At 45.7% G+C, this 57671-nt stretch carries 56 protein-coding genes (1 of these 56 running past the window's edge); 49 read left to right on the forward strand and 7 right to left on the reverse strand.

Going from position 1 to position 57671, the window contains the following annotated elements:
* The 15 genes from R7Z50_RS12450 to fliJ form a co-directional block, all read left to right on the forward strand.
* On the forward strand, positions 1 to 528 hold a 528-nt coding region (locus tag R7Z50_RS12450), incomplete at its 5' end, for a flagellin (RefSeq protein WP_256964111.1).
* Between the two features lie 288 nt (positions 529 to 816).
* Positions 817 to 1947, forward strand: a complete 1131-nt coding sequence (locus R7Z50_RS12455; RefSeq protein ID WP_005380449.1) for a flagellin — start codon at positions 817 to 819, stop codon at positions 1945 to 1947.
* A gap of 92 nt (positions 1948 to 2039) precedes the next feature.
* The gene (gene flaG, locus R7Z50_RS12460) at positions 2040 to 2474 is read left to right on the forward strand and encodes a flagellar protein FlaG (RefSeq protein WP_005384493.1); all 435 of its coding nucleotides are present in this window, start codon (positions 2040 to 2042) and stop codon (positions 2472 to 2474) included.
* 21 nt (positions 2475 to 2495) lie between these two features.
* Positions 2496 to 4490: a flagellar filament capping protein FliD gene (gene fliD / locus R7Z50_RS12465; protein WP_005384492.1), complete on the forward strand. Its 1995-nt coding sequence runs from the start codon at positions 2496 to 2498 to the stop codon at positions 4488 to 4490.
* A 3-nt stretch (positions 4491 to 4493) separates the two neighbouring features.
* On the forward strand, positions 4494 to 4799 hold the full coding sequence (locus R7Z50_RS12470; RefSeq protein WP_005380456.1) for a flagellar protein FliT: 306 nt from the start codon (positions 4494 to 4496) through the stop codon (positions 4797 to 4799).
* A 12-nt stretch (positions 4800 to 4811) separates the two neighbouring features.
* Complete coding sequence (gene fliS / locus R7Z50_RS12475; protein ID WP_005380457.1) at positions 4812 to 5222, forward strand: flagellar export chaperone FliS; 411 nt, start codon at positions 4812 to 4814, stop codon at positions 5220 to 5222.
* Positions 5223 to 5509: 287 nt separating this feature from the next.
* Complete coding sequence (locus R7Z50_RS12480; protein ID WP_005384490.1) at positions 5510 to 6976, forward strand: sigma-54 dependent transcriptional regulator; 1467 nt, start codon at positions 5510 to 5512, stop codon at positions 6974 to 6976.
* 199 nt (positions 6977 to 7175) lie between these two features.
* Positions 7176 to 8207, forward strand: a complete 1032-nt coding sequence (locus tag R7Z50_RS12485; protein WP_005380459.1) for a sensor histidine kinase — start codon at positions 7176 to 7178, stop codon at positions 8205 to 8207.
* A 36-nt stretch (positions 8208 to 8243) separates the two neighbouring features.
* A complete protein-coding gene (locus R7Z50_RS12490; RefSeq protein WP_005394318.1) occupies positions 8244 to 9653 on the forward strand; it encodes a sigma-54-dependent transcriptional regulator in 1410 nt (469 codons plus the stop codon).
* 122 nt (positions 9654 to 9775) lie between these two features.
* Entirely contained in the window at positions 9776 to 10087 is a 312-nt protein-coding gene (gene fliE / locus R7Z50_RS12495; RefSeq protein WP_005384482.1) for a flagellar hook-basal body complex protein FliE, read from the forward strand.
* Positions 10088 to 10101: 14 nt separating this feature from the next.
* Positions 10102 to 11844 (forward strand): flagellar basal-body MS-ring/collar protein FliF, encoded by a 1743-nt coding sequence (gene fliF, locus R7Z50_RS12500; protein WP_005380462.1) that lies wholly within the window; start codon positions 10102 to 10104, stop codon positions 11842 to 11844.
* Entirely contained in the window at positions 11837 to 12892 is a 1056-nt protein-coding gene (gene fliG / locus R7Z50_RS12505) for a flagellar motor switch protein FliG (protein ID WP_005380470.1), read from the forward strand. Before fliF ends, fliG begins: the two co-directional genes overlap by 8 nt.
* Positions 12893 to 12963: 71 nt before the next feature.
* On the forward strand, positions 12964 to 13764 hold the full coding sequence (fliH, locus tag R7Z50_RS12510) for a flagellar assembly protein FliH (RefSeq protein WP_005394317.1): 801 nt from the start codon (positions 12964 to 12966) through the stop codon (positions 13762 to 13764).
* Between the two features lie 3 nt (positions 13765 to 13767).
* Positions 13768 to 15087, forward strand: a complete 1320-nt coding sequence (gene fliI, locus R7Z50_RS12515) for a flagellar protein export ATPase FliI (protein ID WP_318149110.1) — start codon at positions 13768 to 13770, stop codon at positions 15085 to 15087.
* Positions 15088 to 15093: 6 nt separating this feature from the next.
* Positions 15094 to 15537: a flagellar export protein FliJ gene (gene fliJ, locus R7Z50_RS12520; protein ID WP_005380474.1), complete on the forward strand. Its 444-nt coding sequence runs from the start codon at positions 15094 to 15096 to the stop codon at positions 15535 to 15537.
* A 40-nt stretch (positions 15538 to 15577) separates the two neighbouring features.
* On the opposite strand, the gene R7Z50_RS12525 is transcribed toward fliJ, so the two are convergent.
* Entirely contained in the window at positions 15578 to 15892 is a 315-nt protein-coding gene (locus R7Z50_RS12525; RefSeq protein ID WP_033907108.1) for an NIPSNAP family protein, read from the reverse strand.
* 280 nt (positions 15893 to 16172) lie between these two features.
* Between R7Z50_RS12525 and R7Z50_RS12530 the strand changes: the two genes are divergently transcribed.
* From R7Z50_RS12530 to R7Z50_RS12680, 31 genes are all read left to right on the forward strand, one after another.
* Positions 16173 to 18044, forward strand: coding sequence for a flagellar hook-length control protein FliK (locus tag R7Z50_RS12530; protein WP_318149111.1), 1872 nt, complete (start codon positions 16173 to 16175; stop codon positions 18042 to 18044).
* 85 nt (positions 18045 to 18129) lie between these two features.
* Complete coding sequence (gene fliL, locus R7Z50_RS12535) at positions 18130 to 18633, forward strand: flagellar basal body-associated protein FliL (RefSeq protein WP_005380477.1); 504 nt, start codon at positions 18130 to 18132, stop codon at positions 18631 to 18633.
* Positions 18634 to 18640: 7 nt separating this feature from the next.
* Positions 18641 to 19687, forward strand: a complete 1047-nt coding sequence (gene fliM, locus R7Z50_RS12540) for a flagellar motor switch protein FliM (RefSeq protein ID WP_005380478.1) — start codon at positions 18641 to 18643, stop codon at positions 19685 to 19687.
* Between the two features lie 58 nt (positions 19688 to 19745).
* Positions 19746 to 20156: a flagellar motor switch protein FliN gene (gene fliN, locus R7Z50_RS12545; RefSeq protein ID WP_005380479.1), complete on the forward strand. Its 411-nt coding sequence runs from the start codon at positions 19746 to 19748 to the stop codon at positions 20154 to 20156.
* A gap of 1 nt (position 20157) precedes the next feature.
* Positions 20158 to 20571: a flagellar biosynthetic protein FliO gene (fliO, locus tag R7Z50_RS12550; protein ID WP_025767169.1), complete on the forward strand. Its 414-nt coding sequence runs from the start codon at positions 20158 to 20160 to the stop codon at positions 20569 to 20571.
* Positions 20558 to 21427 (forward strand): flagellar type III secretion system pore protein FliP, encoded by an 870-nt coding sequence (gene fliP, locus R7Z50_RS12555; protein WP_005380487.1) that lies wholly within the window; start codon positions 20558 to 20560, stop codon positions 21425 to 21427. Before fliO ends, fliP begins: the two co-directional genes overlap by 14 nt.
* 24 nt (positions 21428 to 21451) lie before the next feature.
* Positions 21452 to 21721 (forward strand): flagellar biosynthesis protein FliQ, encoded by a 270-nt coding sequence (fliQ, locus tag R7Z50_RS12560; RefSeq protein WP_005380488.1) that lies wholly within the window; start codon positions 21452 to 21454, stop codon positions 21719 to 21721.
* A gap of 8 nt (positions 21722 to 21729) precedes the next feature.
* The gene (fliR, locus tag R7Z50_RS12565) at positions 21730 to 22512 is read left to right on the forward strand and encodes a flagellar biosynthetic protein FliR (RefSeq protein ID WP_005384463.1); all 783 of its coding nucleotides are present in this window, start codon (positions 21730 to 21732) and stop codon (positions 22510 to 22512) included.
* Positions 22513 to 22515: 3 nt separating this feature from the next.
* Positions 22516 to 23646, forward strand: a complete 1131-nt coding sequence (gene flhB / locus R7Z50_RS12570; RefSeq protein ID WP_005380490.1) for a flagellar biosynthesis protein FlhB — start codon at positions 22516 to 22518, stop codon at positions 23644 to 23646.
* A 210-nt stretch (positions 23647 to 23856) separates the two neighbouring features.
* Positions 23857 to 25956: a flagellar biosynthesis protein FlhA gene (gene flhA / locus R7Z50_RS12575; RefSeq protein WP_025998722.1), complete on the forward strand. Its 2100-nt coding sequence runs from the start codon at positions 23857 to 23859 to the stop codon at positions 25954 to 25956.
* A 28-nt stretch (positions 25957 to 25984) separates the two neighbouring features.
* Positions 25985 to 27502 carry a flagellar biosynthesis protein FlhF gene (gene flhF, locus R7Z50_RS12580; RefSeq protein WP_064354227.1) on the forward strand — a complete coding sequence of 506 codons (1518 nt, stop codon included), beginning with the start codon at positions 25985 to 25987 and terminating at the stop codon, positions 27500 to 27502.
* A gap of 14 nt (positions 27503 to 27516) precedes the next feature.
* Complete coding sequence (locus tag R7Z50_RS12585; protein ID WP_005380498.1) at positions 27517 to 28404, forward strand: MinD/ParA family protein; 888 nt, start codon at positions 27517 to 27519, stop codon at positions 28402 to 28404.
* A complete protein-coding gene (locus tag R7Z50_RS12590) occupies positions 28397 to 29131 on the forward strand; it encodes an RNA polymerase sigma factor FliA (RefSeq protein WP_005380499.1) in 735 nt (244 codons plus the stop codon). Before R7Z50_RS12585 ends, R7Z50_RS12590 begins: the two co-directional genes overlap by 8 nt.
* A 45-nt stretch (positions 29132 to 29176) precedes the next feature.
* Positions 29177 to 29545 (forward strand): chemotaxis response regulator CheY, encoded by a 369-nt coding sequence (gene cheY / locus R7Z50_RS12595; RefSeq protein ID WP_017635949.1) that lies wholly within the window; start codon positions 29177 to 29179, stop codon positions 29543 to 29545.
* A 118-nt stretch (positions 29546 to 29663) separates the two neighbouring features.
* Positions 29664 to 30404: a protein phosphatase CheZ gene (locus tag R7Z50_RS12600; RefSeq protein ID WP_005380502.1), complete on the forward strand. Its 741-nt coding sequence runs from the start codon at positions 29664 to 29666 to the stop codon at positions 30402 to 30404.
* A gap of 9 nt (positions 30405 to 30413) precedes the next feature.
* A complete protein-coding gene (locus tag R7Z50_RS12605) occupies positions 30414 to 32648 on the forward strand; it encodes a chemotaxis protein CheA (protein WP_213911038.1) in 2235 nt (744 codons plus the stop codon).
* 29 nt (positions 32649 to 32677) lie between these two features.
* A complete protein-coding gene (locus R7Z50_RS12610; RefSeq protein ID WP_025767174.1) occupies positions 32678 to 33790 on the forward strand; it encodes a protein-glutamate methylesterase/protein-glutamine glutaminase in 1113 nt (370 codons plus the stop codon).
* Between the two features lie 8 nt (positions 33791 to 33798).
* Positions 33799 to 34578 (forward strand): ParA family protein, encoded by a 780-nt coding sequence (locus R7Z50_RS12615; RefSeq protein WP_005380505.1) that lies wholly within the window; start codon positions 33799 to 33801, stop codon positions 34576 to 34578.
* A complete protein-coding gene (locus R7Z50_RS12620) occupies positions 34568 to 35638 on the forward strand; it encodes a chemotaxis protein CheW (protein ID WP_318136413.1) in 1071 nt (356 codons plus the stop codon). Before R7Z50_RS12615 ends, R7Z50_RS12620 begins: the two co-directional genes overlap by 11 nt.
* Positions 35639 to 35673: 35 nt before the next feature.
* Positions 35674 to 36168 carry a chemotaxis protein CheW gene (locus R7Z50_RS12625; RefSeq protein WP_005380507.1) on the forward strand — a complete coding sequence of 165 codons (495 nt, stop codon included), beginning with the start codon at positions 35674 to 35676 and terminating at the stop codon, positions 36166 to 36168.
* A 13-nt stretch (positions 36169 to 36181) separates the two neighbouring features.
* The gene (locus tag R7Z50_RS12630; protein ID WP_025767176.1) at positions 36182 to 36676 is read left to right on the forward strand and encodes a DUF2802 domain-containing protein; all 495 of its coding nucleotides are present in this window, start codon (positions 36182 to 36184) and stop codon (positions 36674 to 36676) included.
* Between the two features lie 289 nt (positions 36677 to 36965).
* Positions 36966 to 37583: a cytochrome c biogenesis heme-transporting ATPase CcmA gene (gene ccmA, locus R7Z50_RS12635; RefSeq protein WP_064368701.1), complete on the forward strand. Its 618-nt coding sequence runs from the start codon at positions 36966 to 36968 to the stop codon at positions 37581 to 37583.
* Position 37584: 1 nt separating this feature from the next.
* A complete protein-coding gene (gene ccmB, locus R7Z50_RS12640) occupies positions 37585 to 38253 on the forward strand; it encodes a heme exporter protein CcmB (protein WP_005380512.1) in 669 nt (222 codons plus the stop codon).
* A 109-nt stretch (positions 38254 to 38362) separates the two neighbouring features.
* Positions 38363 to 39106 carry a heme ABC transporter permease gene (locus R7Z50_RS12645; RefSeq protein WP_005380513.1) on the forward strand — a complete coding sequence of 248 codons (744 nt, stop codon included), beginning with the start codon at positions 38363 to 38365 and terminating at the stop codon, positions 39104 to 39106.
* 11 nt (positions 39107 to 39117) lie between these two features.
* Positions 39118 to 39324: a heme exporter protein CcmD gene (ccmD, locus tag R7Z50_RS12650; protein ID WP_005380515.1), complete on the forward strand. Its 207-nt coding sequence runs from the start codon at positions 39118 to 39120 to the stop codon at positions 39322 to 39324.
* Complete coding sequence (gene ccmE, locus R7Z50_RS12655) at positions 39321 to 39806, forward strand: cytochrome c maturation protein CcmE (protein ID WP_005380516.1); 486 nt, start codon at positions 39321 to 39323, stop codon at positions 39804 to 39806. Before ccmD ends, ccmE begins: the two co-directional genes overlap by 4 nt.
* Positions 39803 to 41779 carry a heme lyase CcmF/NrfE family subunit gene (locus R7Z50_RS12660; protein WP_017635943.1) on the forward strand — a complete coding sequence of 659 codons (1977 nt, stop codon included), beginning with the start codon at positions 39803 to 39805 and terminating at the stop codon, positions 41777 to 41779. Before ccmE ends, R7Z50_RS12660 begins: the two co-directional genes overlap by 4 nt.
* Before the next feature lies 1 nt (position 41780).
* Entirely contained in the window at positions 41781 to 42335 is a 555-nt protein-coding gene (locus R7Z50_RS12665) for a DsbE family thiol:disulfide interchange protein (protein ID WP_005380518.1), read from the forward strand.
* The gene (locus tag R7Z50_RS12670) at positions 42332 to 42817 is read left to right on the forward strand and encodes a cytochrome c-type biogenesis protein (protein ID WP_318149112.1); all 486 of its coding nucleotides are present in this window, start codon (positions 42332 to 42334) and stop codon (positions 42815 to 42817) included. Before R7Z50_RS12665 ends, R7Z50_RS12670 begins: the two co-directional genes overlap by 4 nt.
* On the forward strand, positions 42817 to 44031 hold the full coding sequence (gene ccmI / locus R7Z50_RS12675; protein ID WP_017820807.1) for a c-type cytochrome biogenesis protein CcmI: 1215 nt from the start codon (positions 42817 to 42819) through the stop codon (positions 44029 to 44031). Before R7Z50_RS12670 ends, ccmI begins: the two co-directional genes overlap by 1 nt.
* Before the next feature lie 216 nt (positions 44032 to 44247).
* Entirely contained in the window at positions 44248 to 45021 is a 774-nt protein-coding gene (locus R7Z50_RS12680) for a VacJ family lipoprotein (RefSeq protein ID WP_005380523.1), read from the forward strand.
* A gap of 74 nt (positions 45022 to 45095) precedes the next feature.
* Here R7Z50_RS12680 and R7Z50_RS12685 read toward each other — a convergent pair whose 3' ends face one another.
* The 4 genes from R7Z50_RS12685 to R7Z50_RS12700 form a co-directional block, all read right to left on the reverse strand.
* Positions 45096 to 46412, reverse strand: coding sequence for an outer membrane protein transport protein (locus R7Z50_RS12685; protein WP_053304158.1), 1317 nt, complete (start codon positions 46410 to 46412; stop codon positions 45096 to 45098).
* A 309-nt stretch (positions 46413 to 46721) separates the two neighbouring features.
* A complete protein-coding gene (locus R7Z50_RS12690; protein ID WP_005384451.1) occupies positions 46722 to 47981 on the reverse strand; it encodes an outer membrane protein transport protein in 1260 nt (419 codons plus the stop codon).
* Between the two features lie 297 nt (positions 47982 to 48278).
* On the reverse strand, positions 48279 to 49010 hold the full coding sequence (locus tag R7Z50_RS12695; protein WP_033907380.1) for a DUF3379 domain-containing protein: 732 nt from the start codon (positions 49008 to 49010) through the stop codon (positions 48279 to 48281).
* Positions 49003 to 49578: a sigma-70 family RNA polymerase sigma factor gene (locus tag R7Z50_RS12700; RefSeq protein WP_005380528.1), complete on the reverse strand. Its 576-nt coding sequence runs from the start codon at positions 49576 to 49578 to the stop codon at positions 49003 to 49005. Before R7Z50_RS12700 ends, R7Z50_RS12695 begins: the two co-directional genes overlap by 8 nt.
* A gap of 720 nt (positions 49579 to 50298) precedes the next feature.
* On the opposite strand from R7Z50_RS12700, the gene fadI reads away from it, so the two are divergent.
* Together fadI and fadJ are read left to right on the forward strand one after the other, a co-directional pair.
* Complete coding sequence (fadI, locus tag R7Z50_RS12705) at positions 50299 to 51606, forward strand: acetyl-CoA C-acyltransferase FadI (RefSeq protein WP_170893573.1); 1308 nt, start codon at positions 50299 to 50301, stop codon at positions 51604 to 51606.
* The gene (gene fadJ / locus R7Z50_RS12710; RefSeq protein WP_318149113.1) at positions 51606 to 53717 is read left to right on the forward strand and encodes a fatty acid oxidation complex subunit alpha FadJ; all 2112 of its coding nucleotides are present in this window, start codon (positions 51606 to 51608) and stop codon (positions 53715 to 53717) included. The genes fadI and fadJ overlap by 1 nt, the downstream gene beginning before the upstream one ends.
* A 62-nt stretch (positions 53718 to 53779) precedes the next feature.
* Here fadJ and R7Z50_RS12715 read toward each other — a convergent pair whose 3' ends face one another.
* Together R7Z50_RS12715 and R7Z50_RS12720 are read right to left on the reverse strand one after the other, a co-directional pair.
* Positions 53780 to 53974, reverse strand: coding sequence for a CG2 omega domain protein (locus R7Z50_RS12715; protein ID WP_318149132.1), 195 nt, complete (start codon positions 53972 to 53974; stop codon positions 53780 to 53782).
* Positions 53975 to 54200: 226 nt separating this feature from the next.
* A complete protein-coding gene (locus tag R7Z50_RS12720) occupies positions 54201 to 56978 on the reverse strand; it encodes an insulinase family protein (protein ID WP_318149114.1) in 2778 nt (925 codons plus the stop codon).
* Between the two features lie 374 nt (positions 56979 to 57352).
* Here R7Z50_RS12720 and sixA point away from each other — a divergent pair, with 374 nt between their 5' ends.
* Positions 57353 to 57671 carry the 5' portion of a phosphohistidine phosphatase SixA gene (gene sixA / locus R7Z50_RS12725; RefSeq protein ID WP_005380537.1) on the forward strand. The gene runs 146 nt beyond the window's last position, so only the first 319 of its 465 coding nucleotides appear in the window; the start codon lies at positions 57353 to 57355; the stop codon falls past the right edge of the window.

Raw genomic sequence — 57671 nt, forward strand, 5'->3', positions numbered from 1 at the left:
TACGGCCAAGAGCAAGAAATCAACATCAGCGCAAAAGCGGGTGACGATATCGAAGAGCTTGCGACTTACATTAACGGCCAAACTGACCTAGTGAAAGCCTCTGTAGACCAAGACGGTAAACTGCAAATCTTTGCTGGCAACAACAAAGTCGAAGGCGAAGTCGAGTTTTCAGGCGGCCTATCTGGTGAGCTAGGTTTGGGCGAAGGTAAAAAAGTGACGGTAGATACTATTGACGTAACCTCAGTCGGTGGCGCACAAGAATCTGTTGCTATCATCGATGCGGCACTGAAATACGTAGACAGCCACCGCGCAGAGCTGGGTGCATTCCAGAACCGTTTCAACCATGCAATCAGCAACTTGGACAACATTAACGAGAACGTGAATGCGTCGAAGAGCCGTATCAAAGATACTGACTTCGCGAAAGAAACGACTCAAATGACCAAGTCACAAATTCTATCGCAAGCGTCAAGCTCAATCCTTGCGCAAGCGAAACAAGCGCCAAACTCAGCGCTAAGTCTGCTAGGTTAATTTCAAACCTAAGACGAGAACCTCATTGGCTCGTGGTGAGAGATGAGCGAGTAAACCCAGCTTCGGCTGGGTTTTTTTCTGTCTTTTGGGGCCCCAGGATTTCTGCGAATCACGACATTAGAGCTTCATCACATTTCAGTAAGCCAAAGAAAATAATCGCAAAAAATTGAAAATTTCTTCTAAAGGATATTCATCGGTCGCCGTTAAAGGGACTGAGAGAAATGAGATGTACCTAAGTGAGGTGAGAGACACGACGGTACATTCACTAAAGCCTTAAGGAGATCAATTATGGCGATTAACGTTAATACTAACGTTTCTGCGATGACTGCACAGCGTTACCTAAACCAGGCAGCTGACGGTCAACAAAAATCAATGGAGCGTTTGTCTTCGGGTTATAAAATCAATAGCGCGAAAGACGATGCTGCAGGTCTACAGATTTCAAACCGCTTGAATGCACAAAGCCGTGGCCTAGACATGGCAGTGAAAAACGCAAACGACGGTATTTCTATTGCACAGGTTGCTGAAGGTGCAATGAATGAATCTACCAACATCCTACAACGTATGCGTGATCTTTCGCTTCAATCTGCGAACGGTTCTAACTCAAAAGCAGAACGTGTAGCGATCCAAGAAGAAGTAACAGCGCTAAACGACGAGCTAAACCGTATTGCTGAAACTACCTCTTTCGGTGGTAACAAGCTTCTAAACGGTACTTACGGTACTCAATCTTTCCAAATCGGTGCGGACTCAGGTGAAGCAGTGATGCTTTCTATGGGTAACCTACGCTCAGACACTTCAGCAATGGGTGGTAAGAGCTACGCAGCAGAAGAGGGTAAAGACGCATCTTGGACTGTTGGTGAGAAAACAGAGTTCAAAATGAGCTACACCAACAAGCAGGGTGAAGAGAAAGAGCTATCAATCAGCGCTAAGCAAGGCGATGATATTGAACAGCTAGCGACATACATCAACGGTCAAAACGATGATGTAAAAGCCTCTGTTGGCGAAGATGGCAAACTACAAGTATTTGCTTCTTCTCAAAAAGTTGAAGGTGATGTTGAGTTTTCTGGCAACCTAGCAGACGAGATCGGCTTTGGTGGTCCGAAAGACGTAACAGTGAAAGACATCGACGTAACCACAGTAGCTGGCTCTCAAGAAGCAGTAGCGGTTATCGACGGCGCTCTTAAGTCCGTAGACAGCCAACGAGCTTCACTCGGTGCTTTCCAAAACCGCTTCAACCACGCAATCAGCAACCTAGACAACATTAACGAGAACGTTAACGCGTCTAAAAGCCGTATTAAAGATACTGATTACGCGAAGGAAACCACTGCGATGACTAAGTCGCAAATTCTTCAGCAAGCAAGTACTTCAATCCTGGCTCAAGCGAAGCAGTCTCCATCTGCAGCGCTAAGCTTGTTGGGCTAAGTGGTAAACCCAGCCTGAGGTCAACACCTTAGTGCTGGGGCACCAAAGCGATAGATTCTATCGTTAGCCCATAAGGTGGAAGGGAGATTGTAATGGATATATCCTCCTACGCATCGAACATCCAGCCTTACGGCACGCCAAATGGCACAAAGTTTGCAAATAAAAATGGCAATGATATAGGCACGTCTAGCCCAGCAAATTCAAATGGTGAGATTTCGCCGCAAAAAGCGAAAAACACCGAATACGACTTCTCTGTTCAAGCTGCGATCGAGATGGCTGAAAGCCGTCAAGAATTGAACAAAGAAGAACGTGAAAAATTGGTCGCACAAATGAATGAATTTGTAACGTCCATAAACAAAGGAGTCGCATTTCGAGTGGATGAAGAATCCGGACGAGATGTGGTGACGATTTATGAAGCCAATACCGGTGACGTGATTCGTCAAATTCCTGATGAAGAAATGCTAGTGGTATTGCGTCGCCTAGCTGAGCACACAGCCAACAGCGGGTTGTTGACTGAAAAAGTGTAAGTCGTTTTTAGAGGTGATTTGATGAGTTTAGGCCCTTTGGGGATGTCTGGCGGCATGGATATTAATTCCATGGTCAGCAAAATTGTGGATGCCGAACGCGTACCAAAGCAGCAACGCATCGACAACGAACGCACGACAATTAATGCCAGTATCAGTGCTTACGGGCGACTCAGAGAATCATTGGATACGATGAAAAATCTCATGGCGAACTTTCGTCAGGAGAAAGCATTTGCCGTTCGCACTGTCGAAACGACCAATGACAATATCGTATCTGCCACGGCAACCACAGATGCTATCGCTGGCAAATATGCTATCGATGTGTTGCAGCTTGCTCAGAGCCATAAAGTCGCTTCTGACGTATTGCCAGAAGACGCAAAATTTGGCCCTGGTAAGCTGCAGATTTCGCTTGGTGATGAGCGTTTTAATATCGATGTTCGTTCCCGATCTAAGCTCATCGATGTCGTACGTGGCATCAATGGCGCTAAAGATAACCCTGGCGTTCGTGCATCTCTTATTAACGACGTCGAAGGTCCACGCCTTATCCTTGCTTCTAACCTCTCTGGTAAGGATCATCAAATCAGAGTCAGTGTGGAGGCAGAAAAAGGCAACCCTCTTAAATATTTCGAATACCAAACACTTGAAGACCGCGTCAACGCGCTTGAAGAAGCTCGTTCAGCGGCGGAAGATGTCTTAGGTCCTCTTAAATTTCCGGAACAACCAGCAGAAGAGCTGGATGCAAACGGCAATCCTCTACCTCCAGAAGAGCAAAAAGCGGCAGACGATGTACAAGATGATGCATCGCAAGCGCCAATCTCTGCGGCGGGTGCAGAAGCAGCCAAAGCTGGTCAAGAAGCCATTGATGAAGCCAACCGACGCGCGAGCTTACGCCCTGAAGACAGAATTCCAGGGTGGACAGAAACTGCGTCAGGTACTTTGTTGGACTCTTATGAAGAACCAGAGCTTGAACTCGACGAAAAGGCAATAGAGAAGGCACCAGATGTACCAGGCTGGAATAATGCCGCATCGGGCACCCTAACCGATTCTTACGTTACGACGAAAGAGGCTAAGCAGCTTCTTGAGCAAGAAAAAGCGGAAATCGAGCAAAAAATTGCGAGTGAAAAGCAAGCGTTAGACGAAAAAGTGGCACGTGGTGAACTTTCCGAAGCGCAAGCTAAGCAAATTCATCGCGCTAAACTTGATCCTCAAGAACGTGAGCGTCTGGAAAAAATTGATGAAGCAGAAGCGAAAATCGCAAAGGCACAATCTGCTTTTGAACAATACCTTGGGATGACAGAAGTACAAGCAGGGCAAGATTCAGAAGTTCTGCTTGATGGCGTGGCAAAGCTATCTAGCCACAACAATGTGATTGAAGATGCGATCGAAGGTGTTGATTTAACACTAAAAGGCAAATCAGAACCGAATAAACCGCCTGCTGAAATTGGTGTCGAGTACGACCGTCAAAGTGTACGCAACGATATCGAAAACTTTGTGGCAGCGTATAACTCGTTTTATCAAACCTCCCAAGCGTTGGCGAGTGTGGATCCGGTAACTGGCCAAAAAGGGCCGTTGTCAGGTGACAGCACCGTACGCAGTGCAGATTCACGATTAAAATCGGTCTTTTCTACTCGAATCGATAAAGCACCTGAAAACCTAAAGTCCTTAACAGAATTTGGCATTACGACCACACGTCAAGGCACCCTAGAAATCAACTATGACATGCTAGACCGCCAGTTGAACAATAACTTCAACGAGTTAGAAAAGTTCTTCGGTGGCAACACAGGTTTTGCTAAACGAGTAGAAGATGCGATTCACGGTATCACAGGTATTACAGGCAGTATTCGTACTCGAGAAAAAAGTCTCACAGAACAAAACTACCGTTTGAGTGACGATCAAGCGGCATTAGATCGCCGCATGGAAAGCCTAGAGAAGCGTACTCATGCGAAGTTTACCGCGATGCAAGATGCGACCGGTAAAATGCAAGGCCAGTTAGGCGCTTTGATGAGTGCGTTGGGTTAATAAATGCAAAAAGAACTCATGGAAATTAGTGATATAGATCAACTAATTACGCAAGAATTAGAAAAAATTGATTTTAATGCTGAAGAAATTCTTCGCTTGGTCGATATCAGGGAACGGTTATTGCAAAACCTGTTACCAATTATTCATCAAAATCCTTTGGTTAAGCAGGATGCAGAGTGGCAAGCATTGCTAACTCGTACCAAAAGAATTGTCGAGCTGATGCAATCGGAAACGTCAAAGGTCGGAAAAGAGCTCCATAAGTTTCGTTATGGCCAGCGTTCACTTCAGCAGTACAAAAAATTTATTTAAAAGAGGATTACTATGCGCGGTTCTTTGCAAGCATACAAAAAGGTATCAGTCGACAGCCAGCTTAGCGCGGCTTCTCCGCACAAAGTCATTCAAATGCTTATGGCTGGTGCGATTGAGCGCCTTATTCAAGGTAAAGCAGCCATGCAAGCAGGCAATATTCCAGCAAAAGGTGAGCGCTTGGGTAAAGCGTTAGACATCATTATCGCGCTACGCAGCTGTCTATCTATGGATGACGGTGGTGATATTGCTTCAAACTTAGATTCACTGTATGAGTTTATGATCACGCAAATTTCTGCTGCTAACCATCAAAATGAGCCTCAGCTGATCGACGACGTTATCGACATTATCCGTGAGATCAAGTCCGCTTGGGACCAAATCCCAACAGAGTTTCATAATCTTACCGCTGCTGAAGTTGGTATTTAATAGTCAAAACAATGCGTTAAGATACTAGACGAATATATTTGTCAATTGCGCAACGAGTTGTGTAGCAAAGTTTCTATCAAGCTCACACCTCTCCATTGCTTGGTTGCCTTATTTTTATATTCAAATAAAATAGAAGCCATTAGTAGCCCTAATGGCTTTTTTGTTGCTGATTTTCCTATTTTGTCTATCGTAAATTGAGTGTGGTGGTTCTGCCTTCTTTAGCACCCAATTGCGCAAATCAAGGTTTGGCCGCAACGCACCTAAAATAAAGGCAATCATTCTTACTTATGCATGGTTTGGCAAAGCTGCTTGTAATTGATGATGACGCATCAAGTCGTTTAAATTTAAGCAATATATTGGAATTTGTTGGAGAAAATTGCGAAGCGGTCAGTTCTGATCAGCTCAGCGATGTTGATTGGTCTAGCGTATGGTCGTGCTGTATTGTTGGTAATATTCCAGCAGGTCAAGCGGCGAGTACGGTTATCTCTCATTTAAACAGCGCTTACCACATCCCTCTTCTAGTCATGGGCCGTTTTCCTTTGCCTGTTGATGATCTTCCAAATTTTGTTGGTGAACTAGAGCTGCCGCTTAATTACCCACAGCTTAGTGAAGCGTTACGCCACTGCAAAGATTTTCTGGGGCGAAAAGGAGTGAATGTTGTTGCTAGTGCACGCAAAAACACGCTTTTTCGCAGCTTAGTTGGTCAAAGTAGAGGTATTCAAGAAGTTCGACACCTGATCGAGCAAGTATCAAACACGGAAGCAAACGTGTTGATCTTAGGTGAGTCCGGTACAGGTAAAGAAGTTGTTGCGCGTAACATCCACTATCACTCTTCATACCGCGATGGCGCATTTGTACCTATTAACTGTGGTGCAATACCGCCTGAGCTCCTAGAAAGCGAATTATTTGGTCACGAAAAAGGCGCGTTTACTGGTGCGTTAACTGCCCGTAAAGGTCGATTTGAGCTCGCAGACGGTGGCACGATCTTTCTTGATGAGATTGGCGATATGCCAATGTCGATGCAAGTAAAGTTGCTTCGTGTATTGCAAGAACGCTGCTTTGAACGTGTAGGTGGCAATAGTACCATCAAGGTAAATGTTCGAGTTGTGGCGGCGACACACCGTAATCTAGAAAATATGATTGAAGAAGGCACGTTCCGAGAAGACTTGTTCTATCGTCTGAACGTGTTTCCGATTGAGATGCCAGCGCTGAAAGAGCGCAAACAAGATATACCATTGCTGCTGCAAGAACTGATGACACGTTTAGAGGCGGAGGGCGGACAACCTATCTGTTTTACACCTCGTGCAATCAACTCACTGATGGAGCATAACTGGCCGGGCAACGTACGCGAGTTGGCTAATCTTGTTGAGCGAATGATTATTCTGTATCCAAATAGCTTAGTGGATGTAAACCATCTACCAACCAAATATCGCTACAGTGACATCCCAGAGTTCCAACCAGAGAGCAATCCATTTGTTTCGGTGGAAGAGCAAGAGCGTGATGTATTCCAAGATATCTTCTCTGAAGATTTTAGCTTTGAAGATCAAGACGACCTTGATCACAGCATGAACGCCCCGCAAGCGCTGCCACCGGAAGGGGTTAATTTGAAAGAGCTGCTGGCTGATTTAGAAGTTAATATGATCAGCCAAGCATTAGAAGCGCAGGGTGGCGTTGTAGCAAGAGCGGCCGACATGCTGGGTATGCGACGTACTACGCTGGTGGAAAAAATGCGTAAGTACAACTTACAGCGCTAGGTAAAGTGAAGTTTTAAGACGATATCTGAATTATCACTTGTGCTAGTTAACATCGTTTTTCTGGCATCCAAAACCGTCACCTCTGAGTGTCAACTTATTGTCGATAGCTTAACGTCCTGATAAATATATAAAATAGCTTGGTACGCTAATTGCTTACCAAGCTATTTTAGTTTTAGCGGCGATATTTCGACAGGCAGTAATGGATAACAACACCAATCAATCCCATTTAGATTCCGTAGAGAATCAGGTTGAGCGCTACAAACAGGTGCTCGATGTGATGCCTGCTGGAGTGATTTTGCTCGATACGTACGGAGTAGTGCGTGAAGCAAATCCAGAAGCGCACCGAATTCTTGAGATTCCACTGGTTAACGAAAAATGGTTCAACGTTATCCAGGCGGTGTTTGACCCACGTGAAGATGATGGCCACGAAGTTTCATTACGTAATGGCCGTAAAGTTCGACTCGCCATCTCGGCGTCCACAACAGGTCAATTGATCCTGATTACCGATTTAACCGAAACCCGTTTACTTCAAGCTCGTGTCAGTGATTTACAGCGCTTATCGTCGTTAGGACGTATGGTTGCGTCGCTTGCTCACCAAGTAAGAACGCCGCTGTCGAGCGCTATGTTATATGCATCCAATTTGGGAGCGCCAAATCTTCCTCCAGCGACAAAAGATCGCTTCCAAACCAAATTAATGGATCGACTGCACGATTTGGAAAAGCAGGTTAATGATATGCTGCTTTTTGCTAAAGGTGGTGATAATAAAGTCATTAAGCCATTTACGATTGCCCAGTTGGTAGCGGAATATCAGCCGATGGTCGAAACCGCGCTAAAAAACAACAGTATTGATTACTGCCTAGAAGTGGAAGAAGAACAAACTGAGCTACTAGGCAATGCGAACGCCATTGCATCTGCATTAAGTAATCTGGTCATGAATGCGATTCAAATGTCTGGTAAAGAATCGCAAGTCGATATTTTTTTCCGCCCGGTAAATGGTGAGTTACGCATTTCTGTGCAAGACAGCGGACCGGGTGTGCCCGAAGAGCTGCAAGCCAAAATCATGGAGCCATTTTTTACCACACGTTCTCAAGGAACTGGATTAGGGTTGGCAGTTGTTCAAATGGTTTGCCGTGCCCATGACGGTCGATTGGAACTTATTTCAGAGCAGGGTGATGGAGCCTGCTTCACCATGTGCATTCCGCTAGAGCGAGTGCAAACAGAAGCGCAATAAGCGGCTTTTGGTAATAACAATTTCTGGAGAATCATAATGGCGCAAAGCAAAGTGCTGATCGTAGAAGACGATGAAGGTCTTCGTGAAGCCCTAGTCGATACTCTGGCTCTGGCAGGGTATGAGTGGTTGGAAGCGGACTGTGCTGAAGATGCACTGTTAAAGCTGAAATCGAATACAGTTGATATCGTCGTTTCTGATGTGCAAATGGCGGGTATGGGTGGCTTAGCTCTGCTCAAAAGCATCAAGCAGAATTGGCCTAACTTACCAGTATTGCTAATGACGGCGTACGCCAACATTGAAGATGCCGTGTCTGCAATGAAAGATGGCGCAATTGACTACATGGCGAAACCATTTGCACCAGAAGTGTTGCTAAATATGGTCAGTCGTTATGCACCGATAAAAAGTGATGACAACGGTGACGCTATCGTTGCTGATGAGAAAAGTCTACGTTTACTCGCGTTGGCCGATAAAGTGGCACGTACAGATGCGAATGTTATGGTGCTAGGTCCTAGTGGCTCAGGTAAAGAAGTGATGTCGCGTTATATTCACAACGCGTCAAATCGTAAAAATGGTCCTTTTGTCGCAATTAACTGTGCCGCGATTCCTGACAATATGCTCGAAGCAACACTGTTTGGCTATGAAAAGGGCGCATTTACTGGTGCTGTTCAGGCATGCCCAGGAAAGTTTGAACAAGCGCAAGGTGGCACAATCTTGCTTGATGAAATCAGCGAAATGGACCTGAACCTGCAAGCGAAGTTGTTGCGTGTTTTGCAAGAGCGAGAAGTAGAGCGCCTAGGCAGTCGCAAAAGCATCAAGTTAGATGTTCGTGTGTTAGCGACGAGTAACCGTGATCTTAAGCAATACGTGTCAGAAGGAAACTTCAGAGAGGACTTATATTACCGCCTGAATGTATTCCCAATTGCGTGGCCTGCACTTAAAGAACGTAAAGGCGATATTGCACCGCTTGCCAAGCATCTTGCTGAGCGTCATTGCAGCAAAATGGGCATGCCAGTGCCTCAATTCTCGACCGTTGCGTTAGAAAAACTATTGCAATACCCTTGGCCGGGTAATGTTCGTGAATTGGATAACGTGGTTCAACGAGCGCTGATATTAAGTGAAAATGGCGACATCGATGCAGAGCACATTTTGCTTGAGGGCGTAGATTGGCAAGATGCCAATAGCTTGCAACACGTGGTGCAAAACGCAGATATGGTCGTGCCCAATGTTAAGCCAGTTGCTCAAGCTGAGAGTGTCAGCCGCCCAGTAACTGGTGGAGAAGGCTTAGGCAGCGAGCTGCGCGATCAAGAATACGCCATTATTTTGGAGACTTTGGTTGAGTGTAATGGTCGACGCAAAGAAATGGCGGAGAAACTGGGTATAAGCCCTCGAACCTTGCGCTATAAGCTTGCCAAAATGCGTGATGCTGGTATAGATATCCCGAATTAACACAGACAACGGCCATAAGACAAAAAGTGTAAGTAAATTGATTGCTAATGTCTTATGGCACGTTAATTGCTGTGTCAATAATCAGTTTTGTTAATAGTCAATCTTTTGGCTTAGAGGTGCTAATGAAAATTGATGGTATTCAGGCAGAAATGCGCGCCATGATGGTAGAAGCAACCAATACGGCTCCTACTGCAAGTGGGGCGAAAGTTGGAGCGGATTTTAACGATCTCCTAACTAAAGCCATCAATAACGTGAACACACTTCAAAAAGCATCTGGTGATTTACAAACCCGTTTTGATCGTGGTGATGCCGATGTATCCCTTTCTGACGTTATGATCGCTCGTAACAAGTCTAGTGTCGCTTTTGATGCGACGGTTCAAATTCGCAATAAACTCGTTGAGGCATATAAAGACCTCATGAACATGCCAGTGTAATTTAGGTAATAAGTGTGGCAGACAAGTCTACAGATTTAACCGTCACTGAAGGCGGCTCAGATGGTGCACTGGTAGCAAGTTCCGATGTGGATGTGGAAAGTCAAAATCCAGATCTAGAGGAGCGCAGTGCGTCAAAATTCGATATGGCAGTGGGCGACCTCGATTTACTTCGTCAGGTTGTGCTTGTGCTGTCGATATCCATCTGTGTTGCATTGATCGTGATGCTGTTCTTTTGGGTCAAAGAACCGGAGATGCGCCCACTTGGTGCGTATGAGACCGAAGAATTGATCCCCGTTCTGGATTATCTGGACCAGCAGAAAATCAATTATAAGCTTGATGGCAATACTGTTTCTGTTGAATCGAGTGAGTACAACTCGATCAAACTTGGCATGGTTCGTTCCGGCGTTAACCAAGCTACAGAAGCAGGCGATGATATTTTGCTGCAAGACATGGGCTTTGGTGTTTCACAACGTCTTGAGCAAGAGCGTCTGAAACTCAGTCGAGAGCGCCAATTAGCTCAAGCAATTGAAGAGATGAAGCAAGTTCGCAAAGCACGAGTGTTATTGGCACTGCCAAAGCACAGCGTGTTTGTGCGTCATAACCAAGAAGCGTCTGCGTCGGTATTTTTGACATTGTCGACAGGCACTAACCTTAAGCAGCAAGAAGTGGATTCTATTGTCGACATGGTGGCTAGTGCTGTGCCGGGAATGAAAACTTCTCGAATTACCGTCACAGATCAGCATGGCCGCTTACTCAGCTCAGGCTCCCAAGATCCCGCTTCTGCGGCGCGACGCAAAGAACAAGAATTAGAACGCAGCCAAGAACAAGCGCTGCGCGAAAAAATTGATTCCGTACTATTACCCATTTTAGGTTATGGCAACTATACGGCGCAGGTTGATATCCAAATGGACTTCAGTGCGGTTGAACAAACCCGCAAACGCTTTGATCCAAATACCCCTGCGACCCGCAGTGAGTACGCACTCGAAGATTACAATAACGGTAACATGGTAGCGGGTATTCCGGGTGCGTTGAGTAATCAGCCTCCAGCGGATGCCTCAATTCCGCAAGATGTGGCTCAAATGAAAGATGGTTCTGTCATGGGGCAGGGTTCAGTTCGTAAAGAGTCCACGCGTAACTTTGAGCTAGATACCACCATCAGCCACGAGCGAAAGCAGACCGGGACGGTGGCTCGTCAGACCGTTTCTGTTGCGATTAAAGACCGTCGTCAAGTTAACCCTGATACGGGTGAAGTGACTTATACCCCAATGTCCGAATCTGAAATCAATGCCATTCGCCAAGTATTAATTGGTACCGTTGGCTTTGATCAAGGCCGTGGCGATTTGCTAAATGTATTGAGTGTAAAGTTTGCTGAGCCAGAGGCTGAGCAGCTAGAAGAACCACCAATTTGGGAGCACCCTAACTTCAGTGATTGGGTTCGTTGGTTCGCAAGTGCATTAGTGATTATTGTGGTTGTGTTGGTTCTGGTTCGCCCAGCAATGAAGAAATTGCTTAACCCTACCAGCGATGATGAAGACGAAATGTACGGACCAGACGGCTTGCCGATTGGTGCGGATGGTGAAACTAGCTTGATTGGCAGTGACATCGAAAGCAGCGAACTGTTCGAGTTTGGCTCAAGTATTGATTTGCCAAACCTTCATAAAGATGAAGATGTATTGAAAGCGGTTCGCGCTCTGGTTGCGAATGAACCTGAACTGGCTGCTCAAGTAGTGAAAAACTGGATGAATGACAATGGCTAATGATATCGTACCTCAAGATGACAACGCCGCGGGAATGCCAGTAGAGCTGGATGTTTCAACCATTACTGGCGAAGAAAAAGCGGCAATTTTGCTACTGAGCCTTAATGAACAAGATGCAGCTGGCATTATCCGTCACCTAGAACCAAAACAGGTTCAGCGTGTTGGTAGTGCGATGGCTCGCGCGAAGGATCTCAGCCAAGACAAGGTATCTGCTGTTCATCGTGCGTTTTTGGAGGATATCCAGAAATACACCAACATTGGTATGGGCAGCGAAGACTTTATGCGTAATGCACTGGTTGCCGCTCTTGGTGAAGACAAAGCCAACAACTTAGTTGACCAGATCCTACTTGGTACGGGCTCAAAAGGTTTGGATTCTTTGAAATGGATGGACCCACGCCAAGTGGCGAGCATTATTGTCAATGAACACCCACAGATTCAAACTATCGTATTGTCTTATTTAGAAGCAGACCAATCTGCAGAGATTTTGTCTCAGTTCCCTGAGCGCGTGCGTTTGGATCTGATGATGCGTATTGCCAACCTTGAAGAAGTTCAGCCATCAGCATTGGCAGAGCTGAACGAAATCATGGAGAAACAGTTCGCGGGTCAAGCGGGTGCACAAGCAGCCAAAATTGGCGGCCTGAAAGCAGCAGCGGAGATCATGAACTACCTAGACAACAACGTCGAAGGTTTGTTGATGGAACAAATTCGCGATCAGGACGAAGACATGGCGACGCAAATCCAAGACCTAATGTTTGTCTTCGAAAACTTAGTCGAAGTGGACGACCAAGGTATTCAGAAGTTGCTGCGTGACGTACCACAAGACGTGTTGCAAAAAGCACTCAAAGGTGCAGATGACTCGTTACGTGAGAAAGTCTTCAAGAACATGTCTAAACGTGCTGCTGATATGATGCGTGATGACATAGAAGCGATGCCGCCAGTACGAGTGGCAGATGTAGAAGCCGCTCAGAAAGAAATCTTAGCAATTGCCCGTCGAATGGCGGATGCTGGTGAGCTCATGTTGTCTGGCGGTGCTGACGAATTCTTATAATTTCTATTGCTTCGCAATTATCCTATTGCGGAGCACCCTCACTTCTTAATCGAACACACAATAGGTAACCCATGGCTGGCGATAGAAAACGTGGATTTATCCGTCCTGATGAAGATGATTCGATGATCGAACCTCAACGTTGGGGGCTGCCTGATTATGGCGAGCCTAAAGCCAAACAAGCAAAACAAACCGCGTTCAACTATGACCCGGGGTGGGTGCCGAATTTTGATGAGCCTGAAGAAGAGCAGCCACTTGCGCTAACCGAAGAACAAATTGAACTGATTAAGCAAGGTGCTTATCAAGAAGGCTTACATCAAGGTCAGGAAGCTGGCTTTAAGCAAGGTTACGACAAAGGTAAAGAAGAAGGGTTGCAAGCCGGCCATGCTGAAGGTCTCGAGCTCGGAAAAGCTGAAGGGGTAACTGCAGGGCAAGAATACATTCAGCAGCAAGTTGAAACTTTTATGAACTTGGCCAATCAGTTTGCTCAACCTTTGGAGCTGATGAATGCTCAGGTTGAAAAGCAGCTGGTGGATATGGTGCTCTGTTTAGTTAAAGAAGTGGTGCACGTTGAAGTACAAACCAACCCTCAAATTATTTTAGATACAGTGAAGCAGTCGGTTGAAGCGCTACCAATATCAGGCCACCCTATTACCTTGCACCTGAATCCAGAAGATGTCGCGATTATTCGTTCAGCTTATGGTGAAGAAGACCTTAATTGTCGCAACTGGACGTTAGTTGCTGAGCCATCGCTCAATCGAGGTGACGTCCAGATTGAAGCCGGTGAATCAAGCATTAATTATCGCATGGAAGAACGCGTCAAAAGCGTATTGCACAGCTTTTGTGGCGCAAACCGTCATCAAGAGGGCGAGTAATCCATGCAAGCACTCTCTGACCGCTTAAAAAGCTACAAAGTTGAAGGCCTTACGACGCGTCCTGTCGCCTCTGGCAAACTGGTGCGTGTGGTTGGGTTAACGTTGGAAGCGACCGGCTGTCGCGCACCAATTGGCAGTTTATGCTTAGTGGAAACCATGTCAGGTCAGATGGAAGCCGAGGTTGTCGGCTTTTCAGGTGACAACCTATTTTTAATGCCAAGCGAACAAATTACGGGCATTTTACCTGGCGCGAGAGTCACCCCTTTAACCAGTGACGCTGGTTTGCCTGTCGGCATGGAGTTACTTGGGCGCGTGATAGACGGGGTTGGGAATCCACTTGATGGACTTGGCCCTTTGTATACCGATCACCGTGCCTCTTTTAATGCCGAACCAATTAACCCGTTGGCTCGAAAGCCAATTTCTGAACCGCTCGATGTTGGCCTAAAAGCCATCAATGGTTTGTTGACGGTTGGTAAAGGTCAGCGTATCGGTCTGTTTGCAGGTTCTGGTGTGGGTAAATCGGTCACGCTTGGCATGATGACGCGAGGCACCACCGCACAGGTTGTGGTCGTCGGCCTGATAGGTGAGCGTGGACGTGAAGTTAAAGAGTTCATCGAAGAGATCTTGGGTGAGGACGGTCGTTGCCGCTCAGTGGTGGTCGCGGCGCCTGCCGATGCTTCACCTCTAATGCGCTTAAAGGGGTGCCAAACGGCATTAACGATTGCTGAATACTTCCGGGACCAAGGGTTAGATGTTCTGCTATTGATGGACTCGTTGACTCGTTTTGCACAAGCACAGCGTGAAATCGCACTTTCTGTTGGTGAGCCGCCAGCGACGAAAGGCTACCCGCCTTCTGTATTTGCCAAGCTGCCAGCGCTGGTTGAGCGAGCGGGTAATGGAAGTGCCGAACAAGGCTCGATTACGGCGTTCTTTACCGTGTTGACCGAAGGGGATGATTTGCAAGATCCGATAGCGGACGCATCGCGAGCCATTCTTGATGGCCATATTGTACTTTCTCGTGAAATGGCGGATGCAGGCCATTATCCGGCGATTGATGTCGAGAAGTCGGTGAGCCGTGTTATGCCGCAAATCACGACCGAAGAGCACGTTCTGATGTCAAAAGCGGTGCGACAGGTCTTGTCTATTTGTCGCAAGAATCAAGATTTGGTCTCGATTGGAGCGTACAAACCGGGTACCGATCCTGCTATTGATGGCGCATTTACTTTGAAACCGAAGTTAGACGAATACTTGCAGCAGAGCATGAAAGAATCGGTGCCATACGATATGTGCGTCAATATGCTTAGAAACATTTTGGGTGGGTGATAGCGCGTGAATAATGCGATGGAGTTTCTACTTGAGCAAACTAAGGATCGTGAAGACCAAGCTGTGCTTGCACTGAACAAAGCGCGTTCTGAACTCGAAGATTATTACCGTCAGGTTGAACAAATTGAAAAGTATCGGCTTGATTATTGCCAGCAACTCGTCGACCGTGGTCAGGCGGGCCTAACGGCAAGTCAATATGGACACCTAAATCGATTCCTTACCCAGCTAGATGAAACTTTATCTAAGCAAAAGCAAGCAGAAAGTCATTTCAAAGAGCAGGTTGAAAACTGTAAAGAATATTGGTTAACCGTGCGTAAAGAACGCAAATCCTATGAGTGGATGATAGACAAACGCGAAAAAGAGAAACAACTTGCTGAAGCTAAGCGCGAACAAAAGCAAATGGACGAGTTTTCCACCTTACTTTACAGTCGAAAACCACATCGTTTCTAAAGGTTATCGGTTCGATATTGCATTACGGTGTTGCAGTTGACTACATCTCTACCGTTTCAAGTAAGGTAACTTTGATTGAGTCTTGTTCAATTAGCTCAAATACCTTCGGTCGAATCTCGCGAACCCACCACTCGTTGTATGTTTTTTCGTAGAGAGCCTGGCGTGCTTGTTCATTGTCGAACTCTCGAAGCCAAACAAAATAGTCATGTCCATCATCACCAGTGTGGACGTAAGTATTCAGTACACGCATGCCTTGTGAGCGTTGATAGGGCAACAGTTCTTCCTTCATCCAACTTAGCCACTGTTCTGTTTTGCCTGCTCTGATTCTATATTGGCGTAATTCTGTGATCTTCAAAGTGATTCCTTAATTGTTAAGCCAAGTGTCTGTTTACGCTTATCGTTTTTCAAAGTCAATCAAGTAGCTGTACATCATGTTAGGAACCAGGTTATCGGATAGTATTGTTGATGTTTGTTCCATAAACATGCCATCTATTAGCTTGCCGAGAATTGGCCCAATATTGTGGTGTGATTTTTGCATTTTAGCTGTCAGTGTCGGGTCTTTTTGACCTTAGTTTGCCGCCAGTATTGCTGCCTGCCAGCGATATACTCAGAGCCACGAGAACGAGAGTTTCTAAATGAGTGTGAATTTGTCCCATGTATCTGCGACTACCAAGACGCCAGTTTCTGATGTGTCCGCTAAAGCGTCCGCAGAGAGCACTGAGAGCACTGAGAGCACTGAGAGCAAGGGATTTTTAGAAACGTTAACCGATGCGTTTGCTGGTAAACAAAAGCCCGAAAAAGTAGCAACAGAATCGACAGTGGTTGAAGAAAAAGAAAGAGCGGATGTAGGCAGTACTTCTTCTGCTAACGTCTCGGACGAATTGTTGGCGCAAGAAAGCCAAGGATCCGTCAGTGACGAGACCCATGGTTTTGATGAAATATCAGCAAACAAACCGAATGCAACCTTAAGTGAAGAAGCAAGTTTACAAAAGGCGAGTAACAGCACACCTTTGGAGAATGATGTTGAAGCTATTGAAAAAGTGAAATCAACATCAATCGATACGAGCAACCCATCAAATACAGTGGACGTAAAAAGCACGATGGGCGAAGGACAACAGCTTCTTGGTCGAATTGAACAAGCGAATCAAACCCTGAATGCGAGTAATGCATCCATCGATAGTGGCAAAGTTTTGCCTCAGAGCGCGAATTTAGTGCATTCGTTCCACGAGCAAGCAACCGTTTCGACACACCTTGATGAGCTGGCTTTGAATGAAACGCCATCAGTTCATTCGCTTGAACAAGCACAGATGATCCCAGGACAAGACTTAGAGCCAATTTTAGATAAGAATGGTCAACCTATCGATGTCGACAAACTTTCGCCTGAGTTTGCTGCTTGGCAAGAGCTAGCGAAACAAGCCAGCCATCCGACGGCTAAGAGCGCAGTCAGTGGTGAAGTAGCTAATGATCTGTCGCCGTTGTTAACAGACGTTGATGGTTCCAACATCGACGCGCTTCCACGAGTCTCCTTGGATGAACTTGAAATTATAGATACCAAGTTGGCGCAAGGAAAAGCACTGACTCAGCAAGAAGCTCAGATCATTGAAGGGTTGAAACATGGAAGGATCACGGCGGATATTCCTGATCAAGACCTTGCCCAATTTGTTGCGCTCCCTAATGACATTAAACAGATTCTCGCAGAGCAACAAGTACAACATAATTTAACTCGCCAGGCTGGACCTATGGCAGTGTCTCAGCAAATCCAGCATACAGCGGCTCAAGTACCCCAGCCACAAACTGCTCATAGTGGAGATAAAGTCGCATTATCTCCAACGCCCGATATGTTGATAGCCGCGCAAGTGCCGACGTCGCTTCAGGGTGTGAAAGACGGAGAGATTAGCCAGAAAGTGATGAACGCAGCATTGGCGACTGGTGCGCTAAAGGCGACTGCGGATAAACAAGATAAGCCGGACCTCCAACATGGCTTCGCTGGACAGCTTCAGGCTATGGCAGGTCAGCAAGGAATTAATGTGCAGCAACAAGCGCGTATTGATGCTGCACAACAAGCTCAGCTTCCGTTGCAACTAACTAAAGAGCTAGCTAACGAGCAAGTTGCGGAAAAAGTGCAAATGATGATGTCGAAGAATCTGAAAAATCTCGATATTCGTCTTGATCCACCAGAGTTAGGTCGTATGCAAATTCGTATGACCATGAATAACGACGTTGCCAATGTACATTTTACAGTGAACAACCCGCAAGCTCGTGACATTATTGAACAGACGCTCCCTCGTTTGAGAGAAATGCTAGCGCAACAAGGTATGCAGCTGGCTGATTCTTCCGTCCAGCAACAAAACAGCGGGCAACAGCAAGGTAGGTATACTGCTGAACAACATGGTCAAAGCGCGCAAAGTGGCGGTTTTTCTGGACAGTCCGAAGAGGGTTTTGAATCTGATGTCAATCTGGATTTGAATGTCGCTTCAAAGCGTGATGGAATTAGTTTTTACGCATAAAAGGCCGTTTAACGGCAATGGAATACGGTTACCAAGCAACTTACTAAAACGTCTTGGTAACTCAAAAGAACAATAAGAGACAAGAATGGCAGAAGAACAGTTACAAGGGGCCGATGCGCCGAAAGGAAAAAGCAAGTTACTTATCATCATCATCGCTGTTGTAGTATTACTACTTGGTGGCGGGGCAGCGGCATTTTTTCTAATGGGCTCTGATGAACCTGCTCAGGCTGAATCGTCTCAACAGGCTCAAGTGAAGGCATCGGATGCTGCGCCCATCGCGTATGTGAATCTTCCTCAGGCATTTGTATTTAACGTTACTGGGGATAGCCGCGATAGGTTGGTTCAAATTAAAGCGCAGTTAATGGTTCGCGGTGCAGAAAATGAAGAGTTGGCGCGGTATCATTCGCCACTGATTGAAAGCTCTATGCTATCAACGTTTGCTTCCGCGACGGTTGATCAATTGCGCTCTCCTACAGGACGAGTGGAATTGCGCGATCGTGCTTCCGAAGATATCAAAGCAGCGCTGAATGCTGCGGTCGGTAAGCCAGTGATTGAAAAAGTACTGTTTACAGATTTTGTTATTCAATAGGTAAAACGTGACCGATCTATTAAGCCAAGACGAAATTGATGCGCTATTGCATGGGGTTGACGATGTTGATGACGTCGATGAACCGATAGAAAACGACACTGAGGGTGCCGTCAATTTTGATTTCTCGTCGCAAGACAGAATCGTACGTGGTCGAATGCCGACGCTCGAACTTATCAACGAGCGCTTTGCACGGCACATGCGTATTAGTCTGTTTAATATGCTGCGTAAAACGGCAGAGGTGTCGATCAATGGCGTGCAGATGATGAAGTTTGGTGAATACCAGAACACATTGTACGTGCCAACCAGTTTGAACATGGTGCGTTTTCGTCCGTTAAAAGGCACTGCGTTGATCACCATGGAGGCTCGTTTAGTCTTTATTCTGGTAGAAAACTTCTTTGGCGGTGATGGTCGATTCCACGCCAAAATCGAAGGCCGCGAATTTACCCCAACGGAACGCCGCATCATTCAGTTGTTACTGAAAATTGTATTTGAAGATTATAAAGAAGCGTGGTCGCCAGTGATGGGGGTAGAGTTCGAATATCTCGACTCTGAAGTAAACCCAAGCATGGCAAACATTGTCAGCCCGACAGAAGTGATTGTCGTGAGTTCATTCCATATAGAAGTTGACGGCGGTGGCGGCGATTTTCATGTCGTTATGCCTTACTCCATGGTTGAGCCTATCCGTGAACTATTGGATGCAGGTGTTCAGTCCGACAAGATGGAAACGGACGTTCGCTGGAGCTCAGCACTACGTGAAGAGATCATGGATTGTCCGGTTAACTTCCGCGTGAACTTGCTCGAAAAAGACATTTCTTTGCGTGATCTCATGGAGCTGCAACCGGGCGATATCATCCCGATTGAAATGCCAGAACATGCGACGATGTTTGTAGAAGACCTACCGACCTATCGCGTAAAAATGGGTCGATCGGAAGACAAATTAGCGGTGCAAATTTCTGAGGAAATTGAGCGCCCACATGTCGTCAAAACAGATTTAGCTTTCTTAGGTAAAGACATCATGTCCGAGCTTGAGAGTGAAGACGATATAGACCATTAAGATACCTTATTAAATAGACATGCTATGGCATGAGTAAGGCGTAACACAGGATAGAAAAATGGAACCAAGTGACGATCAAAAGCTAGCAGACGAATGGGCAGCCGCTCTTGGCGAAGACCCGTCTGCCCCTTCTGTAGACGTAGATGAAGTATTGGCTGCGCCACTGGAAGAGCTAAAAGACACTTCAAGCCCAATTAGCGAAGATGAGCGTCGTAAACTCGACACTATTATGGATATCCCGGTGACGATTTCGATGGAAGTCGGTCGTTCTCAAATTAGCATTCGGAACCTGTTGCAGCTTAACCAAGGTTCGGTTGTTGAGTTGGATCGTTTAGCCGGTGAGTCGCTCGACGTATTGGTTAACGGTACTTTGATTGCTCACGGCGAAGTCGTGGTCGTCAACGATAAGTTTGGTATCCGTTTGACGGATGTGATCAGCCAAACTGAACGAATTAAGAAGCTGCGTTAAGATGAGTCGTTCAATCAAAATGCGATTGAAGCAAATCACTGGAGCACTGAGCTTAATGCTAAGTGCTCCTTGTGCATTTGCTGCCGCACCAAATAATCTGGATCTTGCGACGACACTTGGCTCGCTTGTGCTTGTAATCGGCGTGATTCTTTTGCTGGCTTGGTTGCTGAAACGTATGCAAGTGCCAGCGATGGGACAACAAAAGGGCTTGCGTATAGTGAGTCAGTTGCCAGTGGGTACAAAAGAAAGAATCGCAGTAGTTCAAGTGGGTGAAGAACAGTTTTTGGTTGGGATTACTAGCCAATCGATCCAAACTTTAGCCAAGTTAGATAAGCCACTGAAAGAGGAAGAGTTGGCGACCAATGCTTTTGCGACTCAATTTAGCCAGCTGATCAAAAAACATGACAAAGGGTAATCCAATTCGTTTGCTCCTGAGTACGTTGTTACTTTTTGTCGGCGTGCTGTTTTCTTCATTTACCTTTGCTGAAGCAGAGGAGTCAGCGCTGCCAGATAACTTAGCCGATGGAAGTAGTGTTACAGTTCAGGCTATGCAAAGTGATACTGGTGCTAGCCGTGCTATGTCCGTTTCTAGTGGCGGTGGTATTCCAGCATTCACCATGACCACGAACCCTGATGGCAGTGAAGACTACTCGGTTACACTACAAATTTTAGCGTTAATGACCATGCTTGGCTTCTTGCCTGCCATGGTGATTCTGATGACCTCGTTCACTCGAATTGTGGTGGTGATGTCGATATTGCGTCAGGCAATGGGTTTGCAACAAACGCCTTCTAATCAGGTTATTATTGGTATTGCGCTGTTTTTGACCTTTTTTGTTATGTCTCCTGTCCTGAACGAAATCAACGACAAAGCTGTTCAGCCTTATTTGAACGAGCAAGTCACGGCGCGAGAAGCGTTTGATGCTGCACAAGCGCCAATGAAAGCATTTATGCTTAAGCAGACCCGAATCAAAGATTTGGAGACGTTCGTAACCATGTCAGGAGAGCAAGTCGAGAATCCAGAAGATGTGTCGATGGCGGTGTTGATTCCGGCTTTTATCACCTCAGAGCTAAAAACTGCATTCCAAATTGGCTTTATGCTCTTCTTGCCGTTTTTGATTATTGACCTTGTAGTCGCTTCGGTACTGATGGCAATGGGTATGATGATGTTGTCACCAATGATTGTTTCGTTGCCGTTCAAGTTGATGTTGTTCGTATTGGTCGATGGTTGGAACTTGATACTCTCGACACTTGCGGGCAGCTTTGCCCTTTAGATAAGCGCAGATAGAGGATAAGACATGACACCAGAAATGTTTGTCGAGCTTTTCCGTGAAGCACTTTGGATGGTGCTTATCATGGTCTGCGCTATTATCATCCCAAGCTTGCTTATCGGCCTTGTAGTCGCGATTTTTCAAGCTGCGACATCCATCAACGAACAAACATTGAGCTTCCTACCGCGTTTGATTGTCACGCTTTTGGCCCTGATGCTGTTTGGGCATTGGATGACGCAAATGTTGATGGAATATTTCTATGGCTTGATTGAACGCTTACCTCAGGTGCTTTATTAGAGGCGCCTATGGAGTACCCCACTAGCGTTGTCTTAGATTGGATCGCAAACTACTTCTGGCCCTATGTTCGTATCTCATCCATGTTGATGGTGATGACAGTAACCGGGGCCCGATTTGTTTCGCCAAGAATCCGCCTTTACCTCGGTTTAGCCATCACTTTCGCTGTCATGCCAGCCATCCCCGCCGTACCTCAAGACATTGAGCTACTCTCGTTTCGTGGCTTCATGACCATTGCCGAGCAAATGATCATCGGCATAGCGATGGGTATGGTTACTCAATTTATGATTCAAACCTTTGTCCTACTTGGTCAAATATTGGGTATGCAATCAAGTTTGGGCTTTGCTTCTATGGTTGATCCCGCAAATGGTCAGAACACGCCATTGCTTGGCCAGTTATTCATGTTCTTAACGACAATGTTTTTCCTTGCCACCGATGGACACTTAAAAATGCTGCAATTGGTGGTGTTCAGTTTTAAAACTTTGCCGATTGGCTCCGGCTCGCTCAACGCGGTTGATTTCCGTGAAATGGCAGGCTGGCTTGGTATTATGTTCCAAACGGCACTGAGTATGTCTCTATCTGGCATTATTGCGCTACTGACCATTAACTTGTCGTTTGGTGTAATGACCCGTGCCGCACCACAGCTGAATATCTTCTCGCTTGGTTTTGCTTTTGCTTTGATGGTGGGTCTATTACTTTGTTGGTACATACTGGCTGGTCTATACAGTCATTATGAAATGTTCTGGACAGTGGGTGAGGCGCAGATTTGTCGGCTTATTCGCTTGGAGTGCTAAGATTTGGCAGAATCAGACGGTCAGGAACGCACCGAAGAAGCCACGCCTCGACGGTTACAACAAGCCAGAGAAAAGGGGCAGGTCGCTCGATCTAAAGAGCTCGCATCAGCATCTGTGCTGATCGTTGGCGCCATTTCATTGATGTGGTTTGGAGAGGCGTTAGCACGTTCATTGTTTTCCATCATGAGCCGTTTATTTGATCTTCAACGAGAAGAGATTTTCGATACTGCAAAACTGTTTGATATCGCTTTGGGCGCGATGAGTGATTTGTTGTTCCCACTATTTTTGGTGTTAGCGACATTGTTTACCGCCGCCATGATTGGAGCAGCAGGTGTGGGAGGAATCAGTTTTTCTGCCCAAGCAGCCATGCCCAAGCTGTCGAAAATGAATCCGCTTAGCGGCTTAAAGCGAATGGTTGGAATGCAAAGCTGGGTAGAGTTGATCAAATCAATCCTTAAAGTGGTTCTGGTCACCGGTGTCGCCATCTATTTGATCCAAGCATCACAGGCCGATCTGATTCAATTGAGCATGGATGTGTATCCGCAAAACATCTTCCATGCTTTAGATATTTTGCTGAACTTTATTTTGCTGATCAGTTGCTCGCTATTGATTGTGGTTGCCATCGATATTCCATTTCAAATCTGGCAGCACGCTGATCAGTTAAAAATGACCAAGCAAGAAGTCAAAGACGAATACAAAGAGACTGAAGGTAAGCCGGAAGTGAAAGGCCGTATTCGTATGTTGCAAAGGGAAGCGGCTCAACGTCGAATGATGGCGGATGTTCCTCAAGCTGATGTTATTGTTACTAACCCAGAGCACTTCTCGGTAGCGCTTCGTTATAAGCAGAAGACAGACCGTGCGCCAGTCGTGATCGCTAAAGGTACTGACCACATGGCGATGAAGATTCGAGAAGTCGCACGCGAACATGACATTACGATTGTGCCCGCACCACCTTTGGCTCGTGCGTTGTACCACACGACAGAGCTCGAGCAAGAGATCCCCGATGGGTTATTTACTGCCGTCGCTCAGGTTTTGGCATTTGTATTCCAATTGAAGCAATACCGAAAACGAGGTGGACAGCGCCCGAAAATTCAAGATTATGATTTGCCAATCCCGCCCGAGCACCGTCATTGATACGAAAAGCGGTAAAGCCTTAAAAAAGCTCGTTTGATCAAAAGCTAAGCTCTATTTGAGTGTTTAGTCATTATTTTGGCGCTAATTATGGTACATAGATTGCTTAAAACGCTTTAATTATCAACCCTACCTAAACTTTTAGGCTAAAGCGGTCGCGTATTAATAGTAAGAGCTTACGTGACGCTTCAATCGATTGAGATCTCTCGCAGTATGAAGTTAAGCCTGCCGTTTGCAGATAAATTGCCACGAATCCCTCAACGTGAAATGCCAGCTATTGGTGCTCCGGTGATGGTTTTGGCCACCCTAGCGATGGTGGTACTGCCGATTCCAGCATTTTTGCTGGATATGTTCTTCACCTTTAACATCGCGCTGTCGATGGTGGTGTTGTTAGTGACCGTTTACACACGTCGCCCTTTGGACTTCGCTGCTTTTCCAACGGTATTGCTGATCGCCACGTTGCTCCGCTTGGCTTTGAACGTTGCCTCGACTCGTGTCGTCTTACTGCATGGTCATGAAGGCGGTAATGCGGCAGGTAACGTAATTGAGGCGTTCGGTAACGTCGTTATTGGTGGTAACTACGCGGTCGGCCTAGTGGTTTTCCTCATCTTAATGATCATCAACTTTATGGTGGTGACCAAAGGTGCGGGTCGTATCTCTGAGGTAAGTGCTCGCTTTACGCTTGATGCGTTGCCGGGTAAGCAAATGGCGATTGATGCCGACTTGAATGCCGGATTGATAGACCAAGAGCAGGCAAGAGTTCGTCGTTTTGAAGTGACCAAAGAAGCGGATTTCTATGGCTCGATGGATGGTGCCTCGAAGTTCGTAAAAGGTGACGCGATTGCCGGTATTTTGATTCTGTTTATCAACATCGTCGGCGGTCTGTCGATCGGTATGGCGCAGTATGGATTGGGTTTCGGTGAAGCGATTGAAATCTATACCTTACTGACAATCGGTGATGGTTTGGTCGCACAAATCCCATCGCTATTGCTGTCGATTGCAGCGGCAATGATGGTGACGCGCCAAAACACCGATGAAGACATGGGGGAACAACTGGTCTTCCAGATGTTCGACAACCCAAAAGCGCTGATGATTACTGCGGCTATTCTTGGTGTGATGGGCATCGTACCGGGCATGCCACACTTTGCGTTTTTGAGCCTGGCAGTCGCGGCCGGTGCAGCGGCATATTTCATCGACAAACGGCAGAAGCAGAAAGCGAAAGAGCCCGCTTTACCAGCAACAGCAGACGAAGGTACAGAACCTTCCTCACAGCGCGAACTGTCTTGGGATGACGTCCAGCCAGTCGATATTATTGGCTTGGAAGTCGGTTATCGCTTAATCCCTTTGGTGGACAGAGACCAAGGTGGGGAACTGTTAGAGCGCGTAAAAGGCGTGCGTAAAAAGTTATCGCAAGATTTTGGGTTCCTAATTCCAGCGGTTCATATTCGTGACAATCTTGAGCTGACCCCAAACAGTTACCGAATTACATTGATGGGGGTTGCGGTGGGCGAAGCAGAGATTCGTCCGGATCAAGAGCTAGCGATTAACCCAGGTCAGGTGTATGGCATGATTGATGGTGAGCCAACCATTGACCCTGCTTTTGGACTGGAAGCCGTATGGATCCGAGAAGATCAGCGTGAGCACGCGCAGGCTCTGGGTTATACGGTTGTTGATTCATCAACGGTATTAGCGACGCACCTGAGCCAGCTATTGACCAACAACGCGTCACAGCTAATTGGTCATGAAGAAGTAGAGAATTTATTAGAAATGTTGGGACGCAGCGCGCCTAAGTTGGTCGAGAACTTTGTTCCTGACCAATTACCATTAGGTGTGGTGGTGAAAGTCCTACAAAACTTGTTAAACGAGGCCATTCCAATCCGCGATATTCGCACGATTGTTCAAACTTTGGCTGAGTACTCAAGTAAGAGTCAAGAAGCTGACATATTGACGGCAGCAGTTCGAATTAGTCTTAAACGTCTAATTGTTCAAGAAATCAATGGTATAGAGCCTGAGTTACCAGTGATTACTTTGATCCCCGAACTGGAACAAATATTGCATCAAACTATGCAAGCATCAGGAGGCGAATCCGCGGGGATTGAACCGGGACTCGCTGAGCGATTGCAATCTTCACTAAGCCAAGCGACACAGGAACAAGAACTGAAAGGCGAACCTGCCGTTCTGCTTACTTCTGGTGTATTACGCTCGACGTTGGCGAAATTTGTGAAGAACACAATACCTAATCTCCGGGTACTGTCTTACCAAGAAATCCCGGATGAAAAACAGATCAGAATTGTGCAAGCCGTGGGTAACTGATCTCACGCATCATTAATGGATTCATAGTTTGAAAATAAAGCGATTTTTTGCCAAAGACATGAGAACGGCGCTGCTCCAAGTGAAAGAGGAGTTAGGCGCGGAAGCGGTGATCATGTCAAACAAGAAAGTGGCTGGTGGAGTAGCGATTGTTGCGGCGATAGATAGTGAATCTAATCCGTCTCAAGCAAGCGCAGCGTCACAGCAAAATCGCGGTGCTTCTCAATCGAATCGCTATAACGAACATCGTCAAATGTCATCGTCTTCTGCTGATCGTTACCAAGATCGTCATTTAGATGAAGATAAAATTAGCCTGAACAGTAATAACAGTAACAATGAAAAAACAGGCTCAATGACGCAGCGATTCGCTAATATGCTTAAGCAATATAGCGGTGGTGCAGCAGATGCTGACGACCACGTAGCGGAAAATGAAGATTCGCTCTCGGCTTTGCTGCAACGCCAAAATAAGCATCGCGACGGCTACAACCAAGAAAAGCCAGCGCCATATCAACCAGATTCACCTTTGGCGAAGCTAATCGCACAGGACAATCGATTTGAACGTCCGACGCCCAAGCTGGACCCGACGCGCTATGACCGACGTCGCCCAAGCGATGAGCGTGGCGAATCGGCCGATGAGCTAGAAAGCATGCGCGAAGAGATGACGTCAATTCGTCGTCTGTTGGAGCACCAAGTTTCTGGCCTGATGTGGCAAGAAGTAGAACGCCGTGAGCCGCTAAGAGCGATGCTGATTAAGCGCTTAGAGCGAATGGGCGTTTCTCCGGAGTTAGCAGACCAGATGGCCTGTTATATCCCGGAAGATACAAAGCCAGCGCGAGCGTGGAAAGCGTTATTGTCGCTGGTGGCGGATCAAATCAATATTCCTAAACAGGACATTTTAAAACGTGGTGGCGTAGTCGCATTGTTGGGTCCGACGGGGGTTGGGAAAACAACAACCGTAGCGAAACTCGCAGCACGCGCAGCCATGGAATACGGTGCCGACAATGTGGCCCTTGTGACAACAGATACATATCGCATAGGTGCACATGAGCAGCTCTCAATTTATGGAAGAATCATGGGTTGTCCCGTAAGAGTTGCTAAAGATTCTAACGAGTTAGCCGATGTTATATATCAGCTAAGAAACAGAAGACTGATTTTGGTCGATACGGCAGGGATGGGGCAACGAGATGTGAGGCTTTCCGAGCAGCTCGACACTCTAATGCAAGAGAGCGGGGAAGTGATTCACAGCTACCTTGTTTTGCCGGCTACCGCACAACGTCGTGTTCTACAAGAAACGCTGGATCACTTCCGACGTATACCACTTTCGGGTTGTATTATGACGAAGCTTGATGAGTCATTAAGCCTAGGCGAATTCATCAGTGTAGTGATTCAAAACGCAATGCCAGTAGCTTACATCGCTAATGGTCAACGCGTACCAGAAGACATTGTGATAGCGCAACCAAAATATATGCTTGCGAAAGCAAATGAACTGTTAGAGAAGTCGACAGAGAACGAACCTCACTTTTGGAACAGTGACAGTGAAGGACTCTAAGGCGGCGGACTACTATGACTGAGAATATGATACACGATCAAGCAAGCGGCCTCCGTCGCTTAACACAACCATCGTTGACCAAAGTGATTGCTGTTACTGGCGGCAAAGGTGGTGTGGGGAAATCAAACGTAACACTGGGTCTGGCGATTTGTATGGCTCGCCAAGGCAAGAAGGTGATGGTTCTCGACGCTGATTTAGGTCTGGCCAATGTGGACGTGATGCTCGGAATTCGTGCAAAACGTAATCTAGGACATGTCTTAGCGGGTGAATGTGAGCTAAAAGATGCGATTGTCGAAGGGCCTTATGGTATAAAGATAATTCCTGCAACTTCTGGCACACAGAGCATGACAGAGCTTTCTCACGCTCAGCATGCTGGACTCATTCGAGCATTTGGTAGTCTTGAAGACGAAATGGATGTCCTGCTGATTGATACCGCTGCTGGTATCTCTGACATGGTAATCAGTTTTTCGCGAGCAGCTCAAGATGTGGTTGTAGTTGTGTGTGATGAACCGACGTCAATCACAGATGCCTATGCATTAATCAAGCTGTTGAGTAAAGAACACCAAGTTCAACGCTTTAAAGTTGTAGCAAATATGGTCAGAAGCTACCGTGAAGGGCGAGAATTGTTTGCAAAGTTGACACTAGTCACAGAGCGATTCTTGAATGTTAGCCTTGAACTCGTAGCATGTATTCCATTAGATGATAAAGTACGACAGGCTGTAAAAAGACAAAAAATTGTCGTTGATGCGTTCCCACGCTCGCCTGCCGCTTTAGCTATCAGCTCACTAGCAAACAAAGCGTTGACGTGGCCACTACCGAAAACACCAAGTGGACACTTGGAATTTTTTGTGGAAAGGTTGCTAAATCGTACCGAATTCGCAGAGGACCCTTTTGGTGAATAAAGCGATAACCTATGACCAACATGGCAAATTTAATAGCCAGCAGGCGTTCATTGAACGTTATTCAGTGTTGGTTAAGCGCATTGCTCACCACCTACTAGGCCGTTTACCGCCGAGTGTTCAGGTAGAGGATTTAATTCAGGCCGGCATGATCGGTCTTATCGAAGCTCAGCAGAATTATGATGGTTCTAAAGGTGCGAGCTTTGAAACTTATGCAGGTATCCGTATTCGTGGCGCAATGTTAGATGACATGCGTAAAGGCGATTGGGTACCGCGTTCTGTTCATAAAAATAATCGAGAGATTAACCAAGCGATTGCGGAGCTGGAAGGCGAATTAAATCGAGATCCTACTGATTCTGAAGTAGCCACGCATCTCGGTATGACACTGGATCAATATCATAGTGCTCTTACCGATATCAACTGCTCAAAATTAGTCGGTATTGAAGATTTAGGCGTTTCTGATGATGTGATTTCACCGGCGGATGAAACCGATGACAGCAACCCATTCAAAGGGGTAGTTGATGAATCATTTCGAAAAGCACTGGTTGAATCAATAAAACAGCTTCCAGAGCGTGAAGCTTTGGTTCTTTCGCTTTATTATGATGAAGAACTCAATTTGAAAGAAATTGGCGATGTGTTAGGCGTAAGCGAATCTCGCGTAAGTCAAATACTGAGTCAAGCGATGCAACGTTTACGTACCAAGCTCAGTGCGTGGACACAAAATGACTAAAAACACTGATTTTACGATTCAGTGGAGGCAATTTTGAATAAAAACATGAAGATCCTTATTGTTGATGATTTCTCAACAATGCGCCGTATTGTTAAAAACCTGCTTCGTGACTTGGGTTTCAATAACACTCAAGAAGCGGACGATGGTTTAACCGCATTACCAATGCTGAAAAAAGGTGACTTCGATTTTGTTGTAACTGACTGGAACATGCCAGGTATGCAAGGCATCGATTTGCTTAAACACATCCGCGCGGATGCAGAACTTAAGCATCTGCCAGTTCTAATGATCACGGCTGAAGCGAAGCGTGAGCAGATCATTGAAGCTGCTCAAGCAGGTGTAAACGGCTACATTGTTAAGCCATTTACTGCTGCAACATTAAAAGAAAAATTAGATAAAATTTTCGAGCGTTTATAACTCTCTCTTTCTCTTTGTTATTCGAGTCATTCATACCAATTATTAAATACCTATTAAATGACTCGTTTAGCGTTTTCAAAGTGATAAGAAGAACTAAACGTAAAAGGGTCTATTCAGAATGATCTCACTAGAGCAGGCGAAGTCACTCGTTCAAATGCTAGAAAACGGGGAACAAGACCAAGCCAATATGCTTGTTGCCTCGATCTACGAAGGTGCCGATAACCCAATGCTGCAAGAAATTGGAGCGTTAACTCGAGACCTTCACGAATCACTCAAGCAGTTCAGTCTCGATCAGCGCATGACCGAAATTGCGAAAGACGAAATCCCTAACGCTAGGGATCGTCTCAATTATGTGATCGAGAAGACAGAGCTTGCAGCCAACAAAACAATGGATGCGGTCGACTGCTGCCTTCCTATCGCTGACAACCTGCATGATTGCCTTCTAAAAGTTCGTCCTCAATGGAATGAACTCATGCACGGGCGCATAGAATTAAGCGAATTTAAAGCACTGTGCCACCGAATCGACGGGCTATTAGTGCAAGTCGAAGGTGACAGCACTGAATTGCGCGGCCAATTGACCGAAATTCTCATGGCGCAAGACTTCCAAGACCTAACTGGCCAAATCATTCGCCGCGTAATTACATTGGTTAATGAAGTTGAAGGCCGCTTAGTGGAAATCCTAACCGTATTCTCTGGAAATAAACTTGAAGAACACATTCAAGTTTTGTCAGAACCGGCAGATAAAAAGAATACACAAACAAGCGAAGCCGAAGGCCCGATTCTTCATCCAGAACTGAGAGAAGATGCGGTTTCATCGCAGGACGAAGTCGATGACTTGTTGTCCAGTCTTGGATTTTAAAGGTAACGTATGAGCTACGATTTAGACGAAGATATTCTTCAGGACTTTCTCATTGAGGCTGGGGAAATTCTCGAGCTGCTTTCTGAGCAGTTGGTTGAATTGGAAAATAACCCAGAAGACAAAGACTTACTTAATGCTATTTTCCGCGGGTTTCATACCGTAAAAGGCGGTGCCGGCTTCCTTTCATTGGCAGAGCTAGTCGATACTTGTCATGGTGCGGAGAACGTGTTCGACGTTTTACGAAACGGTCAACGCACGGTAACGCAAAACTTAATGGATACGATGCTAAAAGCCTTGGATACGGTTAATACCCAGTTCCAGGCTGTTCAAGATCGTGAGCCGTTAGAAGCTGCGGACCCTGAGCTTCTTGAAGAACTTCATCGTCTATGCAAACCTGAGTCAGAAGATGAAGTAGCGGCAACCGTAGTTGAAGAACCAGTGGCTACTCCAGAGCCTATTATTCCCGAGCCTATCATCGAAGAACCTGCTGCGCCGTCAGCACCATCAAGTGTCGGCTCTGTTGATGAAATTACCCAAGACGAATTCGAAAAGCTACTTGATGAGCTTCATGGTAAAGGTTCAGCGCCAGGCACCTCAATGTCTGCGACACCTACAACGCCATCTGAACCGCCTCAATCGAGTGCACCATCAGTTGAAAGTGGTGATATCACTGATGATGAGTTTGAACGTTTACTCGATGAACTGCACGGTGTAGGAAAAAGCCCTTCTACGGCAGAGGCTGCTGCATCTGTACCAGTAGAGCCACCTAAAGCGGCAGAGCCTTCCGCTCCAGTGGCATCTTCATCAAATCAAGACAGTGACTTAATGACGGACGAAGAGTTCGAAAAGTTACTCGATGAGCTACATGGTTCAGGTAAAGGTCCAACGCTAGAAGAATTGGACATGGCAACGAAGCCTGCTTCAGCAAACGTAGAGCAAAGCCCTGCGAAACCTGAGCCTGTTGCTAAGCCAGCACCTGTTCAAGCAGCGCCAGCACCAAAGCCAGAATCTAAACCAGTCGCGGTAAAAGAAGAAGCCAAAGCACCAGCGGTTAAAAAACCTCAGGCTGAAGCAACCGTTCGTGTTGATACCTCGACGCTTGATACCATCATGAACATGGTGGGTGAGCTCGTATTGGTGCGTAACCGTCTACTAAGCCTTGGTTTGAATAGCGACAACGAAGAGATGTCCAAAGCGGTCGCTAACCTTGATGTGGTAACTGCGGATCTACAAGGCGCGGTAATGAAAACGCGTATGCAGCCAATTAAGAAAGTGTTTGGCCGTTTCCCACGCGTTGTCCGTGACTTGGCTCGTAACCTAAATAAAGACATCGTGCTAGAAATGCGCGGTGAAGAAACCGATCTCGATAAAAACCTTGTAGAAGCATTGGCCGATCCGTTGATTCACTTGGTGCGTAACTCGGTTGATCACGGTATTGAAATGCCAGACGCACGCGCGAAGGCAGGCAAATCACGCACAGGTAAAGTGATTTTGTCAGCATCGCAAGAAGGGGACCATATTGAACTATCCATCGTAGATGATGGTGGCGGTATGGACCCGAACAAACTGCGTGGCATCGCGGTGAAGCGTGGCATGATGGATGAAGATGCGGCGGCACGTTTAACAGATAAAGAGTGCTTCAACCTTATCTTCGCACCTGGCTTCTCAAGTAAAGATAAAATTTCTGACATTTCTGGTCGTGGTGTGGGTATGGACGTGGTTAAGACGGCGATCAATACCTTAAACGGTTCAATCGATATCGATTCTGAGCTAGGCAAGGGCACTAAGATTACGATCAAAGTACCACTAACATTAGCGATTTTACCGACTCTGATGGTTGGTGTTGGCGGTCACCCTTTTGCTCTACCACTGGCTTCGGTGAGTGAAATTTTCCACTTGGATCTTAGTCGTACAAACGTGGTAGATGGTCAGCTGACGATTATTGTGCGTGAGAAATCTATCCCACTATTTTACTTACAAAACTGGTTGGCATCCAAATCGCAAAACGTCCAAGAGCGTACTGGTCACGGTCACGTGGTGATTGTACAGATTGGTAACCAGCGCGTTGGTTTTGTTGTGGATACGCTTATTGGTCAAGAAGAAGTGGTTATTAAGCCACTCGATAATCTATTACAGGGCACTCCAGGTATGGCTGGTGCGACAATTACTAGCGATGGCCATATTGCATTAATTCTAGATGTGCCTGATTTACTTAAGCGATATGCTGCGGCTTCACGCCTTTAAGCAAAGCTGACGTTATTAAAAGGAATAAGATGGCGATTAAAGTACTAGTCGTTGATGATTCGAGTTTTTTCCGACGTCGCGTGAGCGAAATCATCAACTCAGAATCGCGCCTAGAAGTGATTGACGTTGCGGTAAATGGTAGAGAGGCGGTTGAGAAAGCCAAATCTCTCAAACCTGACGTCATCACGATGGATATTGAAATGCCAGTGATGGATGGCATTACAGCTGTACGTGAAATAATGGCCGCTGCTCCAACGCCAATTCTAATGTTTTCGTCCCTGACCCACGACGGGGCGAAAGCTACGCTTGATGCGCTAGATGCGGGCGCATTGGACTTCTTACCGAAAAAGTTTGAGGACATTGCGCGTAACCGTGAAGAAGCGGTGTCATTACTTCAACAGCGTGTGATTCAGATTGCCTCAAAGCGCGCTTTCATGCGTCGACCTATCGCTCGCCCAACAGCGAGTACCAGCACGACTACTCGATCATTAGGTTCAAGAACGGCTTCACCTGTGACTCCAACACCAACTCGACCTGCTGCGACAAAGTACCGTGCTTCTGGTAAGAAGTATCAACTGACGGCAATTGGCACATCAACAGGTGGCCCCGTTGCTCTACAAAAAATTCTGACGCGCTTGCCGATGAACTATCCGCATCCGATTGTATTGATTCAACACATGCCAGCAACGTTTACTGCTGCGTTTGCCAGTCGTTTGAACACCTTGTGTAAGATTCAAGTGAAAGAAGCACAAGATGGCGATGTGTTACAGCCCGGTGTGGCATACCTTGCACCAGGTGGGAAACAAATGATGGTGGATGGACGAGCGGGCGCTGCTCGTCTTCGCATTATTGATGGCGGCGATCGCATGAACTACAAACCATGTGTGGATGTGACTTTTGGTTCTGCCGCAAAAGTATATGGCGACAAAGTGCTCTCTTTAGTGTTGACAGGCATGGGTGCAGACGGTCGTGAGGGCGCTCGCATGTTGAAGTCTGCAGGCTCAACTATTTGGGCACAAGATGAAGAAAGTTGTGTTGTTTATGGCATGCCCCAAGCGGTTGCTAAAGCAGGCATTTCTTCAGAAGATTTACCGCTTGACCGCATCGCTGAACGCATGTTGGTGGAAGTTGGCCTAGCTTAGGATTCATCATGATTGTTTGGAGTGTAGCTAACCAGAAAGGAGGCGTGGGTAAAACCACCTCAACAGTGACATTGGCGGGCTTATTGAGCCAGAAAGGCCATCGAGTATTGATGGTTGATACTGATCCTCACGCCTCACTGACTACTTATCTCGGTTATGATCCTGATGCAGTAACTTCGAGCCTATTTGATTTATTCCAGTTGAAGACGTTTTCTCGTGAGACGGTTAAACCGTTGATTTTAGAAACAGAGCTGGAAGGAATGGATATCATTCCCGCGCATATGTCCCTTGCCACGCTTGATCGCGTAATGGGTAATCGCAGTGGTATGGGATTAATCTTAAAACGGGCGCTGCAAACTGTCTCACAAGACTATGACTATGTGTTGATTGACTGTCCGCCAATCCTTGGCGTGATGATGGTGAACGCGTTGGCAGCCAGTGACCGAATTTTGATTCCTGTTCAAACAGAGTTTTTGGCAATGAAAGGTCTAGAGCGCATGATGCGTACGCTAACCATTATGCAAAAATCTCGCCCGGGCGGTTTCAAAGTGACTATCGTCCCAACCATGTACGATAAGCGCACGAAAGCGTCATTGCAGACATTGATGCAACTGAAAAAAGATTACCCAAATCAAGTGTGGACCTCAGCGGTGCCTATTGATACCAAGTTCCGCGATGCCAGTTTAAAGCACTTGCCAGCTTCGCATTTTGCATCTGGTAGCCGTGGTGTGTTTGCCTATAAACAGCTACTGATTTACCTGGAGAGGTTGGCGTTCGATGAGCAGTAATGATGTGCTGTCCAGTGAACAAGCACTTGATGACTACTTTAATGCATTACTGGATGATGAAACTGAAATAACGACTCTTGAGGAAGACCTTGACCTGTTGGCTCAAGAGGTATCATCTGCAGAGCCAGAGCCAGAGCCAGAGCCAGAGCCAGAGCCAGAGCCAGAGCCAGAGCCAGAGCCAGAGCCAGAGCCAGAATTGCAGCTACAATACTCGGAGCCAGAAACGTACCAGTTTCAAGAAACATATCCGCCAGAGTTGGAAGCTCCAAACCTGGAAGATGTTCAAAGGCTATTAAGTCAGCTTGAAGCAAGCAACCCAGTGGCTGAGTTGGATATTGATAGTATTCTTGAACAAAATACGATTGATATTGCAGCAGAGATAAAAGCGGCTGAGCCTGAGGTACAAACCTTTAGTGAGGTGCCTGAGCTTCAGGGTGTTGAGGAAATACAGGACTGGGTGATTGATGAGCCAGTTTTTGAAGAAGCTCAACCAGAGGTGGATGAACCTCACGCAGTGATCGAACAAAGTATCAATATAGAATCGAACGTCGATACTGAACTCGAAACACAAGCAGATTCCGATATACCAACGGCCTGGGAGAGTACGAAGCGAAGTGAGGACTTCCAAGTTCTTTACTTTGATGTGAATGGTGTCACGTTTGCTGTACCTCTTGATGAGTTAGGTGGTATTCATCGCATTAGCGAGCTTAACCATTTGATAGGAAAACCCGCCTGGTATTTGGGGCTACAAACAAATCGCGAGCAACAGTTTGATGTCGTCGATACCGCGAAATGGGTGATGGCAGATAAGCTTCGTGATGATAGCTATAAAGATAACTACCAATATGTCGTCATGCTTGGTGAGAGCATGTGGGGGTTGGCCAGTAACCAATTAATGGGGACTGAAACGCTTAATATCGACAAGGTTCGCTGGCGTGAGCAGGCGGGTAAACGCCCTTGGCTAGCGGGCATGGTAAAAGAAAAAATGTGTGCCTTAATTCATGTCCAGGCGCTCATTGACATGCTAAACGCCGGTTTAGATGTCAAATCACTGAATTAGATTTAAGTCGGGAACGACATTAACGAGGATTAACTATGTCTCAAGCTTTTGAAGTAGAAGTGAAGAAAGATGCATCGAATGACGAAGTTCTTCAGTGGGTGACGTTCCAGCTAGAAGAAGAAACGTACGGCATCAACGTAATGCAAGTTCGTGAAGTACTTCGTTATACTGAAATTGCCCCTGTTCCAGGTGCACCAGATTATGTACTTGGTATCATCAACCTACGCGGTAATGTAGTTACTGTTATCGATACACGTTCACGTTTTGGCCTGATGGAAGGCGAAGTCACTGACAACACTCGTATTATTGTGATCGAGTCTGAGCGTCAAGTGATTGGTATCTTAGTAGATAGCGTGGCAGAAGTTGTTTATCTGCGTTCTTCTGAAATTGATACGACGCCTTCAGTTGGTACCGACGAGAGTGCGAAGTTCATCCAGGGTGTGAGCAACCGTGACGGCAAGCTTCTTATCCTTGTGGATTTGAACAAGCTGCTAACAGATGACGAGTGGGACGAGATGGCTCACCTTTAATGGCTGAATGATGATGGCTGAAGAGACTCTTTTATCTGCTCCATTCCTTGCGGGTGGCGTCGCATTTATCGTGTTAGTATTGGTTGTTTTGCAACTGCGGATTCGCTCGGGGTTACAAAAGCAGTTAGATCAACAACGAGCTCAATCTCGACACGCAGATAAAGAAGTGCAAAAGTTGAGTAAGCAGTTACTCGAAGTGCGCTCGGTTGTTGTTGGTCTTGGACAAAAAGTGACCGAGCAACAAGACATTATTCAGCACTTAAACGAGAGAATTCGCGAACTCGAACACGCTGATACTGATGGTCGCTTGTACAGTCGCGCTTCTAAAATGGTACAGCTTGGCGCTGATATCAACGAGCTGATTGAAGAGTGCGAACTACCAAAAGCCGAAGCTGAGTTGATGCTTTCACTGCAGAAGAAACTGGCGGGGAAAGAGAAGATTCCACCATTAAGTGGTCAGCCATCAGATGACTCAGAATATCCAACGCGTGGACGTCGTCGACGCTAAAGGTTATCAAGCGAAAAAAAGAGGCGTTATTACGCCTCTTTTTTTGTTTTTAGCCTCTAATGCTCTTCTTAAATACAACCCTAGACAACCTTCAGTCGATCTTGCTCTTAGTTCTGGCCTCTCAAATTCAAAATGAGCGCTTATAACTACTTATAGTTAATTTTATTAAAGTGTGATGATTAATTAACAAAAATACATGAACTTACATGTAACCTAGCCCTCTTATCCTGTTTTGTCATAACTAAGCTGTGCTAATATAGCGGCTCGTTCATTTTTTAGTTGAAGCTCTATGTTAGAAGTGTCTAACCTGACAGCAATCCGTGATGAAAGGGTTCTGTTTGAAAACCTGCAGTTTGAAATTAAGCCTGGTGAATTGGTCCAGATCGAAGGGCGTAATGGTACTGGTAAAACTACATTGCTACGGATTGTGACAGGGTTAGGTGATAGAGAAGAAGGTGTCATTAAATGGAAAGGAGAAGAGGTTGAAAAATCTCGTGATGTTTTCCATCAAGATCTGCTTTTCTTAGGACATCAAACAGGAGTGAAGCGAGAGCTTACCGCATTAGAAAACTTACGTTTTTATCAATCTATTCAAAATAATCGCTCTTCAGACGAAGAAATCTTTATCGCTTTGACTCAAGTAGGATTAGCTGGTCGAGAAGATGTGCCTGTAGCACAACTTTCCGCAGGTCAGCAACGACGAGTCGCATTGGCAAGGTTATGGCTCAGTAAGCAAATTTTATGGATCTTAGATGAGCCGTTGACTGCCATTGATAAGCAAGGTGTCAAGGTGCTTGAATCTTTGTTCGCAAGTCATGTTGATAATGGCGGTATTGTTGTGTTGACGACGCATCAAGATATGTTTGCGGACAGCCCGAAACTTAGAAAAATAAAGCTGGGTGACTGATATGATTTCCTCGATGACCACCATCATTCGTCGTGAGCTCCTAATCGCATTTCGCCGTCAGGCAGACATTCTGAACCCGCTGTGGTTCTTTATTATTGTCATTACTCTCTTTCCTCTGAGTATTGGACCAGAGCCTAATTTGTTAGCACGTATTGCAGCGGGCATCGTTTGGGTTGCCGCATTGCTGTCCGCCTTATTATCATTAGAGCGTCTATTTCGTGATGATTTTCAAGACGGTGCACTAGAACAAATGATGCTAATGCCGATTCCATTGCAACTTGTAGTGGTTTCAAAGGTCATAGCACATTGGTTGTTAACAGGGTTACCTCTGATTTTAATTAGCCCATTATTGGCGGTTTTACTTTCGCTCGACTTCAATACTTGGCTATCGGTTGTATTAACCTTGATGATCGGTACACCAACACTAAGTTTTATTGGCGCCATTGGTGTGGCGTTGACTGTTGGGTTGCAAAAGGGTGGCGTTCTTTTGAGTTTGCTTATTCTTCCGCTCTACATCCCAATTTTGATTTTCGCAACATCGGCAATTGATGCTGCCGCACTCGGTATGGCGTATAACGGTCAACTAGCGATTTTAGGTGCGATGCTAATGGGGGCGATGACATTAACGCCTTTTGCCATCAGTGCCGCATTACGAGTTAGTGTCAACTAACTCAATAAAGTGCCAATGAAGCGGCGCTTGATCAAAGAATTATTATTAAAGCACTGCTACGGTCTCAACCCTTTAGACAGTGTCCCTGAAGTAAGAGTGAGAACAAAACATGTGGAAATGGCTACATCCTTATGCCAAGCCAGAAGCAGCTTATCGTTTGAGTGGTAAGTTTCTGCCTTGGTTTTCTGTATTGGCCCTCGTATGCTTATCGGTTGGTACGGTTTGGGGGCTTGCATTTGCGCCTTCAGATTACCAACAAGGTGACAGTTTCCGAATCATCTACATTCATGTCCCATCAGCTATTTGGTCTATGGGCGTTTATATGTCGATGGCGATCGCTGCATTTATTGGCCTAGTATGGCAAGTTCGCCTATCTGATATGGCGGCACTTGCGATGGCTCCGATTGGTGCAGTATTTACTTTTATTGCTCTACTTACAGGTGCTGTTTGGGGCAAGCCTATGTGGGGCACTTGGTGGGTATGGGATGCCCGTCTTACATCTGAATTGATTCTGCTATTTCTCTACCTTGGTGTGATTGCGCTCTACCATGCGTTTGACGATCAAAAAACCGCTGCAAAAGCCGCTGGTATCTTAGCGATCGTAGGCGTAGTAAACCTACCTATCATTCACTTTTCCGTGGAATGGTGGAACACGCTTCATCAAGGTGCGACGATCACGAAATTTGAACAACCTTCTATTTCATCCGACATGCTTTGGCCGTTATTGCTGAACATCTTTGGCTTTGCGTTCTTCTTTGGTGCCGTGACGATGGTCCGTTTTCGTAACGAAATCATCAGTAAAGAAAGTCACCGCCCTTGGGTGCGCAAACTCGCAACAGAACAAACTCAGTGAGGTAACTGATTATGCATTTTGAATCTCTGAGCGACTTTTTTGCCATGGGTGGCTACGCATCATACGTATGGAGTGCGTTTGGTATTACTTTCTTATCCATGCTGATTCTTCTGATCACTAGCCTTCGCCGCGGTGATGCATTATTGAAAGAAGTGAAAGCAAAAATTGACCGTCAAGCTCGTATCGACGCAGCGAAGAACATGGAGAACACCTTATGAACCCGAGACGTAAAAAGAGGCTAGGTATTGTACTAGCGATCTTTATCGGTATTAGTGCCACCATTGGTTTGATACTTTATGCGCTTAACCAAAATATGGACCTTTTCTACACTCCAACGGAATTGGTTAATGGTAAGCCAGATGGCACCAAGCCAGAAGTAGGCCAGCGTCTGCGTATCGGTGGAATGGTGGTTGTGGGCTCAGTTCGTCGAGATCCTAATTCTTTGAAAGTGAGTTTTGACCTGCACGATGTCGGTCCGAAAGTGACGATTACCTATGACGGTATTCTTCCTGACTTGTTCCGTGAAGGGCAGGGTATTGTTGCTCAAGGTGTACTGAAAGATGCCACGACAGTTGAGGCATTTGAGGTCCTAGCGAAGCACGATGAAGAATACATGCCACCAGAAATTGCAGAAGCGATGAAGAAAACGCATGAACCGCTTCAATACAGCACCGAACAGAAACAAGGAAGCGGCCAATGATTGCTGAAATCGGTCACTTTGCTCTCATTCTTTCGCTTGCAATGGCAGTGTTGTTGAGCGTATTGCCATTGTGGGGAGCATCGAATAATAACACCATGCTCATGAACACAGCGCGACCGCTATCTTGGTCTATGTTCCTGATGCTGTTGTTCTCTTTCGCCATTTTATGTTGGGGATTTTATACCAACGACTTCACGTTACAGTATGTAGCGAGCAACTCGAATAGTCAGCTTCCTTGGTACTACCGTTTAACCGCAGTATGGGGTGCGCACGAAGGTTCACTGTTGCTGTGGGTTTTAATCCAAGCTGCTTGGACTGTCGCTGTAGCGACGTTTAGTCGTGGTATGCCGCAAGAGTCGGTTGCACGTGTACTTGCTGTTATGGGCATGATCTCAGTAGGTTTCCTACTGTTTATCATCCTAACGTCAAACCCATTCCTACGTACGTTACCGTTCTTCCCGGTTGACGGACGTGACTTGAACCCTCTGCTTCAAGATCCTGGTTTGATTGTTCACCCGCCAATGCTTTACATGGGCTATGTTGGTTTCTCGGTTGCATTCTCTTTTGCGATCGCATCCCTAATGACCGGACGCCTTGATACGGCTTGGGCTCGTTGGTCTCGTCCTTGGACAACCGCAGCCTGGGTATTCTTAACACTTGGTATCGCACTAGGTTCTTGGTGGGCTTACTACGAACTTGGCTGGGGTGGCTGGTGGTTCTGGGACCCAGTAGAAAACGCATCATTCATGCCTTGGTTAGCGGGTACCGCATTAATGCACTCTCTTGCCGTGACAGAAAAACGCGGCACATTTAAAGCGTGGACGGTACTATTGGCAATCTCTGCATTTTCGTTGAGTTTGTTGGGCACCTTCTTAGTCCGTTCCGGTATTTTAGTATCGGTGCACGCGTTCGCGTCTGACCCGTCGCGCGGTATGTTTATTCTAGGCTTCCTCGTTTTCGTTATCGGCGGCTCTTTATTGCTGTTTGCCGTAAAAGGGGCAGCAGTGCGTGTACGAGGTAACTTCGACTTAGTCTCACGTGAAAATGCGCTCTTAGCCAACAATGTATTACTTATCGCCGCTCTTGTTGTGGTGTTAGTGGGGACACTGTTGCCGCTCGTACACAAGCAGCTTGGTTTGGGGTCGGTCTCTATCGGTGCGCCATTCTTTGACATGCTATTTGCGTGGTTAATGATGCCATTTGCTTTTCTGCTTGGTATTGGTCCTCTTATTCGTTGGAAGCGAGACAATTTATCTAAACTTGTGAAACCAATGCTCGTTTCAGGTGTGCTTGCTTTCGCCTTGGCCGCGCTATGCGTGTACCTGTTTGCCGATTTCTTCTCAACCATGGCTTACATTGGTTGGGTGATGGCGATTTGGATTATTGCGATGCATGGCTTTGAACTGTACGAGCGCGCAACGCACCGTCATAGCTTTAGTGAAGGTGTTCGCAAGCTGCAACGTAGCCACTGGGCAATGATGTTGGGTCATGTTGGTCTGGCGGTATCTGTTATCGGTATTGCGATGGTACAGAACTACAGCATCGAGCGTGATGTACGTTTAGCACCTGGCGAACACTTCCAAATTCAAGGCTATGATTTCTACTTCTCAGGCTTGCGTGATAAAGATGGTCCAAACTACGATGGCTACATCGCAGACTTTGAGATCACACACGATGGCAAATACGTGAATACGCTTCACGCAGAGAAGCGCTTCTACCGTACGGCTAAGTCTATGATGACTGAAGCAGCCATTGACCGTGGTATTAGCCGCGACTTATACATTGCAATGGGTGAACGTTTAGACGACAACCGATCTTGGGCTGTTCGTATTTACTATAAACCGTTCGTTCGTTGGATTTGGGCTGGCTCTTTGATTATGGCATTAGGCGGCGCACTAGCGATTTCTGATAAACGCTACCGCTTCCGTAAATCGCCGAAGAAAAACGCGAAGTCAAAAGAGCAGGAGGCATAACATGAATAAGAAAATCTTATTTATTCCGCTTGTCGCTTTCATGATTCTAGCGGGCATTTTCGCAACCCAATTAATGCGTAATCAAGAGGGCGATGATCCAACTAAATTGGAGTCGGTTTTGGTTGGCAAGCCAGTTCCTGAATTTCATTTAGAAGATCTGGCTGAGCCTGGAAAACAGTACGACCAATCAATTTTTAAAGGTGAACCGTTGCTCTTGAACGTTTGGGCAACGTGGTGCCCAACGTGTTATGCAGAGCATAAATACCTAAACGAATTGGCGGGTAAGGGCGTTAAGATCATCGGTATGAATTACAAAGATGATCGTAATAAAGCAATAGGTTGGCTGAATGATCTCGGCAACCCGTACTTGATCAGCCTATTTGATGGCAGTGGTATGCTTGGCCTTGACCTTGGTGTTTATGGTGCTCCAGAAACATTCATTATTGATGCAAATGGTGTGATTCGCTATCGCCATGTAGGGGATGTAAACCCACGTAATTGGTCAGAAACACTGGAGCCGCTTTACAACAAATTGGTTGAGGAGGCGAAGCAATGAGAAAGCTAATTCTTGCCGTTTTTGCTGCGATGACATTATCTCTTGCTGCTCATGCGGCCATTGAAGTGTACGAGTTTGATAATTTGGAACAAGAACAGCAGTTCAGAGAGTTAAGCCATACGCTCCGTTGCCCTAAATGTCAGAACAACACGATCTCGGATTCTAACGCTGAACTTGCTCAGGACTTACGCCATAAGGTGTACGAAATGACCAAAGAAGGTAAGTCCAAAGATGAGATCGTTGATTACATGATCGCCCGTTACGGTAACTTCGTGACTTACAACCCACCATTTACGGTCGCGACTGCGATTTTGTGGCTAGGGCCACTTGCTGTAGTACTGGGTGGTTTTGGTTTGATTGTACTGCGTAGCCGTAAATCTAAAGTTAAGGCAAAAGCGAGCAGTGACGAGCAATGGGATGAGCAAAAAGAAGCTCGTTTAAAAGCATTGCTTGAAGAAGAGAACAACGGAGATAAGAAGTAATGACACTATTTTGGATTTCCACCGTTGCTCTCACGCTTATTGCTTGTGCGCTGGTGGCTTTGCCGCTGCTTAAACAAAAAGCGAACAATGATGATGTGTTACGCGATGAGCTTAACAAGGCATTTTATAAAGACCGACTATCTGAGCTTGCAGAAGAAACTGACGAAGGTCTGGTTGAAAGTGAAGACGAACTGATTTCTGATCTAAAGCAATCACTGCTTGACGATATCCCTGGTGATAAAGCGCAAAAAGAAACCAAGGTTTCTCCAATCGCGGTTTTAGTTCCATCGGTAATTCTGACGGTGGTGCTGAGCTATGGTTTGTATTATAAATTTGGCGCGTCAGACGATATTGTTCAATGGCAAGAAGTGTCTGCAAATCTACCTGAGTTATCGAAAAAGCTGATGTCGGCTTCTTCTGAGCCGCTGAGTGACGATGAAATGGCGGATTTGACCCTAGCCCTTCGAACTCGCTTACATTACCAGCCGGAAGACTCGACAGGTTGGTTACTGCTAGGTCGTATTGCGTTAGCAAATCGTGATGTCACCACGGCGATCGATGCGATGGAAAAATCATACCGCCTAGAGCCCAAAGATCCTGATGTGATGTTGGGTTATGCACAAGCTCTGATGCTGTCTCAAGAGGAAATGGATCAAGCGACGGCTCGCTCATTACTCGGCAAGCTGATGCAGCAAGACTATGTCGATCTGCGTGTGTTTTCTTTGTTAGCGTTCGATGCGTTTGAGCGTCAAGACTTCCCGGCAGCCATCAAGTACTGGGGTATCATGCAACAAATGATTGGTCCAGAAGATAGCCGCTACGAGATGTTGTCACGCAGTATTGAGAGTGCTCGTAAGCAAATGGGCGAAGCGGTTTCACCGGATAAGAGTGTAGCTGTGACAATTAATGTGGCACCAAATGCTCAGTTGGATCCAAACGCAGTTCTGATTGTGTCAGTACATCGTTCAGATGGCTCCCCAATGCCTGTGGCTGCTGCTCGTTATCCGCTAGGTACTTTCCCTCGCACAGTCGTATTAGATGACGGCAATGCCATGATGCAAGGGCAAAAGTTATCTTCACTCGATAAGCTAATCGTCCGTGTGCGTGTAGATTCTGACGGTAACGTAGCAACGCGTGATCAAGATTGGCACGGAGAAAGTGACGTCGTTGAATTTGGCGCACCAGTAGAAGTGACCATTGATCAGCAGTATTAATTGTTAACATCTGTCTCTGAAACATGACAACGAGGTAGAGTCAGTTGCCTTTAGTGGTATGACTCTAAACGATCGAGTAGAATACCGAAGGCCAGCGATTGCTGGCCTTTATTTATTCCCATATCTGAGTCATCTTTACTATGTATCCTGCTCAACATACGTACAATGGTTAATCGGGGTGACTTAGGTACATTAATAGTCGTTATGGAAAATAAAATGTATAACAAGGGTAAATCTACCTTCTTGTTGCTGTTAGCCGTTGGACTGGTTGGCTGTTCAAGTGCGCCTGATGAAGCAGTAACAGGACAAGAAACAAATCAAACGACTTCTGATGTGTATGACCCGTTGGAAGGCTTTAACCGAACCATGTGGGAACTCAACTACGAATATTTAGATCCGTATTTGGTTCGTCCTGTATCACTTGCGTATGTAGAATACACGCCAGTTCCTATTCGTTCTGGTATCGCTAACTTCTTATCGAACTTAGATGAGCCAGCAAGCATGGTTAATAACTTAATCATGGGTAATGGTACGAAAGCCGTGGACCACTTTAACCGTTTTTGGATTAATTCGACGTTCGGTATTTTCGGTTTATTCGATATTGCAAGTGCCGCGGGTATTACGAAGTACGACGAGAAAGCGTTCAGTGATGCAGTAGGCCACTATGGTGTTGGAAATGGTCCTTACTTCATGGTTCCAGGTTATGGTCCGTATACCTTACGTGAAGTGACAGATACCGTAGATAGTACGTATTTACCCCTCTCTTATCTCAACTTCTGGGCGAGTTTGGGTAAGTGGGCGTTTGAAGGAATGGAGAAGCGTGCTTTATTAGTACCGCAAGAAGCGCAGCTAGACTCGTCGCCGGATCCATATATTCTAACTCGCGATGTTTATATCCAGCGTCAAAACTTTAAAGCAGAAGTTGAAACGGTAGAAGAAGTTAACATCGAAGAAGAAGAGTATTTAGATGAATATCTAGAAGACTTTTAAGCGTTGTTCTTCACAATAGAGAAATGAAAAAAGGCTTAGCTGATGCTAAGCCTTTTTTGTATTTTGCAGCTTGGTTAGAAACGGTAGTTTGCTTGAACACCGATTAGCCAAACATTACCCGTAGTTTCGCCTACAAATTGGCCGCCGACTTGTTCTGCAGTGTCGTCTGACTTGTAACCACGAGACTCAACGATTGGTGCGTCTTTCGCAAAAATATAGGTGAAGCCAGCGTCTAGGCTGAAGTCTTTCGTCCAATCGTACGTTGCGCCAATACTTAGCCAAGTGCGGTCAGTTTCTGGAATAGTGATCGTACGGTTTTTGTCGCTTACCGCTGAAGTATCGTATGCAATACCAGTGCGTAGCGCTAGCTTAGGATTAAGCTGGTAAGTAGCACCAACAGCAAAGCGATAGTTGTCTTCCCAGTTTTCTACTTTAACCATATGCGTGCCAGCAGTATTTAGACGTGCTTCCAATTTCTCGAAAGAGCTCCAATCCGTCCAGTTAACGCTTGCGTGTAACGCAAGTTGGTCTGTTACTTGGTGGAAGCTTGCCAACTCAGCCGTTGCAGGCAGGTTTAGATACATGTAGCCGTTGTCGCGTTCAGAAGTACCGAAGCCAAAACCAAGACCTTCAGCATGGCCTTCAAGCTTCAGTTCAACTTCAGATTTGTACGCGAAGCCGATACGGTTATTTTCATTGATCTGCCATGCTGTACCAACTTGCCAGCCCCAAGCGGTATCGTCACCTTCCATGTATTTTAGAGCGGTACCTTGAGGAACACTGATTGGTTGATTAGTTTCAGGATTTAACCCTACAACGTTATTCTTAGGAGCTGCTGCGCCAAAGCTGCCTTCGCCGATGATGTAACGGATACCACCACCAACGCTGATTGATTCATTGACTTTGTAAGCTGCGTTTAAGTTCGCTTCCATTGTCGTTACGCTTGCTTCGTTACCAAAGTGCGATGCACCAAAGCCTTTACCTAAATCGGTTTCCATGCCGTAGTTGGTGCCAAATGCCAAACCAATCGCGAATTTCTCATTATATTGGTGTGATAGGTAGAAGTTTGGAATGATTGCATCATGTGCGAAGTCATCTGAAGATGCAGAAGAAGTGCTACCGTGGAAGTTTACATCACCTTCAATATCAATATTTGGGTTCACATAGATTGCACCAACGGACACTTGAGTGCCTTCCAAATAAGTTAGCATTGCTGGGTTACGCCATTGTGCACTTGCGTTGTCAGCCATTGCAGCTTCACCAGCATATGCTCGACCTAGGCCTGTTGCAGAATATTCAGCAAGTTGGAAACCTGCTGCGTTAGCCATGCCCGTTGTGCCAAGTAGGCTTAATGCCACTGCTGTTGATAGAAGAGTCTTGTTGGTTTTCATTCGAATGTTCGCTGATTTGTTTATAACGTGGGACGAAAGTTTAAAGGTAGAGTTTTTACTTTAGAAATGAAAATCCAGCGTAAGTGGTCATTTGGAATATTATCCTTTCAAATGTTATTTGTGCGGTTTAATAATCTAACTGTGAAAGGCTTGTAAACGGAATTCAGCGAACAGCTGTGCGTCCTAATTGTGAGATTTAGATACACGTGTTCACTCAAATTGAGTGGGCAATAAATCGCAGATATGAAAAAAGGCTGGAAATCCAGCCTTTTATATAAAGTATTTTTCTACTAACTAACAGCGAAGCGTTTAGAAGCTACGGCTGTATTGTAAGCCGAATAGAATTGCATCAGCATGAGTTGTTGCTGTTACACCGGTAGAAAGACCAGGAGCTAATTGAGTATTCTCATTAACTTTTACATCTTCACCTAACAAGTACGTGAAGCCAAAATCGATGTTTGAGCTATTATCAATATGGTAAGAGAAACCTGTGGAGAACCACTGGCGATCCGAGTCTGGTACCGAGATAGACGTTACTTTATCTTGAGCGCTTGTGTCGTACATGTAACCAGCACGAAGTGTCCAGTTGTTGTTTAAGTAGTAAGTACCACCAATTGCGTAGTGCCAGCCATCTTGCCATTGATAGTCTTTCGAGTAACCACCTTTAAGTAAACCCTGATTTAGGTTCTCAAAATCAATTTGGTCGAAATCTTTCCAGCCGATGTATTGGATGCTGTAGTGTACAGCAAATTTAGTGTCTTGGATTTTGTGGAAACCGGAAAACTCGGCCATATCTGGTAGAGGTAGCGTGATTTCCTGACCTTTGTCGTCTTTCGCCGTAAATTCAGGGCTGTAACGATACGCTAGACCAAAACGGTTGTTTTCATCTAGTTCGTACACAGTACCTACGTTAAAACCAACAGCCCAACCATCAGCTTTATCTACGTCCAGAATTTTTTGACCGCCAACCCTTGGGACTGAAGAGCTAGTTGTACGCTTCATTGTGCCTTGGCCGTAGATTAAATCTAAACCAGCACCAAAGCTCCATTGTTCGTTTAAACGGTAAGAACCCGCCAATCCAAAGTTGAAGCTTTTTACATCCGTAAGACCACCGTACTCTGTTGCGGTGTAGTTATCTGAAAATTCAGTTTTAGTGCCGAAATTAGAGTATGCGTTTACGCCCCATGCAAACTTGTCATTTACTGGAACGATTAGGTGAATGTTTGGAGCTATTGACGTATCACCCACATCATCAGTATCAGCAACACTTACAGTATTGGAGCCCAAAGGAGTATTAACGTTATATTTCGCATCTTTCACTTCAATCATTGAAGTAATGCTTTCGAAACCTAGCGACAGTTCCATTTTATCAAACAGAGCCATTGCTGCTGGGTTACGAGCCATTACTGCTGCATTATCTGCGATTACCGCATCACCAGCAAATGCACGGCCGATGCCAGTTGCTGATTGAGCGTTGATTTGGAAACCCGCTGCCATCGATTGACCTGAGGCAAAAGCTACCGTTACTGCTAGGAGAGTCTTTTTAAACAGACGCGTGTTCTGAGTCATTTGTTTTTCCTTATTAGATTCGTCTCTTTGGACGATAAATTGAGCTTTTGCTCAGTGGCGCAGATAGTAGTATCAATAGTTGCTTGGACAAATCCGACCATTGGATAAAATTGAATAAAAATTGCAGAAATGATGTCTAAAAGACGGGAAATTGCACTTAAAATGCATAATTTAGAGTTTAAGCTCTAAATGCGATAGGGGTGGTGAATGTTTTGTGTTATATTTATACAAAAATGCCGCTAAATAAGATCATTTAGCGGCATTTAACCTTTTGAAGGCTGGAAATCGTCGAAGTTGTTACATCGGCTTAATCATTGATGCAAGAGTCGTAGCGAGCGCATCAATATTTTCACCTTCTTCCCCGACTAAAATCAGGCTTGAACTCCCGACGGGCTGAACGATTCCGGTCATGCCATCCTTACTAAAGTCGGTACTTTGTTCGCTTGGAATACCAGTAATAAATAACGTTACTTTACCTTTTGGACCTTGGAACACCATATGCACCGCATTGGATTCGCCAAAACCGCAGTGGTTTAGGTAGTAAACGTGATATGGAAAGTTTTCACTAAACTGGTAATGAAATGGCGACATTTTCGCATTAATTTGCGAGCTCGGTACATCCTCATCAAGATGACGAACAAACGGTTCTTCATGAATAACGTGTTTCATCGCGGTATCCGCTAAACTGGCTTGTGCTGGAGACACCAAAACATTTCCCCAGTTTACTTGGCCAACTAATAATCCTGCGGTGAACGCAATAGAAGCGGCAAGTGCCATTGCTTTGCGGACAAAGTTTGGTCTTACGACCTTCTCTTCATCAAGTGCACTCGACGTCTGGCTAAATAAAATCTTATCTGCGAGATCTTCGGGTACATCCACATTCATGGCTTGTTTAATTTTTACATCGAGATCCAAAACGTCATCAACAAACTTATTGTTGGCGTCGCTACCAGCTAAAGCTTGCAGAATCTCTTCATCCTTTTGTTTTGGATCCGACAAAATACGACGACGAAATTCTAAATCATCCATTCTTTTGTCCTCTCTTAGTATCTTGAGAATCCAACATCTCTTTAAGTTGATTACGAGCGCGAAATAGTCGAGTCATCACTGTGTTTTTATTTAAATCAAGAATGTCGCCAATTTCTTCTCCACTGAAACCACCGACAACTTGGAGAAATAAAGGCTCACGGTATTCAACATCGAGCTTCATGATCTGTGCCTGCAGCCATTCTTGCTGATGATGTGAGTCATCGCTGACTTTAGCATCATTGCCGTAATCATCGATATCAACTAAATCAAATTGTTTACGTTCGAAGCGGCGCGCATTTTCTCGTCTCAATATTGTGATGAGCCAAGACTTGGCAGCTTTTTCGTCCTGGAGGCTATCGAGTGACTTCCAAGCTCTAAGACAGGTTTCCTGAACTAGATCTTCCGCGACCGCTTTATCTTTGCACAACCAATATGCGTAGCGGTACAAGTCACGATGATACCCTCGGACGAGCGCTTCGTATTTTCTTTGCTTGTCCATATCAGAGTTGACCGGACTGTTGGAATTTTTCTTTCCAAACATTTTTAATATGGCCACAGGAGCCTCCATCCTCGCTCTGTGAGTTTCTTATTTGTTCTGAGCATGACTTTACTTGCTTCATCGCCTAGCGGTTTTGGTTGCAGGATTTGTCATGCAACCCCTTTGACACAATAAGCCATGTGGTTACCTAAAAGTGTATACGCAAATGTCAGATATCATCGAACACGAATTGATATATATTGTTAACAATATCATCATTAGTAATCAATGGCTTGGATAAGTTCACTCGATGGAGCATTAACAGGGACTTCTGATGGTGGATTCTTGAATTGTTTTGAATCAATAATCGCTCTAGGTGAGCTTAAAACTCGTAAAATCACTATAAAATTGATCTATTTCAAAATATCAAGCAGTGAAGGGGTTATAGTACACCTTGTCATCTCGTTAGTCATTGCGACTAACATGTTGAGCAAGATGACACTTCCTTTTGAAGGCTGACTTTACTTTCTCCTAATCAGGAAACTGATTACTTTTCAATTGGCGTAAGTTAATTGTTTTATAGATATTCCGACCACACAGTTATGTGTGGTTTTTTTTTGCTTCGATTTTACTTTCCGTATACCTCTTACCGTTTTAACTCTCTATAGTTAACCATTAGTAATCGCATAAGAATCAAAGAAGTAGAGTAATTGAACTACTTGCTTCACGTTTATTTAAACGCACGTTTGATAAATTTAACAAATTCATTACAATGCATCAGGTCAGACCTCTTGTATTTAAGGAGAAACAATGGGCAAGCAGGAAGTAAAAACACGCAATGGTGAGCGTGTCGCTATTGTCGCGGGGCTTCGAACTCCCTTTGCTCGTCAAAGCACGGAATTTAGCCAAGTGCCAGCGGTCGATTTAGGGAAAATGGTAGTAAGCGAAATGCTTGCTCGAACAGATATTGATCCGAAGCTAATCGAACAAGTGGTATTTGGACAAGTAGTACAAATGCCTGAAGCGCCAAACATCGCACGAGAAATCGTGTTAGGCACCGGTATGAACATCCATACTGATGCTTACAGTGTGACTCGAGCGTGCGCAACGAGTTTTCAAGCGGCAGTTAATGTCGCAGAAAGCATCATGGCGGGAACCATCGATATTGGTATTGCTGGCGGTGCAGACTCTTCTTCCGTCCTGCCTATTGGCGTATCAAAGAAATTGGCCGCTAATCTGCTTGCTCTTAGTAAGACAAAAACAATGGGTCAGAAGCTTAGTATCCTCAAAAACTTGAGCTTTAAAGACCTGATGCCAGTGCCACCAGCAGTAGCAGAGTACTCTACGGGTTTATCCATGGGACAAACTGCAGAGCAAATGGCTAAAACACATGGTATTTCTCGCGCAGAACAGGATGCGCTTGCACATCGTTCTCATACGCTGGCTTCTCAAGCTTGGAAAGAAGGAAAAATCCAAGATGAAGTGATGACGGCTTTCCCTGAACCATACAGAAAGTGGATTTCGGAAGATAACAATATTCGTCATGACTCAACGGTTGAGGGATACGCGAAATTGCGACCTGCGTTTGATCGTCAGTATGGCAGTGTTACGGCTGCGAACAGTACGCCATTGACTGATGGTGGTGCGGCAGTGATGTTGATGCGAGAAGGTAAAGCGAAAGAGCTCGGAATGGAGATTCTTGGTTACATCCGAGGTTATGCATTCTCTGCTATCGGCGTGGAAAAGGACATGCTGATGGGGCCGACTTATGCCACAGCGAAAGTGCTTGAAAATACAGGCTTGGAACTGTCAGACCTGACGTTGATCGACATGCACGAGGCCTTTGCTGCTCAAGCATTGGCGAATGTGAAGATGTTTGCTTCCGATAAGTTTGCTCAAGAAAACCTTGGTCGCTCAAAAGCGATTGGTGAAATTGACATGGATAAGTTCAACGTGCTTGGCGGATCAATTGCTTATGGTCACCCATTTGCTGCGACTGGTGCGCGTATGATGACGCAAACCCTACGAGAGCTAAAACGCCGTGGCGGTGGTATTGCATTGAATACCGCATGTGCTGCTGGTGGTCTTGGTGCGGCAATGATTCTGGAGGTTGAGTAATGAGCGAGCAAAAAGCATTTAGTCTAAAGGTTGATGAGCAAAATATTGCTTGGTTAGCCATCGATGTTCCTAATGAAAAAATGAATACGCTGCAGGCGGCTTTTGCTGACGAAATGAAAGAAATTTTTGCTCAGCTAAAAGACTCCAGTGGTATTAAAGGGATGATCATCCACTCCCTAAAACCGGACAATTTTGTTGCGGGTGCTGATGTTCGAATGCTAGAAGCATGCACCACAGCAAGTGAAGCGGAAGCCTTAGCAAGGCAAGGTCAGGATTTATTCCAGCAGCTATCGGACTTACCTTATCCTGTCGTTGCGGCTATTCATGGCCCATGTTTGGGCGGTGGTTTAGAACTGGCTCTTGCATGTGATTATCGTGTTTGTACGGATTCTGACAAAACGCGTTTAGGTCTGCCAGAAGTACAACTTGGTTTATTGCCAGGTTCTGGTGGTACTCAGCGTCTGCCACGTTTGATTGGCCTGTTACCATCGTTGGACTTGATCCTGACGGGTAAACAACTTCGTGCGAAGAAAGCTAAAAAACTGGGCGTTGTGGACGCCTGTGTGCCGGACACCATTTTGCTCGACGTAGCAAAACAGTTTATCGACAAAGGTAAAAACAAGGGTACGAAAAAGCTATCGACGAAAGAAAAGGTGATGTCTGGTAGCGGGCTAGGGCGCAAGTTTGTATTTGAGCAAGCTGCGAAGAAAACGAATCAAAAAACCCGTGGTAACTATCCAGCAACGGTTGCAATTCTAGAAGTTATTCAACATGGCTTAGAGAAAGGCTTCGCTAAAGGTCAAGAACTTGAAGCGAAGCGCTTCGGTGAGCTTGTGATGAGCTCAGAGTCAAAAGCGCTCCGTTCGATCTTCTTTGCCACAACAGAAATGAAGAAAGAAAATGGCACGGATGCGAAACCAGCACCAGTTCATAAAGTTGGTGTGCTTGGTGGTGGTCTGATGGGCGCCGGAATCAGCCATGTGTCTGTTGCAAAAGCAAAAGTACCTGTTCGCATCAAAGACGTTAGCAACGATGGCGTTTTAAATGCGCTCAACTACAACTACAAGTTATTTGAGAAACAGCGCAAACGTCGCATTCTATCCAAGGCCGATCTGCAAGCGAAAATGCTGCAACTGTCTGGTGGTGTCGATTTTACCAGTTTTAATCATATTGATGTCGTAATTGAAGCGGTTTTTGAAGACTTAGATCTTAAGCAAAAAATGGTGGCGGACATTGAAGCAAACGCTAAGACAGAAACTATCTTTGCGACCAATACTTCTTCGTTGCCTATCCACAAAATTGCAGAAAAAGCAGAGCGTCCAGAAAACGTAGTTGGTTTGCATTACTTCAGCCCAGTAGAAAAAATGCCTTTGGTGGAAGTGATTCCGCATGAAACGACGTCAGATGAAACCGTTTCAACAGTTGTTGCACTTGCTAAGAAGCAAGGTAAAACCCCGATCGTAGTGAAAGACAAAGCGGGCTTTTACGTGAACCGCATTCTTGCTCCATACATGAACGAAGCGGCGCATATTTTGTTGGCTAACGAACCGATCGAAAAGATTGATACGGCGTTGCTTGACTTTGGTTTCCCTGTCGGCCCGATTACCTTACTGGATGAAGTCGGTGTCGACATTGGCGCGAAAATTATGCCGATCCTGGTTAATGAGTTAGGTGACCGATTCAAAGGGCCGGATGTGTTTGATATCTTGTTAAATGATGGACGTAAAGGACGCAAGAGTGGTAAGGGCTTTTACACTTACAAGGGCAAGAAGAAAGATGTCGACAAATCGGTTTACAAACTGCTTAAACTCGACCCTAAATCTAAGCTAAGCGATAACGATATTGCGTTGCGCTGTGTGCTGCCAATGCTGAATGAAGCGGTACGTTGTTTGGATGATGGCATCATTCGCTCGCCACGTGACGGTGATATTGGCGCGATATTTGGTATTGGTTTCCCACCGTTCTTGGGTGGCCCGTTCCGTTACATGGACCAATTTGGTATTAAAGAGCTCGTAGAGAAAATGAATGAGTTTGCATCGAAATATGGCGATCGTTACGCGCCGTGTGATGGTTTGCTTACTCGAGCTGGTGAAGGGACAACGTTTTATTAAACGTTGCTTCGGTAGAGAAAAAGGCTTGCCAGTGGCAAGCCTTTTTCATAAATAAGAAATGGTTACTTCTTCTTGTCTTTCTTATCTTTATTGTGGCCTTTACCAGGGTTGTCGTCCCCATGAACGCTGCTATTACCTTTTTTGTCTTTATCATTCCACTGTTTTGAAGAGCAATCATCTGATTTGATGGATACATTGTCTCCGCTAAGGCGCACACAGTCGTCACTTAGTTCGAAACCATCGCCTTTGACTGAGATTTCAGCGTAAGCAGATGCCTATGGCAGTATAAGAGCCACAAGTAAAAGTGCTTTTTTCATGATTACCTCATTAAGTTATTTTTAGTGCGGTAATTAGAGATAAGCCGCAATGGCGTAATTTCAATTTTCTGCCAATTATGGTGCCGATTCAATCTATGAGACCGACAACCTCATGGGTTTGTAGGTACATTCTAGTAATCGACAATTTTATTTCTGCGCAACTAGATCACCCCAAGCCGCAATCTTTTGGCCGAAGTTGGAACTCTTCAATTGATCCAATTTCTTGTCCTAGATGGATGCGCGGAGCCTCCGAATGCGCTTGACCTTGAGAGTGCATGATCAAACGATTTGCAGTACGAGGTTTCAATTCGTTCACAACGAAGCGAATCATGTCTGCGCGCGTCAGCTTCTTCAACTCCGTAAGTACCTTGTCACGTTGGTTAAACTCAGTGTCTTTGTTTCCTATTGCAACCCAAAGACGTTGAGCTCGTCCTCGAAGAGTGGTGTCAGGCGTTGCTATTTGGTTCCACAAGCCGCGCTTACTGCTGTGCCATTGGTAATCGTTTAACTCTAACAACACCATATAAAAGGCATTTAAAAACTCATCGATTGAGGTAACCAGCTCGGCAGGTGCTGCATTAGGTGACTGCACATACAGTACAATACCAGGGTGACGATTTAGCGGCATATTGCCAGTGCCTACCATGTAACCTAATTGCTGCTTGGTACGGATTTCGTGGAAAAACGTTGCCGACATAAGGTGATTGGCCAATGAGTATAGCGCGATACTGCGAGGCTCAATATCCTCGCACTGGTGGTAAATAACGACTGCGGAATCTTGCTGATTACAATGCACCTCACGTTGAAAACTGCCATTTTTACCTAGCATAATGAGCGGACGAAGTGCCTCTTCATAACGTTGCTCGTTAACTCTTAGAGCATCCTTCAAGGTCGTAGCCATGTCATGGGCTTGCTGGCGTTGCCAGTCTCCGTAAACAAACATTTCAACGTGCAGTTCTGCAAGAATGGATTCTACGAATACCGAGAGTTCATCGACTTCGATTTCTTCTAGCGCTTCGACTAAGGTTGCGAAAGGCGGGTTATTGGGTTGAAGTAACCCAGTAAGTGCGTTAAACAGCTGAGAAATAGGGCGATCTTGTGAAGCATTTCTCCAGTTTCGTAACAGTTGTTGTTTGATGGTTTCAAAGCGAGCAGGGCTGAAATCTCGAGAAGCAAAACGGTGCAGAATCATTTCCAGCAACTGAGGCAGCTTTTGACTGAACCCAGAGAGGGTTAAGGTCACGCCACCTTGGTGAGCGTACATGTTGTAACCCATCCCTGCGATTTCTGCTTGATAGGTTTCTTTTGCTAGCGAATCGAGGAACATCTCTACACATAAGCGCGTTTTGACGATGTTCTTTGGTGATGCAACGGCATGAGAGCTGTCGATAGCGACATAAACGACACCTTTAGGCACGCGAAATTCGTCATCTTGCAAATGCCACAGCCGAAACCCTTCGAGATCCTCAATCAACTCTGGCAGTGAATCACCATTTTCGAGTGGCATGGGGTCGAGGTCGTAGCAAATATAAGGGTTCTTTTCCGGTAAGACGAATTGCCAGCTTGGGTCGATTTGTTGATAGAAACGACGTTGGTCTTCACTAAAAGGTGTGACGGAGTACGGGGTAAAGTACCATTCGGCAGTACGGTTGTATTCCAGGCCTTTAGCAATCAAAGTGACGCGTACATTATCGATGGTTAAGTATCGCAGCAATGAACGCTGTAACTCCTCATCGTAGCCCGCCATTTTGTAGTCACCATAAACCGTGTCTTCCGGTTGATAGTGCTGCATGTTGATCACCAGATGGCTGACGAGATCCATTGGGCGCGATGGCTCTTGGAAGCGGAAAGCCGATTCTAATACCGCTTGTTTTTCGAGATAGCGCCATTCATCTAACCCGTCTTGTTTGATCATCGAGAGGTATTGAAAAACCGCTTGAACGATATCATCAACATGATCTAAGCCGTTTGGCGTCAGGGTGCAGCTTACGGTAAAGTCTCGGTAGTTACTGCCACTCGCGCCGCCGCCCGCTGAGAGAGAGGTAATCCAGCCTTTTTCTTTGAGTTGAAGCATCAAACTGCCTTCTCCTTCATAACCCAACAGGTGAGCAAAGTAGGAGAGTGGCTTCACGCTATAATGCGCATCCATTCCCGGCATGGGGAATGTGAGAATCAGTTTACGGAACTCTTTGAGCGGCTCGACTTGAACCAAAATGCCCGTGCTTTCCTCAGTGCCTATCGGTACATCAATCGATTTTCCACGAAGGTGGTGATTTGGGATGTCGGCAAACATGGTTTCTACCCAAGCTTGCTGTTCATCGAGCGACTGTGGCCCAAATAGAGTCAGTGTCATCAAATCGGCGGAATACTGAGAGTGGTGAAACTCCACAATTTCGTCGCGGATGGATTTACCATCTCGGTCGCCAAGAGTATCTAAGTTTCCGACAGAGAATTTTGAAAACGGGTGCTCTGGATTGATGACTTCTTTGTTAACTTGATACAGGCGACGAGAATCATCATTGAGTTTGAGCTTGTATTCGGAGTCGACAGCCTGTCGCTCTTTGTCTAATGCTTCTTCGTTAAACAAAGGTGCGGTAAAGAATTGGCTAAATCGATCTAAGGCACTTTCAAAGGCATTTGGAGCAATATTGAAAAAGAAACAAGTGTGCTCTGTACCAGTCCAAGCGTTGTTTGTTCCACCGTGTTGGCTAATATAGCTTTGAAACTCGCCCACTTTAGGGTATTTTTCCGTACCCAAAAAAAGCATGTGTTCTAAATAGTGTGCCAGACCTTGGCGATCGTTTGGGTCGTCGAAGTGTCCAACGTTCACTGCCAGAGCAGCTGCCGACTGTTGAGCTGTATCGGAATGAATCAGCAGTACACGCAGTTCATTGCTCAAGGTAATGTAGCGGTATTGATTTGAATCGTTAGGACTTAGATGCACGATGCGTCTCCAGATTTCGCATTACAGTAATTTAGGCTCCCCTCGCGGGGGGCGCAAAGTTTGCGTTTCGACAAATACTGCTTGCCGTATTTTTGTTATTCGTAGACTTCTGCACAGGCCCATCGCGTTTGCGTATGGGGAAGAACTGTTTGAGTGAATGCTCTGAACTCATTGCACAGTTAAATAGTGTGATGAACTGAGTACATTCTTTTAATAGATTGTTAAGAAAGTCGCTATCTTTAACAAGCGAATTGGTATAATGAACAGATAATTATATCAGTATTTTTGTTTCGTCATTGTTAAAGTTAGCCCCGTCTATCTAATAAAGATAGCAGTCAACCTTTTGGTAGCGTTAGCTATCCCTAGGAAATAACATGAAAATATTCATCATGCGTCACGGTGAAGCCGAGCATTTTGCAGATTCAGACGCAGCACGACAATTGACCCCAAGAGGCAGAGTCGAATCAGAAGCGGTTGCGAGAGCCTGTAAAGAACAGGGTTTTGCGCAATTCGATAAAGTGTTGGTGAGTCCGTACATTAGAGCTCAACAAACTTGGCAAGAGATCAGTGCGTATTTCTCTGCAAAAAGCATTGAAACTTGTGAAGATATTACACCTTATGGCCAGTCCGAGCATGTCTTCGATTTCGCAAGTGCGTTAATCGAAGTCGAACAATTGGACTCGCTTTTGTTCG

Source organism: Vibrio sp. 1249-1 (assembly GCF_033340495.1).

Excerpts from the sequence above, each read along its gene's own strand:
- R7Z50_RS12455 (WP_005380449.1), top strand. The coding sequence starts at position 817 with ATGGCGATTAACGTTAATACTAACGTTTCTGCGATGACTGCACAGCGT.
- flaG (WP_005384493.1), top strand. The coding sequence starts at position 2,040 with ATGGATATATCCTCCTACGCATCGAACATCCAGCCTTACGGCACGCCA.
- fliD (WP_005384492.1), top strand. The coding sequence starts at position 2,496 with ATGAGTTTAGGCCCTTTGGGGATGTCTGGCGGCATGGATATTAATTCC.
- R7Z50_RS12470 (WP_005380456.1), top strand. The coding sequence starts at position 4,494 with ATGCAAAAAGAACTCATGGAAATTAGTGATATAGATCAACTAATTACG.
- fliS (WP_005380457.1), top strand. The coding sequence starts at position 4,812 with ATGCGCGGTTCTTTGCAAGCATACAAAAAGGTATCAGTCGACAGCCAG.
- R7Z50_RS12480 (WP_005384490.1), top strand. The coding sequence starts at position 5,510 with ATGCATGGTTTGGCAAAGCTGCTTGTAATTGATGATGACGCATCAAGT.
- R7Z50_RS12485 (WP_005380459.1), top strand. The coding sequence starts at position 7,176 with ATGGATAACAACACCAATCAATCCCATTTAGATTCCGTAGAGAATCAG.
- R7Z50_RS12490 (WP_005394318.1), top strand. The coding sequence starts at position 8,244 with ATGGCGCAAAGCAAAGTGCTGATCGTAGAAGACGATGAAGGTCTTCGT.
- fliE (WP_005384482.1), top strand. The coding sequence starts at position 9,776 with ATGAAAATTGATGGTATTCAGGCAGAAATGCGCGCCATGATGGTAGAA.
- fliG (WP_005380470.1), top strand. The coding sequence starts at position 11,837 with ATGGCTAATGATATCGTACCTCAAGATGACAACGCCGCGGGAATGCCA.
- fliH (WP_005394317.1), top strand. The coding sequence starts at position 12,964 with ATGGCTGGCGATAGAAAACGTGGATTTATCCGTCCTGATGAAGATGAT.
- fliI (WP_318149110.1), top strand. The coding sequence starts at position 13,768 with ATGCAAGCACTCTCTGACCGCTTAAAAAGCTACAAAGTTGAAGGCCTT.
- R7Z50_RS12530 (WP_318149111.1), top strand. The coding sequence starts at position 16,173 with ATGAGTGTGAATTTGTCCCATGTATCTGCGACTACCAAGACGCCAGTT.
- fliL (WP_005380477.1), top strand. The coding sequence starts at position 18,130 with ATGGCAGAAGAACAGTTACAAGGGGCCGATGCGCCGAAAGGAAAAAGC.
- fliN (WP_005380479.1), top strand. The coding sequence starts at position 19,746 with ATGGAACCAAGTGACGATCAAAAGCTAGCAGACGAATGGGCAGCCGCT.
- fliO (WP_025767169.1), top strand. The coding sequence starts at position 20,158 with ATGAGTCGTTCAATCAAAATGCGATTGAAGCAAATCACTGGAGCACTG.
- fliP (WP_005380487.1), top strand. The coding sequence starts at position 20,558 with ATGACAAAGGGTAATCCAATTCGTTTGCTCCTGAGTACGTTGTTACTT.
- fliQ (WP_005380488.1), top strand. The coding sequence starts at position 21,452 with ATGACACCAGAAATGTTTGTCGAGCTTTTCCGTGAAGCACTTTGGATG.
- fliR (WP_005384463.1), top strand. The coding sequence starts at position 21,730 with ATGGAGTACCCCACTAGCGTTGTCTTAGATTGGATCGCAAACTACTTC.
- flhA (WP_025998722.1), top strand. The coding sequence starts at position 23,857 with ATGAAGTTAAGCCTGCCGTTTGCAGATAAATTGCCACGAATCCCTCAA.
- R7Z50_RS12585 (WP_005380498.1), top strand. The coding sequence starts at position 27,517 with ATGACTGAGAATATGATACACGATCAAGCAAGCGGCCTCCGTCGCTTA.
- cheY (WP_017635949.1), top strand. The coding sequence starts at position 29,177 with ATGAAGATCCTTATTGTTGATGATTTCTCAACAATGCGCCGTATTGTT.
- R7Z50_RS12600 (WP_005380502.1), top strand. The coding sequence starts at position 29,664 with ATGATCTCACTAGAGCAGGCGAAGTCACTCGTTCAAATGCTAGAAAAC.
- R7Z50_RS12605 (WP_213911038.1), top strand. The coding sequence starts at position 30,414 with ATGAGCTACGATTTAGACGAAGATATTCTTCAGGACTTTCTCATTGAG.
- R7Z50_RS12610 (WP_025767174.1), top strand. The coding sequence starts at position 32,678 with ATGGCGATTAAAGTACTAGTCGTTGATGATTCGAGTTTTTTCCGACGT.
- R7Z50_RS12615 (WP_005380505.1), top strand. The coding sequence starts at position 33,799 with ATGATTGTTTGGAGTGTAGCTAACCAGAAAGGAGGCGTGGGTAAAACC.
- R7Z50_RS12620 (WP_318136413.1), top strand. The coding sequence starts at position 34,568 with ATGAGCAGTAATGATGTGCTGTCCAGTGAACAAGCACTTGATGACTAC.
- R7Z50_RS12625 (WP_005380507.1), top strand. The coding sequence starts at position 35,674 with ATGTCTCAAGCTTTTGAAGTAGAAGTGAAGAAAGATGCATCGAATGAC.
- R7Z50_RS12630 (WP_025767176.1), top strand. The coding sequence starts at position 36,182 with ATGGCTGAAGAGACTCTTTTATCTGCTCCATTCCTTGCGGGTGGCGTC.
- ccmA (WP_064368701.1), top strand. The coding sequence starts at position 36,966 with ATGTTAGAAGTGTCTAACCTGACAGCAATCCGTGATGAAAGGGTTCTG.
- ccmB (WP_005380512.1), top strand. The coding sequence starts at position 37,585 with ATGATTTCCTCGATGACCACCATCATTCGTCGTGAGCTCCTAATCGCA.
- R7Z50_RS12645 (WP_005380513.1), top strand. The coding sequence starts at position 38,363 with ATGTGGAAATGGCTACATCCTTATGCCAAGCCAGAAGCAGCTTATCGT.
- ccmD (WP_005380515.1), top strand. The coding sequence starts at position 39,118 with ATGCATTTTGAATCTCTGAGCGACTTTTTTGCCATGGGTGGCTACGCA.
- ccmE (WP_005380516.1), top strand. The coding sequence starts at position 39,321 with ATGAACCCGAGACGTAAAAAGAGGCTAGGTATTGTACTAGCGATCTTT.
- R7Z50_RS12660 (WP_017635943.1), top strand. The coding sequence starts at position 39,803 with ATGATTGCTGAAATCGGTCACTTTGCTCTCATTCTTTCGCTTGCAATG.
- R7Z50_RS12665 (WP_005380518.1), top strand. The coding sequence starts at position 41,781 with ATGAATAAGAAAATCTTATTTATTCCGCTTGTCGCTTTCATGATTCTA.
- R7Z50_RS12670 (WP_318149112.1), top strand. The coding sequence starts at position 42,332 with ATGAGAAAGCTAATTCTTGCCGTTTTTGCTGCGATGACATTATCTCTT.
- ccmI (WP_017820807.1), top strand. The coding sequence starts at position 42,817 with ATGACACTATTTTGGATTTCCACCGTTGCTCTCACGCTTATTGCTTGT.
- R7Z50_RS12680 (WP_005380523.1), top strand. The coding sequence starts at position 44,248 with ATGTATAACAAGGGTAAATCTACCTTCTTGTTGCTGTTAGCCGTTGGA.
- R7Z50_RS12685 (WP_053304158.1), bottom strand. The coding sequence starts at position 46,412 with ATGAAAACCAACAAGACTCTTCTATCAACAGCAGTGGCATTAAGCCTA.
- R7Z50_RS12690 (WP_005384451.1), bottom strand. The coding sequence starts at position 47,981 with ATGACTCAGAACACGCGTCTGTTTAAAAAGACTCTCCTAGCAGTAACG.
- R7Z50_RS12695 (WP_033907380.1), bottom strand. The coding sequence starts at position 49,010 with ATGGATGATTTAGAATTTCGTCGTCGTATTTTGTCGGATCCAAAACAA.
- R7Z50_RS12700 (WP_005380528.1), bottom strand. The coding sequence starts at position 49,578 with ATGGAGGCTCCTGTGGCCATATTAAAAATGTTTGGAAAGAAAAATTCC.
- fadI (WP_170893573.1), top strand. The coding sequence starts at position 50,299 with ATGGGCAAGCAGGAAGTAAAAACACGCAATGGTGAGCGTGTCGCTATT.
- fadJ (WP_318149113.1), top strand. The coding sequence starts at position 51,606 with ATGAGCGAGCAAAAAGCATTTAGTCTAAAGGTTGATGAGCAAAATATT.